This is a genomic window from Fischerella thermalis PCC 7521 (assembly GCF_000317225.1).
Taxonomy (GTDB): domain Bacteria; phylum Cyanobacteriota; class Cyanobacteriia; order Cyanobacteriales; family Nostocaceae; genus Fischerella; species Fischerella thermalis.
In genome coordinates this window covers 57,672-115,342 of record NZ_AJLL01000070.1, presented here as the reverse complement: position 1 = coordinate 115,342, position 57,671 = coordinate 57,672, and the positions used below count along the sequence as shown (strand labels likewise).

Annotated in this window: 47 protein-coding genes and 2 pseudogenes (2 of these 49 cut by a window edge); 39 read left to right on the top strand and 10 right to left on the bottom strand. The window is 39.4% G+C overall.

What is annotated here, in order from left to right:
- The 3 genes in view from UYK_RS0115575 to UYK_RS26800 are tightly spaced (at most 50 nt apart) and all read left to right on the top strand, a layout consistent with a single transcriptional unit that may run on beyond the window.
- Positions 1–291, top strand: the 3' portion of a protein-coding gene (locus tag UYK_RS0115575) for a hypothetical protein (protein WP_009454799.1). The gene continues 297 nt to the left of window position 1, outside the view; 291 of the gene's 588 nt are visible here — the last part of the coding sequence; its start codon lies beyond the left edge, outside the window; it ends in the stop codon at positions 289–291.
- Positions 292–326: 35 nt separating this feature from the next.
- Positions 327–779, top strand: a complete 453-nt coding sequence (locus tag UYK_RS0115570) for an SRPBCC domain-containing protein (RefSeq protein WP_009454797.1) — start codon at positions 327–329, stop codon at positions 777–779.
- 50 nt (positions 780–829) lie between these two features.
- Positions 830–985, top strand: coding sequence for a hypothetical protein (locus UYK_RS26800; protein ID WP_009454795.1), 156 nt, complete (start codon positions 830–832; stop codon positions 983–985).
- Positions 986–1,128: 143 nt separating this feature from the next.
- Here UYK_RS26800 and UYK_RS0115560 read toward each other — a convergent pair whose 3' ends face one another.
- Positions 1,129–1,932, bottom strand: a complete 804-nt coding sequence (locus tag UYK_RS0115560; RefSeq protein ID WP_009454793.1) for a glucosamine-6-phosphate deaminase — start codon at positions 1,930–1,932, stop codon at positions 1,129–1,131.
- Between the two features lie 256 nt (positions 1,933–2,188).
- Positions 2,189–3,781 carry a helix-turn-helix domain-containing protein gene (locus tag UYK_RS0115555; RefSeq protein WP_009454791.1) on the bottom strand — a complete coding sequence of 531 codons (1,593 nt, stop codon included), beginning with the start codon at positions 3,779–3,781 and terminating at the stop codon, positions 2,189–2,191.
- Between the two features lie 1,049 nt (positions 3,782–4,830).
- Here UYK_RS0115555 and fdxB point away from each other — a divergent pair.
- The 9 genes from fdxB (at position 4,831) to UYK_RS0115505 (ending at position 12,737) form a co-directional block, all read left to right on the top strand.
- The gene (gene fdxB / locus UYK_RS0115550; RefSeq protein ID WP_009454789.1) at positions 4,831–5,124 is read left to right on the top strand and encodes a ferredoxin III, nif-specific; all 294 of its coding nucleotides are present in this window, start codon (positions 4,831–4,833) and stop codon (positions 5,122–5,124) included.
- A gap of 525 nt (positions 5,125–5,649) precedes the next feature.
- The gene (locus UYK_RS0115545) at positions 5,650–6,609 is read left to right on the top strand and encodes a cytochrome c oxidase subunit II (protein WP_016871722.1); all 960 of its coding nucleotides are present in this window, start codon (positions 5,650–5,652) and stop codon (positions 6,607–6,609) included.
- A 113-nt stretch (positions 6,610–6,722) separates the two neighbouring features.
- On the top strand, positions 6,723–8,405 hold the full coding sequence (gene ctaD, locus UYK_RS0115540; RefSeq protein WP_009454785.1) for a cytochrome c oxidase subunit I: 1,683 nt from the start codon (positions 6,723–6,725) through the stop codon (positions 8,403–8,405).
- A 210-nt stretch (positions 8,406–8,615) separates the two neighbouring features.
- Complete coding sequence (locus UYK_RS0115530; RefSeq protein ID WP_009454783.1) at positions 8,616–9,206, top strand: cytochrome c oxidase subunit 3; 591 nt, start codon at positions 8,616–8,618, stop codon at positions 9,204–9,206.
- Positions 9,207–9,282: 76 nt separating this feature from the next.
- Positions 9,283–9,771: a hypothetical protein gene (locus UYK_RS0115525; RefSeq protein WP_009454778.1), complete on the top strand. Its 489-nt coding sequence runs from the start codon at positions 9,283–9,285 to the stop codon at positions 9,769–9,771.
- Between the two features lie 125 nt (positions 9,772–9,896).
- Positions 9,897–10,508, top strand: coding sequence for a cysteine dioxygenase family protein (locus UYK_RS0115520; RefSeq protein ID WP_009454776.1), 612 nt, complete (start codon positions 9,897–9,899; stop codon positions 10,506–10,508).
- Positions 10,509–10,748: 240 nt separating this feature from the next.
- Entirely contained in the window at positions 10,749–11,228 is a 480-nt protein-coding gene (locus tag UYK_RS0115515) for an ArsC/Spx/MgsR family protein (protein WP_009454774.1), read from the top strand.
- A 288-nt stretch (positions 11,229–11,516) separates the two neighbouring features.
- Positions 11,517–12,062 (top strand): nSTAND1 domain-containing NTPase, encoded by a 546-nt coding sequence (locus tag UYK_RS0115510; RefSeq protein ID WP_328587797.1) that lies wholly within the window; start codon positions 11,517–11,519, stop codon positions 12,060–12,062.
- Positions 12,063–12,164: 102 nt separating this feature from the next.
- Positions 12,165–12,737: a tetratricopeptide repeat protein gene (locus tag UYK_RS0115505; protein ID WP_235182339.1), complete on the top strand. Its 573-nt coding sequence runs from the start codon at positions 12,165–12,167 to the stop codon at positions 12,735–12,737.
- Positions 12,738–13,470: 733 nt separating this feature from the next.
- Here the strand turns inward: UYK_RS0115505 and UYK_RS0115495 are convergent.
- Entirely contained in the window at positions 13,471–14,355 is an 885-nt protein-coding gene (locus tag UYK_RS0115495; protein WP_009454761.1) for a YihY/virulence factor BrkB family protein, read from the bottom strand.
- Positions 14,356–14,493: 138 nt separating this feature from the next.
- Here UYK_RS0115495 and UYK_RS0115490 point away from each other — a divergent pair, with 138 nt between their 5' ends.
- Both UYK_RS0115490 and UYK_RS0115485 read left to right on the top strand, forming a co-directional pair.
- Positions 14,494–16,410, top strand: a complete 1,917-nt coding sequence (locus tag UYK_RS0115490; RefSeq protein ID WP_009454758.1) for a transketolase C-terminal domain-containing protein — start codon at positions 14,494–14,496, stop codon at positions 16,408–16,410.
- A gap of 342 nt (positions 16,411–16,752) precedes the next feature.
- The gene (locus UYK_RS0115485) at positions 16,753–18,072 is read left to right on the top strand and encodes a serine/threonine protein kinase (RefSeq protein WP_009454756.1); all 1,320 of its coding nucleotides are present in this window, start codon (positions 16,753–16,755) and stop codon (positions 18,070–18,072) included.
- Between the two features lie 351 nt (positions 18,073–18,423).
- On the opposite strand, the gene UYK_RS0115480 is transcribed toward UYK_RS0115485, so the two are convergent.
- Positions 18,424–20,073: a Ppx/GppA phosphatase family protein gene (locus UYK_RS0115480; RefSeq protein ID WP_009454754.1), complete on the bottom strand. Its 1,650-nt coding sequence runs from the start codon at positions 20,071–20,073 to the stop codon at positions 18,424–18,426.
- 343 nt (positions 20,074–20,416) lie between these two features.
- Between UYK_RS0115480 and UYK_RS0115475 the strand changes: the two genes are divergently transcribed.
- Both UYK_RS0115475 and UYK_RS0115465 read left to right on the top strand, forming a co-directional pair.
- Positions 20,417–21,304 carry a 4-hydroxybenzoate solanesyltransferase gene (locus UYK_RS0115475; RefSeq protein WP_026086486.1) on the top strand — a complete coding sequence of 296 codons (888 nt, stop codon included), beginning with the start codon at positions 20,417–20,419 and terminating at the stop codon, positions 21,302–21,304.
- A gap of 151 nt (positions 21,305–21,455) precedes the next feature.
- Positions 21,456–22,067, top strand: a complete 612-nt coding sequence (locus tag UYK_RS0115465; RefSeq protein WP_009454751.1) for a hypothetical protein — start codon at positions 21,456–21,458, stop codon at positions 22,065–22,067.
- 377 nt (positions 22,068–22,444) lie between these two features.
- Here UYK_RS0115465 and UYK_RS26570 read toward each other — a convergent pair whose 3' ends face one another.
- A complete protein-coding gene (locus UYK_RS26570) occupies positions 22,445–22,597 on the bottom strand; it encodes a hypothetical protein (RefSeq protein WP_162138645.1) in 153 nt (50 codons plus the stop codon).
- 1,136 nt (positions 22,598–23,733) lie between these two features.
- On the opposite strand from UYK_RS26570, the gene UYK_RS0115460 reads away from it, so the two are divergent.
- The 15 genes and pseudogenes from UYK_RS0115460 (at position 23,734) to UYK_RS0115390 (ending at position 41,803) form a co-directional block, all read left to right on the top strand.
- Entirely contained in the window at positions 23,734–24,897 is a 1,164-nt protein-coding gene (locus UYK_RS0115460; RefSeq protein ID WP_009454750.1) for an endo-1,4-beta-xylanase, read from the top strand.
- 80 nt (positions 24,898–24,977) lie between these two features.
- Positions 24,978–25,736 carry a WecB/TagA/CpsF family glycosyltransferase gene (locus tag UYK_RS0115455; RefSeq protein ID WP_009454749.1) on the top strand — a complete coding sequence of 253 codons (759 nt, stop codon included), beginning with the start codon at positions 24,978–24,980 and terminating at the stop codon, positions 25,734–25,736.
- A gap of 73 nt (positions 25,737–25,809) precedes the next feature.
- Complete coding sequence (locus tag UYK_RS0115450; protein WP_009454748.1) at positions 25,810–27,237, top strand: sugar transferase; 1,428 nt, start codon at positions 25,810–25,812, stop codon at positions 27,235–27,237.
- 318 nt (positions 27,238–27,555) lie between these two features.
- A pseudogene (locus UYK_RS27805) lies at positions 27,556–28,836 on the top strand (GumC family protein); the annotation flags it as partial.
- 252 nt (positions 28,837–29,088) lie between these two features.
- Positions 29,089–29,742: a CpsD/CapB family tyrosine-protein kinase gene (locus tag UYK_RS27800; protein ID WP_420093616.1), complete on the top strand. Its 654-nt coding sequence runs from the start codon at positions 29,089–29,091 to the stop codon at positions 29,740–29,742.
- 86 nt (positions 29,743–29,828) lie between these two features.
- Positions 29,829–30,785, top strand: a complete 957-nt coding sequence (locus UYK_RS0115440; protein ID WP_009454746.1) for a class I SAM-dependent methyltransferase — start codon at positions 29,829–29,831, stop codon at positions 30,783–30,785.
- Between the two features lie 24 nt (positions 30,786–30,809).
- Positions 30,810–31,367: a serine O-acetyltransferase gene (locus UYK_RS0115435; RefSeq protein WP_009454745.1), complete on the top strand. Its 558-nt coding sequence runs from the start codon at positions 30,810–30,812 to the stop codon at positions 31,365–31,367.
- A 238-nt stretch (positions 31,368–31,605) separates the two neighbouring features.
- Complete coding sequence (locus UYK_RS0115430; protein WP_016871717.1) at positions 31,606–32,817, top strand: glycosyltransferase family 2 protein; 1,212 nt, start codon at positions 31,606–31,608, stop codon at positions 32,815–32,817.
- Positions 32,818–32,972: 155 nt separating this feature from the next.
- Positions 32,973–34,406: an O-antigen ligase family protein gene (locus UYK_RS0115420; RefSeq protein ID WP_235182338.1), complete on the top strand. Its 1,434-nt coding sequence runs from the start codon at positions 32,973–32,975 to the stop codon at positions 34,404–34,406.
- Between the two features lie 120 nt (positions 34,407–34,526).
- Positions 34,527–35,522 carry a glycosyltransferase family 2 protein gene (locus UYK_RS0115415; protein WP_016871715.1) on the top strand — a complete coding sequence of 332 codons (996 nt, stop codon included), beginning with the start codon at positions 34,527–34,529 and terminating at the stop codon, positions 35,520–35,522.
- Positions 35,522–36,730 carry a Gfo/Idh/MocA family protein gene (locus tag UYK_RS0115410; protein WP_009454741.1) on the top strand — a complete coding sequence of 403 codons (1,209 nt, stop codon included), beginning with the start codon at positions 35,522–35,524 and terminating at the stop codon, positions 36,728–36,730. Before UYK_RS0115415 ends, UYK_RS0115410 begins: the two co-directional genes overlap by 1 nt.
- Before the next feature lie 298 nt (positions 36,731–37,028).
- On the top strand, positions 37,029–38,042 hold the full coding sequence (locus UYK_RS0115405; protein ID WP_009454740.1) for an NAD-dependent epimerase/dehydratase family protein: 1,014 nt from the start codon (positions 37,029–37,031) through the stop codon (positions 38,040–38,042).
- Between the two features lie 66 nt (positions 38,043–38,108).
- Positions 38,109–39,398, top strand: a complete 1,290-nt coding sequence (locus UYK_RS0115400; RefSeq protein ID WP_009454739.1) for a glycosyltransferase — start codon at positions 38,109–38,111, stop codon at positions 39,396–39,398.
- A gap of 106 nt (positions 39,399–39,504) precedes the next feature.
- Entirely contained in the window at positions 39,505–40,845 is a 1,341-nt protein-coding gene (locus tag UYK_RS0115395; protein WP_009454738.1) for an oligosaccharide flippase family protein, read from the top strand.
- Positions 40,846–40,921: 76 nt separating this feature from the next.
- Positions 40,922–41,803, top strand: coding sequence for a DUF4437 domain-containing protein (locus tag UYK_RS0115390; RefSeq protein ID WP_016871713.1), 882 nt, complete (start codon positions 40,922–40,924; stop codon positions 41,801–41,803).
- A 67-nt stretch (positions 41,804–41,870) separates the two neighbouring features.
- Here the strand turns inward: UYK_RS0115390 and UYK_RS0115385 are convergent, their stop codons facing one another.
- Entirely contained in the window at positions 41,871–43,346 is a 1,476-nt protein-coding gene (locus UYK_RS0115385) for a dihydroorotase (RefSeq protein ID WP_009454736.1), read from the bottom strand.
- 304 nt (positions 43,347–43,650) lie between these two features.
- Between UYK_RS0115385 and UYK_RS0115380 the strand changes: the two genes are divergently transcribed.
- Together UYK_RS0115380 and UYK_RS0115375 are read left to right on the top strand one after the other, a co-directional pair.
- Positions 43,651–44,457: an aspartyl/asparaginyl beta-hydroxylase domain-containing protein gene (locus tag UYK_RS0115380; RefSeq protein WP_009454735.1), complete on the top strand. Its 807-nt coding sequence runs from the start codon at positions 43,651–43,653 to the stop codon at positions 44,455–44,457.
- 166 nt (positions 44,458–44,623) lie between these two features.
- Positions 44,624–45,628, top strand: coding sequence for a zinc-binding dehydrogenase (locus UYK_RS0115375; protein WP_016871712.1), 1,005 nt, complete (start codon positions 44,624–44,626; stop codon positions 45,626–45,628).
- A gap of 322 nt (positions 45,629–45,950) precedes the next feature.
- Here the strand turns inward: UYK_RS0115375 and hpnH are convergent, their stop codons facing one another.
- The gene (gene hpnH / locus UYK_RS0115370; RefSeq protein WP_009454733.1) at positions 45,951–46,964 is read right to left on the bottom strand and encodes an adenosyl-hopene transferase HpnH; all 1,014 of its coding nucleotides are present in this window, start codon (positions 46,962–46,964) and stop codon (positions 45,951–45,953) included.
- A 237-nt stretch (positions 46,965–47,201) separates the two neighbouring features.
- Entirely contained in the window at positions 47,202–48,293 is a 1,092-nt protein-coding gene (gene thrC, locus UYK_RS0115365) for a threonine synthase (RefSeq protein ID WP_009454732.1), read from the bottom strand.
- Positions 48,294–48,900: 607 nt separating this feature from the next.
- On the opposite strand from thrC, the gene UYK_RS0115360 reads away from it, so the two are divergent.
- Positions 48,901–49,086 carry a hypothetical protein gene (locus UYK_RS0115360; RefSeq protein ID WP_009454730.1) on the top strand — a complete coding sequence of 62 codons (186 nt, stop codon included), beginning with the start codon at positions 48,901–48,903 and terminating at the stop codon, positions 49,084–49,086.
- 246 nt (positions 49,087–49,332) lie between these two features.
- Here the strand turns inward: UYK_RS0115360 and UYK_RS0115355 are convergent, their stop codons facing one another.
- Positions 49,333–50,835 carry a hypothetical protein gene (locus UYK_RS0115355; RefSeq protein WP_009454729.1) on the bottom strand — a complete coding sequence of 501 codons (1,503 nt, stop codon included), beginning with the start codon at positions 50,833–50,835 and terminating at the stop codon, positions 49,333–49,335.
- A 184-nt stretch (positions 50,836–51,019) separates the two neighbouring features.
- Here UYK_RS0115355 and UYK_RS0115350 point away from each other — a divergent pair.
- Positions 51,020–51,376 (top strand): annotated as a pseudogene (locus UYK_RS0115350) (iron uptake porin); the annotation flags it as partial.
- A 226-nt stretch (positions 51,377–51,602) separates the two neighbouring features.
- Here UYK_RS0115350 and UYK_RS0115345 read toward each other — a convergent pair.
- Complete coding sequence (locus tag UYK_RS0115345; protein WP_009454726.1) at positions 51,603–52,826, bottom strand: glycosyltransferase family 4 protein; 1,224 nt, start codon at positions 52,824–52,826, stop codon at positions 51,603–51,605.
- A gap of 234 nt (positions 52,827–53,060) precedes the next feature.
- Between UYK_RS0115345 and UYK_RS0115340 the strand changes: the two genes are divergently transcribed.
- The 4 genes from UYK_RS0115340 to UYK_RS0115325 form a co-directional block, all read left to right on the top strand.
- Entirely contained in the window at positions 53,061–54,080 is a 1,020-nt protein-coding gene (locus UYK_RS0115340) for an Npun_R2821/Npun_R2822 family protein (RefSeq protein WP_009454725.1), read from the top strand.
- Positions 54,081–54,144: 64 nt separating this feature from the next.
- Positions 54,145–55,092 carry a glycosyltransferase family 2 protein gene (locus UYK_RS0115335; RefSeq protein WP_009454724.1) on the top strand — a complete coding sequence of 316 codons (948 nt, stop codon included), beginning with the start codon at positions 54,145–54,147 and terminating at the stop codon, positions 55,090–55,092.
- Between the two features lie 121 nt (positions 55,093–55,213).
- A complete protein-coding gene (locus UYK_RS0115330; RefSeq protein WP_009454723.1) occupies positions 55,214–56,059 on the top strand; it encodes a hypothetical protein in 846 nt (281 codons plus the stop codon).
- Between the two features lie 56 nt (positions 56,060–56,115).
- On the top strand, positions 56,116–57,671 hold the 5' portion of the coding sequence (locus UYK_RS0115325) for an AAA family ATPase (RefSeq protein ID WP_009454722.1). Its footprint extends 505 nt past the window's final position; only the first 1,556 of its 2,061 coding nucleotides appear in the window; the start codon lies at positions 56,116–56,118; its stop codon lies off the right edge, out of view.

Sequence of the window (57,671 nt, the reverse complement as noted above, 5' to 3'; positions counted from 1 at the left end):
AATATCGTCGAACTTCAACAAATCATTCAACAGCAAGATTACACCCTATTAAGTTTAGAAGTAGCGCAAGCCAAAGTAACACAGCTGCTGAAATTATTAGATGAACGTTTTAGCTGCAATATTGAAACGAGTATTGAGAATTCGCAAACAGGTTTAACCTTAGTCCAAGATGACCAAGACTATACTTTGTTACACAATAGCAATCATGAATTAGTTGAGTGGCTACAAGATTTGGACTGCCAAATACATGGCTTTATCATGTGGGCAAATTTTCGAGTAAAACACCCATAATTAATGAACACAAAGTGTACATTTAAAAATTAACTATGAAGGAAATATACACAGAAATTGAGATTCAAGCACCAGATCACCAGGTTTGGAAAATACTCACTGATTTTGACAATTTTCCAACATGGAATCCCTTTATCCGTCGAGTTAGTGGAGAGGTTCGGGAAGGTTCTCATCTAGAAGTACAAATTCAGCCACCAGGAAAAAATGAAATAACTTTTAAACCAAAAGTCCTTAGAGTTATGCCAAATCGAGAATTACGCTGGTTAGGGCATTTTATCATACCAGGGCTGTTTGATGGTGAACACATTTTCTTGATACAATCTCTGACAATAAATCGCACTCACTTCATTCAAAGGGAAATTTTTCGAGGAATACTTGTTCCGTTTTTTACACGTCAACTAGAAACCAATACATGCCAAGGTTTTGCAGAAATGAACCGTGCTTTGAAAATGCGATCTGAACAATCAGAATCTACAGAAAAAGTATAGTATTTGACTCTTTACAATAATTGAAAAAATCTCAAATCTAAAAATTTTTTATGCGTTACAGTATCATGCTTCAACTGGTGGCAGCCATCACTTTAATTTTTCTGGGTACTGCCGCTTTATTTGCCTGGTTGCAATACCGTCCAATTCCAGAAGAAACTAATACACAAAGTAGAATTTCATGTATTTATAATCGTTTTCCAACATAAGTTTATCAGTTAATACCAGTTTAATATGAAGTTACAGAGAAATAACCCCGCCCCAATTATTGCACTCCGCTTGAATTTCTTTTACTTGAAATCGGGGAGGGGATTAATTAGAATTATTGGCGTTGCTGAATCAAGATATGAATTTACGATTTACGGGTGTGACTAGACGTACTTTGACTAAGCAATGAAGCAGAATCTTCATCCAAAAACAGTGTTGTCTGAGAATATTGACGCAGCACAGAAACAGGACAATCTGTACTGATATCTCCTTGTAACATCTTTTGAACTATTTTAGCTTTATGTGATCCCGGCGCAAGACAAAGAATTTTTTTAGCAGAACAAATTGTGGGAATAGTAACAGTAAAAGCATATTTTGGCACAGCTTCTAGACTAGGAAAATGACCTTGCTTTACTTGTTGCTGTTGATTAAGTTGATCTAATTTGACTAGTTTTACGCTGTAACGGTCTTGGAAATTAGCCACAGATGGATCGTTAAAAGCGATGTGTCCATTTTCTCCCACACCCAAGCAACATAAATCAATTGGTTGTGCTTGTAATAATTTGCTGTAGCGATCGCATTCTAGTATAGGTTCTAAAGTGTCACCCTCGATGTAGTGAAATTCTTTCAGATTGACTCGATTGTGGAAACGTTCCCGCAAGTAGCGCCGAAAACTAGCAGCATGAGCAGCAGAAATTCCTAAATATTCATCCAAATGAAAACAAGTAACACGCTGCCAATCAATGCCATCTAATGCTATTAATGCATCGAGAAATTTAATCTGAGAATTACCTGTAGCTAGCAATACAAAAGCCTTACCATTTTGTTGTAAAACATCCCGTAAATAATTCTGTGCAATTTCTGCTACATTCTGGGCTAATTCAGTTTCACCCCTATAAATTTGCACATTCAATTCATCAACCCGAAAAACTTTTTTGGCAGTTGGCATTGAATTATCAACTATGAATTATAAAGAGACTCTGTAGAGACATTGGGCAACTTGTAATCTCGAATTCAGTTAATCACTGATAACAAAAAATATCACCCCTAGTCTCTCTTTGAACCCGCAGTGAAGAATACTGCAAAAGATAATCACTTAAACTAGATATTACTTTTCTATCTTAATATCAATTAAGTAAACAGTTACGGTAATGACCCTGGAGAAAAGCAACTGAGTTTTAGTTGCTAGTTATTTTTTAAGAAAATTAGGCTGTGTTAAGACCCAAGACTTTACGTAAAACTACTTGGTCTTCTAGTTTTACTTTGAGACGGCCTTTTTCGATGTCGCGAATCCAGCTTTGACTTTTACCTGCGAGTTTGGCTAATTCTCTTTGCGAGAGGTTGAGGTTTTTGCGCGCCCGTAAAATTTGTTCGCCCAGTAAGTCACCAGTGGTTTTGGTTTTTCTTTTGTTTTTTGTGGTTCGCTGCTTTTTTTCCAAGTCGGCTGTTTGCTTTTCCCAGTCTGGTGGTAGGCTGAAGGACAAAATTCGGGCATTCATTAAGAGGTTCCATTTGCCACGGGGACTGACGTCTGTCAGACGTGATGTACCGCTACCGTCGTTAATCCAAAATTCTAAGGCTTCGTCTGGATCTTCGGGAATGTCCACTATTCTCGCCCACAACGGTTGGATGGTTGGCGGGTAGGTGACTGGATCAAAGACTGATTTCATCCCGTGGTGATTGAGGACTTCTAAATCATGTTCAAAAGTCCGCAGCAGGCGTTTGCGTTCTTCTCTTTGTCTGCACGCCTGGGCTATTTTCTCTTCGCCGTAAGCAACGCGCATTAAGGTTGGAACAGTTATGCGTTGGGAAGCCCCCATTTTGGTTTTAAATAGTAACCACAGCATTAATCTTGCTGCACCTTCGTGTTGCTGCCAAATGCTCATAACTGTAGTTAATAAGGATTTTGGCAGGCTACCGTATTGATAAAATGCTGTGCGTTCCTTACACGCTTGTTTGTTGAGGAAATACTGCGCCCAAACTCCAGCTCGAATTTTGAAGGTTAAGCCGACAAGATATTTACATCCGAGATTATCTTCTTGAAAGTGACGTTGAACTTGGACTAATTCCCACAAACGGCTTCCTTTGATGGAGAAGCCTTTAAGCATACCTTGTTGTGGCCAGTCAATGGAAACGACGAGTGAGCAAGCTTGCTGGACTAAGTTGTTTATCAAAGTCAACTTGACGTTTTTGCTTAAGTCCTTGCGCTTTTCTAAGCCCAGGTATTTCTCAAGCTGTCGTTCATCGACTGTAAATTCTTGCTCCCAAGGCTGATCTAGGGTTGTTGCATATGCTGCAAAAACTAGATGTAGACAAGCAGCCCTGATATCCAGTGTCTCTATGGCTTCTAATTTTGTGACAGGTTCACTACTTTGGGGTGATTTTGTCAGATGAAATGCGATCGCTCCTTTGCCTTGATTGACTTGACGACGATAGCACAAGTTTCCTTGCTCATCTGTTTCCCAAGGTAATGATGCACGTTGGGAGAGCAAATTGCAAGCTTCCCAAATGACAATTGCTGAAGCAAAGGGGTTACTCTTGCCATTGGAAAATAAATCTGGACTAGTCACTTCTCGCAAGTCAACTTTGCATCTCCCTCTTTTAGCGTGCCAAGGTATGGGAGAATTTGTTGGGCAAGCGATCACACATTGTGGTTCGGGATAGTAACCCTCACAGTTGTTACAAAGGCACGGATCAATCCAGTATTTATCGTTTTCCAGTTTGATAGCACCTGTAGGACATTGAGGACGGCAGTTGTCACATCCAACGCAACTATTATTAGGTATTGTGTAAGGCATAAGGCTATTGCCAATGTACTCGTTGAGATGTCTGGCTCGGATTTCTCCTGGATGTGTCCCCTATTCTCACCACTCACAACCACATCAATTACGGCAAAACAAAACATAGATTTTTATTGCCGTTGTAACCCACCCACATCCATATTCGGACTTTCCATCCTATTGGAAGTTATTCTATGCTCATAACCTAGCCGAGCCTGATTAAATTCTTAATTATCTATACATTTCACAGATATTGTTGTAGGTTTGTTCATCATGAGCGAAAGATAAATTTTGTTAACTTGTGGATTTTCAGTAATTTCCACATATCTTCTTGATTAAGAGAAACCTCTTGTTGAAATTTGTTTGTTGTTTGAGTAAAAATCACAACCTGATAGATCCTGTACAGTTGTTTGTATAGCATCTCTTTCTAGGAGATAGCATGGATATGTAGTTTTTTGATTTGACAAGAAGATAGGTGTTTTAATATTTCGCTCATCTGTGATAATTGAATTATTAATAATATTAATATTTCACAAAAATTATTATTTTGTTAATAATTTTACATTTTTATTGCTTTTATTCAAGGTGAATCAGTGAACAATAGGACAATATTGTGGTTATACTTCTGTATCTCCTAATACTTTGATGATTTGTTATACCAATTTGGAAAAAGAATGCAACACGTAATAGTATTAGACCCATCACCAATCCTAAGCAAAATCGGGGAGGCTGCTGTTAGGCGGGTGGGATTATCTGTCCTTAAACATTTTTTGAATTGGTATTACTGCAAATAAATATCATCTTTACAATAAACTTCATGATGTTTTTAAATCTCATTATCATCAGTCATGATTTAATTACTGGCATAGAAATAACCAGTAAACATTATTAGTAAATAATTGCATTTATATTGAATAATATTAAAAGCAAGGTTTTTATCGGAAAGTTATGGAATTTTAACTATGTAAATCGTTAGATTTGAACATTAAAAAAAGATAATTACAGTTATGTTAGTATGAGCGTTAAAGCACCAATCAAGTTGTAGATAAATTCCAGCAGGTAAGTTCATGGCAGTACTCACAGGATTGACATTTGGCGGTAAAACTTGGACACCCAAATTTGCCCAATCAATAGATGAACATAAATGCATTGGCTGTGGCAGATGTTTTAAAATTTGCGGACATGATGTGCTGTTGTTACGAGCAATGAATGAAGAGGGTGAATTTGTAGATGATGAAGATGATGATGAAATTGAAAAGAAAGTGATGACTGTTGCTCATCCAGAAAATTGTATTGGCTGTGGTGCTTGTTCTAGAATTTGTCCAAAAAACTGCTATACTCATGTTGAATTGAATAACTAAGTATGGCTTTGTGTAAAAGTTTAGTGAGGTTAAACGCAAAGAGACGCAGAGTATTTCTATGATTTGCGCGAGTAGAGGGGAATTCTCTATATTTATTTAGAGAGAATCTAAATATAGTTCATGACAAACAAATTTATAAATATAAAATGTTAATAATTAACTACTTGTAGTTGGTTATTAAAATAAAATAATCTGGCAACAAAAACAAATTAAAACAAGTTTAAGTCTCGCCGATTTTATAGTTAAAACATCGACAATTAAAAAGTAACTTAACTTGGGTTTAAAGGGTAAGATACATATGTCAAACCCATTTTAAATAAAGTGAAAATCAAAAGTAAAAAGACAAAACACAAACCGTATAAGTAATAGAGAGGCTGAAAATTATCGAGAAGTCTCTTAGTACACAAACGGGTTCACTTCACTTCATGGTGTAAGAACTATTTCTTTTTAGTTTGAACTTTTGGTTTTTCACCTACAACTTAGCGATGGTTACACCTGGAACGACGTTATTCTGAGCAGGCATGTATGCAACAAATTCCTGTTTCACTGTTAACCTTAGTTGCTGGGGTATTAATCACACTCTTCAGCCTTTGGGTTGGTCAACACCATAGTCTACTGCCAATGCAGGCATCAGAACAAGCGCCTTTGGTAGATAGTTTTTTCAATGTGATGGTGACAATTGCCACTGCTTTGTTTGTGGTGGTAGAAGGAACAATTTTGATTTTTTTGGTGATGTTTCGTCGCCGTAAAGGTGATGAAACAGATGGGTCGCCTATTGAGGGCAATTTACCGTTAGAAGTATTTTGGACGGCAATCCCAACCATAATTGTTCTGGGTTTGGGGATTTACAGTGTGGATGTTTATAGCAGAATGGGAGGGTTAGAATCGGGTGGTCACAGCCACACTCCAGTTCATGTTACCCACCAGATGCCGGGAAGTGCAATTGCTGCTACTCTGAGCGATGCTTCTGGGATAACACCAGCAAATGACCCCAATATTGGTATTGGTGCGGGTGCTAAGGAACAAGGCAAAACAGCAGACTTAGTTGTTGATGTGACGGGGATGCAGTTTGCTTGGATTTTCAACTATCCTAACAGTGGTGTTACTGCTGGTGAATTACACGTACCTGTGGGTGCTGATGTACAACTCAACCTTGCTTCTACAGATGTAATCCACTCGTTTTGGGTGCCGCAATTCCGCCTCAAACAAGATGCAATTCCTGGTATTCCTACCAAACTCAGGTTTGTCGCTACTAAAGTTGGCACTTACCCTGTAGTTTGTACAGAACTGTGTGGTGGTTATCACGGTTCCATGAGGTCACAGGTAGTAGTTCATACTCCCGAAGAATACGAAAGCTGGTTGACAGAAAACCGGATTGCCCAACAGCAGCAAGAACTACAACAAGCTGTGGCAGTTAATCCCGCCGAATTATCTGTATCAGAGTTTCTCGCCCCTTATGTACAGAAGATGGGGATCGGGAAATAGTATTTAATCTCTTTCCCAGTCAATGGTCAATAGTTGTTGGTTGGTAGTTGGTGTTGATTGGAAAAACCAACAAACAACAAACAACACACAACAAACAACAAAGAAAGAAAAACATGACTCTCGAAATACCACGGAATCAGCCACCTGGAAAGGAAGCCACGATTGTGGTTGCTAGCAGTACTCATCATCACCCCGAAGCGTGGAAATGGTATGACTATTTCACGTTTAATGTTGACCACAAGGTGATCGGTATCCAATACCTGGTGACGGCGTTTTTGTTTTATCTCATCGGTGGACTGATGGCTGTAGCCATGCGTGCTGAGTTGGCGACACCGGATGCAGATTTACTTGACCCAAATTTGTATAACGCTTTCATGACCAATCACGGAACGATCATGATTTTTTTGTGGATTGTTCCGAGTGCGATTGGAGGATTTGGCAACTTCCTAGTACCGCTGATGGTGGGTGCTAGGGATATGGCTTTCCCAAAACTGAATGCGATCGCTTTTTGGTTGAACCCACCCGCAGGTTTGCTGATTTTAGCTAGTTTCTTCTTTGGTGGTTCCCAATCTGGTTGGACGGCTTACCCACCATTAAGTTTGGTAACTGCACCAATTGCCCAATCACTGTGGATACTTGCCATTGTCTTGGTGGGAACTTCCTCAATTTTGGGTTCGCTAAACTTTGTCGTCACCATCCTATTTATGAAGGTTCCCAGCATGAAGTGGGATCAAGTTCCCCTATTTTGCTGGGCAATTTTGGCAACTTCTGTTTTAGCACTGTTATCTACACCAGTGTTAGCAGCAGGGTTGGTTTTACTGTTGTTTGATCTCAACTTTGGGACTTCGTTTTTTAAACCAGATGCAGGCGGTAACGTTGTTATTTATCAACACCTGTTCTGGTTCTATTCTCACCCGGCAGTTTATTTAATGATCCTGCCTATCTTCGGTATTATGTCCGAAGTGATTCCTGTCCATGCGCGCAAACCAATATTTGGATATAAAGCGATCGCTTATTCTAGTTTGGCGATTTGTGTTGTGGGTTTGTTCGTCTGGGTGCATCATATGTTTACCAGTGGAACACCCGGGTGGATGCGGATGTTCTTCACTATATCTACCCTGATTGTTGCGGTTCCCACAGGTGTGAAGATTTTCGGTTGGGTTGCTACTCTCTGGGGCGGTAAAATCCGTTTTACCAGCGCCATGCTATTTGCGATCGGCTTATTGATGATGTTTGTGATGGGCGGTCTAAGCGGTGTGACGATGGGAACAGCACCTTTTGACGTCCATGTCCACGATACATATTATGTAGTCGCCCACTTCCACTACGTGTTGTTTGGTGGTTCTGTGTTTGGTATCTATGCGGGAATTTACCACTGGTTCCCCAAGATCACTGGAAGGATGATGAATGAAACTTTGGGTCGAATTCATTTCATCTTGACCTTTATTGGTACGAATTTGACCTTCTTACCGATGCATGAATTAGGATTACAAGGTATGCCGCGGCGTGTGGCGATGTACGATCCGCAATTTACCCACCTCAACGAAATTTGTACGATTGGTGCATACATCTTGGGGATATCAGTGATTCCTTTTACGATCAATGCGCTGTGGAGTTGGATCGGTGGGAAGCAAGCGGGTGATAATCCTTGGAATGCTTTGACTTTGGAATGGGCAACTAGTTCACCACCGGCTATTGAGAATTGGGAAGTGTTGCCTATGGTCACTCATGGCCCTTATGACTACGGTCATGATGGTAAATTTCAGCCGGTTGCTGTCACGGAACCCAGTACATGATTTTTACACAATTTAGTACAGCTTTGCCTAAAGTCGTAGCATTTTTAAACGCAGAGGATCGCGGAGGAAACGCACGCCTGTAGCAGAGTTTTTCCACATTAGAGTTTGCTACGAGTTTATGAAAGGCTGTACTTAGTGTCTTTGTGTCTTTGTGGTTTTTTTTAACAACCATAAAGGCGCAAAAAAGAGATAAAGAAAGAGGATTTTTTCATGGCGATCGCAACAACGACTAGTCCAAGTCATCATCAGGAACATAAGGATTTACGAGTTTGGGGATTGTTGACATTCCTGATTTCAGAGTCTTTAATGTTTGGCGGGTTTTTTGCTACTTATTTGTTTTTTCGTGGAAGTACAGAAGTTTGGCCGCCACAGGGAACGGAAGTCGAGTTATTAGTACCGACAATTAACACAATTATTCTGGTTTCTAGTAGTTTCGTCATTCACTTTGGTGATACGGCGATTAAAAAGAATAATGTGAAAGGAATGCGGTTTTGGTATATCGTGACCGCACTCATGGGTGCGATTTTCTTGGCGGGTCAGGTTTATGAATACATGACCTTGGGATATGGTTTGACGACTAATGTTTTTGCCAACTGTTTCTACATTATGACTGGGTTCCACGGTTTGCATGTGTTTGTGGGACTGCTGTTAATTTTGGGTGTATTGTGGCGATCGCGTCGTCCTGGTCACTATAGTTCCACTAAACATACTGGCATTGAGATGGCAGAAATTTACTGGCACTTTGTAGACATTATTTGGATTATTCTCTTCACACTTTTGTACATTCTGACTTTGTTTTAACAATTGGTAATTGGTAATTGGTAATTGTTTTTCCCATTACCTGTTACCTATTACCCATTACCAAAAGGAGATTTTTATGCAAGTTGATACGGAAAGGTTTTCTTGGTTTCAAGTACCAGAGGAAATCAAAAAATTACTAATTTTAGCGACTGAGAATTGGGAAAATACTTCAGCATCTGAAAATTATATGAATCAAGCTTTAGCTAAAACAGGAGATAATCTTGAGGTTTTGGTAGCAGCTTATAGATATTTCTATTACAAATATAATTACACAATGGCACTGCAAACTGCTATTAAAGTTATAGATAAAATTAAATTGACTGAGAAGTTACCTGATGATTGGCAACAACTCCAGCCAATATTAATTAAGCGCAAAGAAGAGCCACAAATTCGATTGTATTTAAATGCTTATGCGGCTTCTGGATTGGTATTAGCAAAACTAGGAGAAATAGAAAAAGCTAAAGAAATCAGCACTCAGGTTAAATCTATTGATGATAAAAATGATTTTGGTGCAGGAATTTTACTTGATATTTTGACTCGACCCGCAGAAGAAGATGAGGATTGATATGAACGAACACAGATGAACACCGATGAACACCGATAATTTATCTGTGTACCCTGCGGGAAGCCGCGCAAAGCGCGTCTACATCTGTGTTCGATTTCTCAAACAATTTATATCCAGTGTGATCTATGAAAAATAGAGATTGGCATGTCAATAGAGATGGAGAGTATCAAGCTTGTAAATCGCCCAGAGTGTGGGACTTACTTAGAGATAATTATCGCCTTTATCGATTCTTGACTGAATTAGAAGATATTCTGAATGATGTTGAAGATGAAACTAGCCGCTTGCCAGAAATTCAGATGTTAGTCAGGCGATTATTAGTAAATTCTTATTGGGTACAAAGTCAGTATTTGCAACCTTGTCCCAAAACAGGAACATCGGTGTTAATTCTCTACGATGAATTAGGTTTCCCATTAACATTGCAAACAGTTACTTTTGCACCAGGGACAAAATCTAATATTCATAATCATGGTACTTGGGGTGTGGTCGCTTTATTAAAGGGGCAAGAAAAAAATACATTTTGGCGTCGCAATCCCAGCCAAGAATTTACAGCAAAGATTGAACAAACAGGAGAGTTAACTTTATTACCTGGTGATATTATCAGTTTTACACCTGATGCTATTCATTGTGTAGAAGCATTAGGTAATGAACCAACTGTTACTTTTAATATTTATGGCGAAACTGATCCAAAGCAACGTTTTGAGTATAATGTAGTCTCTCACACAGCAAAAAAATTCTAATTTATTTAAAGCAATAATTTTTAATAGCAAATATTTTTGGTTTTTAATTAAAATTTAATTGTGATATTAGTTATTAGTTGTAGTTAACGCTTAATAGCTGACTACGAATTTATTGTCTTTTGCAGTAGAGGGGAAAGGTTTTTGTGTATCAGAATACATGAAATCAGTGAACAGTGAATATTAAGAAACACTGATAACTGATAACTGTTAACTGTTAACTGTTAAATAGGAGATACTGCAATGGCAAGGGTAATTTTTTATGAAAAACCTGGCTGTAAAAACAATACAAAACAAAAGACTTTGCTGACAGCCGCAGGTCATGAAGTGGTGGCGTATAACCTCTTAACAGAACCTTGGACAGTTGAACGTTTACACTCATTTTTTGGCGATCGCCCTGTAGCCGAATGGTTTAACCGTGCTGCTCCCCGTGTACAATCGGGTGAGGTTATTCCTGAAAAAGTAGATCCGCAAACAGCTTTAGTGATGATGCTGAGAGATCCACTGTTGATTCGTCGTCCGTTGATCGAAGTAGGCGATCGCCGTGAGGTGGGTTTTGATGCAGAAAAAATCGATGCTTGGATTGGTTTAAAGTCTAAGGATGAGACTCTACAAGAAATCACGGAAAAGTTGAAGAGTCAGGATTTACAGAGCTGTTCTCACAAGCATGGTCAGGGACACGGTAATGGTCAAGACCATAAACAAGGTTCCTGTCAGCATTAATTTTTTGTAGTGGGGATGTGATTTAGTTAACGAACACAGATAGATGCACACCGATAAACACAGATGAGTTATCGGTGTGCATTAGAGCCATTTATATTTGCTTTATTCAAAGAATTAAAGTTTTCGTTAAAATTACACAGCCATACTTGAATACTTTTAAATAAATTGGTTATTTTGTTTTTTGCTTTTAGCAGTTAAATAAAAAATATGGCGTTGCTAAATCAAAATATGAATTTACAATTTACGGGTGTGTAGAGACGTAGCGTTGCTACGTCTCTACTGCGGTGTGTGGGTAATATATGCAATTATTATTTCCAGGAAGACTACAAAGCAATGGGTGGGGTGGTGTCAAGTCTTGTTCAAAAAGCTGATAGTGAATATACGATATTAGTCCAACAGCATAAATCCTACGAGCGAATTATCCGCAATGTTATGCTGCGAATGATCGCTGTGAGTGATGGAAAGTTAAGCAGCAGACGAGTCCCCTTATCGGAATTGGAGTACTCAGAACCAGCAAATATTCAAGTCCAAGAAGTGATTCAGCGCTTTTGTGAGGTAGGCTTGTTGGTGAGAGGACAAAATAATGAAGGTCAAGCTTATGTAGAACTAGCTGATGATGCTTTGTTACAAGGATGGCAGAAACTGCTGGAATGGAAACAAAAAAATCACGAAAGTTTAATTCTACAAAGGCGGTTGACACCTGCAGCGATGGAGTGGAAAAAGCATCCGAAAGCCAAATATCTCTGGAATGCTGATCCGTGTCTTGACTTGCTCAGACAGATACTGAATTCTGATCACAATTGGTTAAACCAGGTGGAAACAGAGTTTGTTTAGCAGAGTGTTGTGCAAAAACACAAAAACTTTGTCTTACGTGGAAGTTTTATTTTTGGTTTTAGTTTATTGGGTCTTATTGCTATCGTTGTTCAAAGAGAGTCCTTGACCGCTCAAAGTTGTAGTTCTCAACAATCTCATAGTAGCGATCGCCTATCTTTAGTCACACCGCAAATCCCTCCAACTCCCTGTCCCCCGGTGTTGGTTTCCACGACAACCACAGTTAGCACTCAACAAGATCGCCAAATTAAACCTCCTGTACCCGTGGCGATCGCTACTGAAGACTTCTACACGAGGGTGAAGGAAAAAACAAATAAAGGTGATCAACAAAAAGTGATTCAGAATTACAATCGAGTGATTAGTAAAAATCCTCGCAATATTAATGCTTATATAAATAGAGGTATTGCTTACTACAGACAAGGCAAATACGACCAAGCCATCACTAATTACACTCAGGCTATTGGTATTAGTAAAAATATTCATGCATATATAAATAGAGGGATCGCCTACCACAGACAAGGTAAATATGATTTAGCGATCGCTGATTACAATCAAGCTTTAAGTATAAATAGTATAAATGTTGTCGTGTTCATAAACAACGTCAAGACGTTGGTCACAAATGTCTTGATGTTCTCTATGGATGGAATGATTTTGGTTAGTTCTTTTCATACAATTTGAAACATTTCTGTAAAAACCAATCCAAAATACTATCACCGCTGTGGTAGAGAACAATACATACGGAATGTTTCGCGTCTTAAAACAATACATGCAGTTTCAGAGCTATTGCCATAAGTATAGTTATTATTAGCAGCTTGATTCTTGATTAATACTGTAGCCGAAATAGCAGTAGATGCTAAAACAAAAATCCCAAACAATACTATTTTAGTAGTAAATTTTTTATTTATTTTTCTCTTAAAATTCGATACTTTCGATTGACAACAAACTTGTTGTGGAGACCAAAAATGGTTGTCAAAGTCGTAGTAACTCATCTATTTAATTAGCTCCTTTGCTACCTAAAAGCAAGAATTTAGTAGTCACCTTGCCAATAATTATGAATTATTTTAGACATTGGTGTTCCGTTAATGATATACCATCTTACTAAAAAGTATTTATATAAATATTAAGTAATTATTAGTTTTCGTCAGTAACTCATTCCTATGGATCATCAATACATAAGTTAGAAAAACTTATCATTTTATTCTTCATCTGAATAGATAAATAAAAATTTCTTGCTTCTAGAGCAACAATATGCAATTAAACTCAGCTAATTGACTCAATTTGGAAGATTTTATTTCATAAATAGTTGAAATAATCATAATTCCTCTATTTCAGCGAATCACTGTCTTGAAAATGGGTGTAGTGTTGTAAGGGTGTAAGAAGATTGATATTTTCATGGCAAGGTTAGTGGGAGTTAAAAATAATTGTGATTATTAGCTCTCATTGCTTTACCCACAGTGACATTTAACTGCGCCCCTATTAGTAGAACCAAAGAACTGAGATTGAGCCACAACAGCAACACAATCCCTGCACTCAAAGCTCCATAGGTCAAATTATAGTTTCCGAAATTGCTGACATAGACTCGAAATAATTTAGAAACACCTGCCCACAACAAAGCTCCAATAATTGCTCCAGGCATAATAGGAGTACCGTTAAACCATTGACTAGGGCCATGACGATAAATAATGCTAAACGCATAAGCGATAATCATCAAGGTCAAAAGCCAACGCAACCAAGACCAAGCAGATAAAAATATTGCTCCAAATATTTGTGTACTATCTAATACAAATTGCACAATCAGGTCACTGATAAATACTAACAAAGAAGCAGTTAAAACTAAACCAATGGTAGCAATTGTCAGGAGCAAAGAAATTAACTTTGCTTTCCAAAAAGGTTGTTTGAGATTTGGTGGAATCTGATAAATCTCATCCATGGCGTTCATAGCTGCACTAGTTGCTCCAGAAGCAAGCCAGAGGGAAACGAGAAAGCTAATATAAACTACTTCTCTACTTTGAGGTAGTTTTATCTGTCCAGTAAATTCTTTTAGTAGCAGTGGAACTTGTTCTGGGGCAAAATTAAGTACTTGGTGAGCTAAAGCATCAACTTGATCTTGAGAAATATTCAACATCCCAATAGTTGTGAGAACAGCCGCTAAGGTTGGAAATAAGGCTAGCAAGTTGTTATAAGCCATTTCCGCAGCTAAACCAGGTAATCTGTGTTCGCCACTTTCTTTGACAACTTGTTGGAGAACCTGAAAGTTGAGATGGCGAAAGAAACGGATAAAGCGAGTGGAGAACATGGGATCGGGGATTGGGGACAAGGGAGAGGATCAACAAAACACAAATGACGATTGACACTTGACTTTTGATCCTTCATTGTTCAACTGTCTATCTCAACAAATGTATGATGGCAATGAGTGAATCAAGGAAAATCAGTCATGACTAATGTTGTAGAACGTAGCTTTCCGATTGATTTAGGAGCCTACAAGCCCCTGGCATTAGACCCAAGGAATCCTACCCTCACCGATGAGCAGCGCCAAACCCTCAAAGCTAATATTCAGCTATGCCGTGATGCAATTGTTTTCTTCACAGCAACGGGAGCAGCTAGGGGTGTAGGTGGGCATACTGGTGGTCCTTACGACACAGTGCCAGAGGTGGTCATTCTGGATGCACTATTTAGAGGCGCACCAGATAAATTTGTACCGATTTTCTTTGATGAAGCAGGACACCGAGTTGCTACTCAGTATCTCATGGCTGCCCTGCATGGTGATCTACCTTTTGAGCAACTTGCTCACTATCGTGAAGCCCATTCTCGATTACCTGGACATCCAGAGTTGGGATTGACACCTGGTGTCAAATTTAGTTCTGGGCGTTTAGGACACCTTTGGCCCTACATTAATGGGGTGGCAATGGCCAATCCAGGCAAAGTGGTGATTTGCCTTGGTTCTGATGGTTCACAGCAAGAAGGTAATGATGCGGAAGCAGCACGCTTGGCAGTTGCAAAGAATCTCAATGTCAAACTGATCATTGATGATAATGATGTCACCATTGCTGGACATCCTTCTGAGTATCTGCCTGGTTTTAGTGTTGCTAAAACCCTCACAGGTCACGGAGTTAACGTCAGTGTGGGAGATCCGGAAGACATAGATGATTTATACCGTCGCATTTGCGAAGCAGTAACTACCGATGGTCCAATTGCTTTAGTCAACAAGCGAAAAATGGCTGTAGGGATCGATGGTATTGAGGGATCAACCCACGGTCATGATGTGATTCCAGTCGATAAAGCGATCGCCTACTTAGAAAAGCACGGACAAACCGCAGCTGTCGAATACCTCAAGAACATCCAAAAACCCAAACTACCCTACACTTTTCTGGGTGTGAGTGAAAAATGGGATTCTAACCGCAATGTCTTCGGTGATGCTGTGGTATCTGTCCTCAGCCGCATGAGTCCCGAAGAACGTAAAGAAAAGGTCATGTGTATCGATAGTGACCTCGAAGGTTCCTGCGGTTTGAAAAAAATTCATGATGCCTATCCAGATATTTTTGTCGCTTCTGGCATTATGGAACGGGGTAACTTCTCCGCCGCCGCCGGCTTCGGTATGGAAAAAGGCAAGCAAGGCATTTTCGGAACTTTTAGCGCCTTTTTGGAAATGTGTATTTCCGAAATCACTATGGCGCGGTTGAACTATTCCAACGTCCTGTGTCACTTTTCTCACTGCGGTGTAGACGACATGGCAGACAACACCTGCCATTTTGGTCTAAATAATATGTTCGCTGACAACGGCTTAGACGACGGCTATGAAACACGGTTGTATTTTCCAGCCGATGCTGGTCAGATGAAAGCCTGCGTGGAAGCAGTATTTTTTGACCCTGGGTTAAGATTTATCTACTCTACCCGCTCGAAAGTTCCCCAGATTTTAGATGAAAATGGTAAGAACTTCTATGGCGAAGGTTACACCTTTGTTCCTGGGAAAGATGAAGTTGTGCGGGAAGGAACTGCTGGTTATATTATCAGCTTTGGTGATGGTTTGTATCGCGCCCTCGATGCTGTCGAAAAACTCAAACAGCAAGGAATTGATGTTGGTTTGATCAATAAGCCGACACTCAACGTTATTGATGAAGAGATGCTAGCTAAAGTTGGTAAAGCACCCTTTGTCTTGGTTGTAGAAGCACTCAACCGCCGCACAGGTTTGGGTAGCCGCTTCGGTTCCTGGTTACTAGAACGCGGACTGACACCAAAATTTGCTCACTTGGGTATTCATAAAGAAGGTTGTGGTGGATTGTGGGAACAGTTCCCCTATCAGGGACTAGATCCTGATAGCATTATCAAGAAAGTCAAGGAACTAGTTAGCTAGCCATAAATTGGGAATAAGAGGGATGAAATTCAATCCCTCTTTTCAGAATTTAATAGTTATTAATATCTGATATCAAGTTCGCATGATTACTTATAATTCCCGTTTCACCTCACCCCCCCTCTCCTTGCCAAGGAGAGGGGCTATTCTTGTGAGATTTTTTATTTGATTAACCAAAGTCGATATCACAGATAAATTGGCGTTGCTGAATCAAGATATGAATTTACAATTCACGGGTATGACCAGACGTAGCATTGCTACGTCTTAGTTATTCAGTGAATTTACCATTTATTTTCTAAAAATTTGTTACATTGATATTAAATCACTTGACTGGAGTATTTATCCATGCTTGAAGCGGGGCAAGTATTGCGTGACCGCTACCAACTCAAACAAAAGTTGGGACAAAATGCAGGTCGTCAAACCTGGTTAGCTGAGGATATCGCAACTCAACCAGCAGAATTAGTGATAGTCAAGTTCTTGGGGTTTGGTGATCAGGTACAGTGGGATGATCTGAAATTGTTTGAGCGAGAAGCGGATGTACTTAAACAACTAAGTCATCCCCGGATTCCCAAGTATCGCGATTATTTTTCTATTGATGATCGTATTCTTTGGTTTGCTTTAGTTCAACAATATATTCCTGGTTTATCTCTCAAAGAATTACTGAATCAACGACAGAAGTTTTCTGAGGAAAAAGTCCGAAAAATTGCTTGTGATGTCTTAGAAATTTTGATTTATTTACACTCTTTAATTCCCCATGTTTTACATCGTGATATCAAACCAAGTAATTTAATTTTGGGTGAAGACAAACAAGTATATTTAGTTGATTTTGGTGCGGTACAAGACCGAGCTACAGCCCAAGGAGCTACATTTACAGTAGTAGGAACTTATGGATATGCACCCATCGAACAATTTGGTGGTCGAGCAGTTCCTGCTTCTGATCTTTATGCTTTAGGAGCAACATTAATTCATTTAGTTACAGGTATTTCTCCCGCAGATTTACCCCAACGAAACATGCGGATTCAATTTAGCGATCGCACTAATTTAAGCCCTCATTTTACAAGGTGGTTAGCAGCACTCACGGAACCCGATGTAGAGCAAAGATTTCAAACAGCACATCAAGCTTTAGAAAGTCTCAACAATCGCCTCACTACTCACTCTTCTGGTGTAGTTTCTCAACCTCATGGTAGCCGAATTCATCTCAAAAAAACGACCAGTTATCTAGCAATTAAAATTCCAGCACGAGGTATACAATCTTCTGATAGCTTTTTATTATTTTTTGTGAGTCTATGGTATGGAATTCTTCTTTTGTTTACAAAAGGTGTTTTCCATCCTTTTCTCTTAATTCATTGGATAGCTGGGTTGTTACCACTGAGTATGTTGTTATTTCCTGCTTTTGGAGAAGTATATATTCGTTTTGATCATAAATATTTTTTCATGGAGTGGGAATTATTTGGTCAATGCTATCGTAGAAAGCGAGGAAATACTGCAGCTATTCACGATGTCTGTGTCAGCCGTGAAACAATTTCTTTGAATAATAAACCCTTGATGGCAGTTAGTATTGAAGCTGGAGTTCAAAAATACAAATTTGGTGCATTTAGTCCGGAAATAGCTGATGTAGAACAGCAATGGTTGATTAAAGAAATCAAAGATTGGTTAGGACTGTAATCAGAAATCTCACCTCAGCCTCAGAATTTATTCTGAGGCTAATAGCAAAAGTCTACTAAAGTAGACTAAACATTAATCATCCGTAAGGACACCCCAGTTAGGGTTCCCCCACCAAGGAATATGTCGCATTCTTTTTTCAAATTGGTATAACATTATCCATCTATAGCAACCCGTGTAGGAATTCTGAAAATTGAGAGACTCACCTCCCTACCTCCCTGACTTCTACAAGAAGTCGGGGAGCTTGTTGTTCACGAATAATTTAGGAATGCTTATAGTCGTCTTGAGACGACTTCAGCTATCAGCCTGGGATTTAAATCCCAGGCTGTCGGTTGGACTCAATAAACAAACTAGCTAACCAACTACAACAGCAGGTTCTTCCAAAGTTGCTACTAATTTCACACCGAATTCTGACTCAAATACTCCCTTTTTATAATCCAAACTCCAGAGTTCTAAGGAGCATTCATCATCAGGACGAGACGGGAAAATTTGCATTTTTAATTCTCGTGTAGCTGGAATAAATTCACATTGCAATCGCTGAATTGCTCCTATTTGCCGACGATCTAAAGCAACTGCTAGTCTGAGAATTGCACTCAACTGACTAACAATTTGTCGGTGTTCTTTATGCACCAAATTGCGAAAATTTTCATGCTTTTTCTTAGGCGGAGATTTGCGATGATAACGGGCGATATTGGCGATGATTTCCATTTCGGTTTCGGTATAGCCAAGTAATTCGCCATTGCGAATTAAATAATATGAATGTTTGTGGTGAGAGTCATGGCTGACAAAATGTCCACAATTGTGTAGGATTGCCGCAGCCCAAAGAAGTTGTCTTTCTTCGGCTCCCCAGTTATGGAGTATACCTTGGGTTTGATCAAATATACTCAAGGCAAAGATAGCAACGCGATCGCTATGTTCTAAGTTGACATGGTATTTCTTACCAGTTTTGAGAACACTGCGCTGACGCACCGAACTTTGGTAGCGCAGGCGGTCTTCAATTAATCCGTGGGTGAGCATCCAGTCGACAATCACGCCTTCACGCAGGGCGCGTTCACAGACTGTAATCGACTCTAGCCCCAACAGATTCATTGCTTCCTGTAATATGATTGCCCCAGCCAGGATCACTTCTGACCGTTTTTCCGGCATTCCAGGAATTGTCGCCCGTTCGACGTTAGTCATTTTCCGCAAGCGATTTACCCACTCGTGCAAGTCTTTTAGGCTGAACTGATAACCATTCAGCGTTGAGGGAACAAAACCCAATTTTTCACGGGCGTTGATTACTGCCAGAGTTTCAATAGTACCGGAAGTCCCCACTAAGCGCGGGTGTTCACCAAACTCTAGGTTTGCCAGTACCTCTTCAACGGAACGTTCTAACATCCCTCGTGCATAAGCTTGCAGGTATTGAAACTCAGCGTTGCTAATGGGATCAGTGTTAATTAATTCATTGGTGAGGCGAACTGCACCTATTTTGGTACTGGTAAGAGTTCGTGCTTGGTGACTATCTCCCAAAATAATTTCTGTGGAACCGCCACCAATATCAACAATTACGTGGGGCTGGTTATTAAATTCCATCCCCGACAGTACACCCAGATAAATCCGTCGTGCTTCTTCTGGACCGGAAATTAAATCAATGCTCAAACCCAATTCAGCTTCTACCTTGTGTAGAAACTCCTTTCCATTGGGAGCTTCTCGTACGGCGCTAGTTGCTACAGCAATGATTGTTTCGGCGTTGAGAGTTTTAGCAACTTCTTGGAAACGTCGCAAGCAGGCGATCGCTCTTTCTATCACTTCTGCTTTTAAGCATCCTGTGACTAGATCGCGATCGCCCAATCTCACGGTTTCCTTTTCTCTACCAATAATGCTGAATGCTGGTAGTGTTGCTTCAATCCGCACAATCACCATGTGCAGAGAATTGGTTCCCAAATCGATTGCAGCGATGATTCGCTGTTGCTTGTCTGTTTGAGTGAGTGTACTCCCCCAGCTAGCAGAAACCAAATTGACCATTTAGCGTTCTCTCAGTAAATGAAGTAAAAGTTAGGTAAAAGCTGACTTGCGGACGATCACAAAGTAGTGTCTGTTCACCAATTGATTTTCAGATTGACTCTGATGCTTGACTGTGCCTGAGCTTTTGACTCACCCTGCAAGATCCACAAATTTGACTATTCATTTTGAGTCAAAGTTGCCACATTAGCAGTTGCTTCTATAAATATCAAATAAAGTTATTCTATATATGTGAAGATGTGTGAATTAGTTGATGGTTAGTTGTTGGTGGTTAGTGGTTATTTCCCCACTCCTCACACTCCCCCCACCCCTCACACTTCCCCCGATTCTTTATCCTCCATCCCCTATGCTTAGTACGCCAGAACGCAACCAGGAACCTACTTGGCTTGTGATCATCCGATTATTGCGGTGGCATAAACCAGAAGGACGACTAATTTTGATGATTCCTGCCCTATGGGCTGTATTTTTAGCAGCTGGTGGAAAGCCGCCTTTACCATTGGTTGGCGTGATCATTTTAGGAACACTTGCTACAAGCGCTGCTGGCTGTGTTGTCAATGATTTGTGGGATAGAGATATAGACCCAGAAGTAGAAAGAACGCGTGATCGCCCCCTCGCTTCCCGTGCCCTTTCTGTAAAAGTCGGTATTGCGATCGCAATAGTGGCTTTTTTCTGTGCAGCGGTTCTTGCTTTCTATCTTAACCCAATCTCCTTTTGGTTGTCTGTGGCAGCAGTTCCAGTAATTTTGCTCTATCCAGCCGCCAAACGGGTGTTTCCGGTTCCGCAATTAGTGCTATCAATTGCCTGGGGTTTTGCGGTGTTAATTAGCTGGAGTGCTGTGACACAGAATCTTTCTCAACCGACTTGGCTACTTTGGGGAGCGACTGTACTTTGGACACTGGGATTTGATACTGTTTACGCCATGAGCGATCGCTCTGACGACAAGCGTATTGGTGTAAATTCCAGTGCTTTATTTTTTGGTGATTATGCAGCGATCGCTGTTGGAATTTTCTTTGCTGGCACTATATTGTGTCTTGCTTGGTTGGGAATCGTGATTCAGCTTCACCTAGTTTTTTGGCTCAGTCTTGTAGTTGCCACTGCTGGCTGGGTTTGGCAGTCTGTTCGCTTAAATCAACAGGATTTACCTAATTCTGCATACGGTGAAATGTTCCGGCAAAATGTTTGGATTGGTTTTATCCTACTGGCTGGGATGATTTTTGGTTGCCTGTATCAGTGAACAGCTAGCAATTGATAACTGATCACTGATTCCATTACAGTGCTATAGTAAACTTTCTGTAAATTTTGCGTAAATGCACTGAGAAACTCTTCCGAAATTCTACGAATTTCGATAAAAGTTGGGTATACAACCATAGTTAACACCCAACGCAATGAAACGAAGTTTGCCAACAAGACGCTATGCGTCTGCACAACTTGTACAAATTGCCATTATTGCTTTCATTTCCCTTGGCAGTATTGGTATTGTTGGGGTAGGTTTCGTTTTCAGACAAGCTTTTAACAGTAACAATCAAGTTAGAACTATACAAGATCCCTCACGTTACCAAGAAATTCGTCATAAACTTTGGTTAAATCAAAATCAAGTCAGACATTTTCCTAATCATATTCCGCCTAATAGCTCGGAAGTTCGTCTTGCTTACTCTCGTGGTTTGTTACAAGGACAAAAAAACAATTTTTTTCAACTTAGGTTGAAACTTCCAGAACAACAGGTCAAGGAATTACATAATCAATACAAAGCTATAGCTAAGCACAGATATATAGGTGGTAACACCAATGACCACGCCAACCTACCTAATGGTGTGCCTACAACTTTTTTTTATACTAGTAACTCTCAAGAAGATTCCTTCCCTAACTCCTATGAAATATTAGTATTGGGCGCAAACGATAGAAGTGCTTCTAATTTTAAGTGGAATCATGGTGATAGTTATGGTGTCGCCATAGATCTGTCAGCTTCACAGATTGTCTATTGGGCTGAAGAATGGTAATAAAATTAACAATACTTGGCTCTAGTCCTTCTAGATAAGAACTGAGTTAGCCAGTTATTAACTGTATAAAACATGCTTTTACTGTAATAATCATTAAGTATTTTCCGTGAAACTTCAGAGTTTTGTGTCACACTGATATCTTGCACCTACGCCATATCCCGCTTCATGCATTTCGCGTCTAACGCGGTTCAAGAATCCATCCCGATTTTATGCAACGCCCAGGGAGCTTGTGTGCAATAACTGCAATGAATTAGCGATAAACAGGGGAGAAGGCTGGAAAAAAGCTTTAGCAAGCAATTTATCTCACTCATTAGCTTTTGTAGTTGATATTTTCCAGATAAACTTTAATTTTTAGAATATATTGCATTGATATATTTTTAATTGGGCGTTGCATAAAATGGGGATGTAGACGCGTAGCGGCTTCCCGCAGGGTATAATGAACCGCCATAGACGCGTAGCGGCTTCCCGCAGGGTAGATGCCAAGAACGCCAAGAATTGAGTTTTTCAATTAAAAGAGAAAATAAAATCATCCCGCAAATATGCAACGCCTATTTTTAATTGTAATTTTCTATATTTTTCATGTGCAGACATTGATAAAAGCTACTTAAATTACTTACTGATTTTGATTATTTGCAATGTTTTATTGTCAAACTTATATTTGATGCATGTATCAATATTTATCTTGACAATACTTTACTTGGTTTATGGTAAATATGATTCGCAAAGTAAAAATTATTCAATGGAATCATCATTATCAGCAATGATTTAATCAATCAAAGCAAATTTTCGCTAGTTATGATGAAAAATGACTACTTGAAATAAATAAGAACATTACTGTAATATTGTTGCATGATATGGATAGCTTTTAGAAAACCATCGGAAAAGCAAAAATGCTTTGTAGCAGCAACTAAATCACAGCATTTTTGGCTTTAAAAGCTAGTCAATAACTAAGTTTTTGTTTTACTTCTTTTGACAATTGCAAATTTAAGATTGGTTCCAAGTATCTCATCTATGAAGCACAAAATCATATAATATTTGCTTGGAGATCTGATAGTAAACTTGATTAGTTTGCTAATCTACCAATGGATACATTTGTGTATTTATAGTGTAGATGACTACAACAATCATTTCTTTTTATTTCTAAGGATGTAGCTGACAGTGACTTAATTATTTGTATAGTCTTAGAATGGTAATCTCAGAAATAAGTTGCCAGATTGATTACCTGATTTTATATCAATTAAAATTCATCAAAATATGACTATAGCAATTGATTTGGACTTAGATGGTCTTATTGATCTCAGTTCAGTCAACATGACCTGCTTATTATCTATTTGCTAATAAGTAGTTTGCTTGACAGGATAAAAGTATCTAATTGTAAAAAAACAATGTTAATTAGTATCTATCTAAAGTTTAATTGACTCCATTAGAAGAATTTTTAATATTGAATAACATCATATAAAACTAATTGATTATGATCTAAAGCATGGGCATTGTTAAAAAATAACCAATGATCACTAATTATCAATTCCAAAGGATAATATAAGTTCTTAAGCGGACATGATATAAGCTAGAAAACGAATGTAAAAATCAGCTAAAAAAAGCATATTAGGCATTTTATCCGACTATATGTGCATTTTTCTATAAAAGTCCCTTGTCTAGTCTATATATGTTCAAAAAAATGTCATTAGGCAGACGTTATTTTTTGTATGCTAGCCTATCAATTTTGACAGGAGCAAGCGCAGTTAGTATCGGAGAAAATAGAAATTTCATTTACAGTCAAGCGCTTGATAATTCAAACAAGGACTTCAAAGTAGCTGGAAAAAAATCTTTGAAAGCTCGTGCAGCGGCCAAGGGATTAATTTATGGAGCCGCCGCTGTCAAAGATTATTTGGTGTCAAATACAAATTTAAAGACCAGCTTTGTTAGAGAGTGCAATATGCTGGTTCCAGATTATCAACTTAAGTGGGATAGTATACGACCTCATCCCAAAAAATTTGATTTTACTAAATCAGATTGGTTAGCTCAATTTGCACAGCGTCATGGCATGTTTTTTCGCGGACATACCTTAGTTTGGCATCAAGCTTTACCTGTGTGGTTTAAGGAAGTAGCTAACCGCAAAAATGCAGAAAGCTTGTTGTTGGAACATATTACAACTGTGACTAAGCACTATGGAGGGAAAATACACTCTTGGGATGTAGTGAACGAGGCTATAGAAATAGATGATGGACGAACTGACGGGTTACGAAAAACGCCTTGGCTAGAGTTTTTAGGTGCAGATTACATCGAGCTTGCTTTTCGGACGGCGGCGGCTTGTGACCCCAAAGCCATGTTGGTCTATAACGACTATGGACTAGAGTATGACAGCTACCAAGATGGAGCCAAAAGAACCGCTGTTCTCAAACTTTTAGAGCGATTGAAATCTAGAGGAACACCGATTCATGCTTTGGGTATACAATCGCATCTCATGGGTCACATACCAGGCTTTAATGCTAAAAAATTGCGGAGTTTTCTTGCAGATGTGGCTAGTCTTGGTCTCAAAATTCTGATTACTGAACTAGATGTGGTAGATCAGGAATTAACTTCAGATCCGATCGCACGCGATCGCATTATCGCAGGTCTTTATGAAGACTATTTGAATATTGTCTTAGATGAACGAGCAGTCATTGCAGTTTTAACTTGGGGATTGAGCGACAAATACACTTGGGTATCAAGTTTTTATCCCCGTTCAGATAAATCACCAGTCCGTCCTTTACCTTTGGACTCAAACATGAAATATAAACTGGCTTGGAATGCTATCGCCAGAGCATTTGATCACGCTCCAAAACGATAATCAATTTTTTATTCCAAAAACTACTTCCTATCTACTCAAGTATGTGAAGCATACTTGACAATCTTAATCCAGGGTGAACCATGAAGATCAATATTTGTGGTGTAGAAATTGATCAACTTTGTTTTAATGAAGTTGTTGAAAAGATAGTCGAACACGTATTAGTAGGTAAAGAACCAAAATATGTTGTTACCCCTAATGCACAACATATTGTACTACTACAAAACAATGCTCGTTTTCGTGAATACTATCGTCAAGCTTTTTTAGTAGTACCAGATGGAGTTTCCCTATTGTGGGCAGCGAAATTTTTGCAATCATCACTCAAGGGTCGGGTAAATGGCACAGATTTGTTTGAGAAATTATGTGCGATCGCAGCTGAAAAACAGTTAAAAATCTTTTTATTAGGAGGACGTCCTGGAGCATCTGTCAAAGCAAAAGAAGTTCTAGAAAAAAGGCATCCCAATCTCCAAATAGTCGGCACATATTGTCCCCCCTATGGTTTTGAATCACAGCCAGAAGAACTAGCAATTATTAACTCTAAAATTAGAGAAGCAAAACCAGATATTCTTTTTGTTGGTTTGGGTTCTCCCAAGCAAGAATACTGGATTTATGACAATTACAAAACTTTAAATGTACCAATTTCCATTGGTATTGGAGTGAGCTTTGAACTAGTCAGTAGTATGGTGAAACGAGCGCCGTTATGGATGCAAAAATCTGGCTTAGAATGGTTCTTCCGGTTACTAGTGGAACCCCAACGCTTATGGAAACGCTATATCATTGGTAATCCTTTGTTTGTTTGGTTAGTACTAAAACAACGTATAGGAGTTTCCAAATTTGAATAAAGATTTAATGTAGCATGGCTCTGTTTTTCGTGGGAATTTCTAAAATTACCAAAATATCGAGGTTGTCAAAATTATGACTACTAATACTCTCACAGTCACTACTTTTAAACCGGATTTGAGGTCAGCTAAAGGTACTACCATACAACGAGGATTAAAAATTAGGATACTGCGAGTAGTAACCTTAATTTTCTTAGATGTTATTGCTTTGACTTCTGCATGGACATTAGCAGCATATTACGGAACAAGTATAGAATATCTGTGGGCAGAACAAATCCCTTTACTCATGTTCATGTTAGTAACTGCAATCAGTGTCATAGCAGTTAAAGGACTTTATAAACCTGGAAAAGAGCGCCGTAATTATTTTGGTTTGATTCAAGCAGTATCACTAGCAGAAATTTTACTATTATTCATAGCCTTTCTTTACGAACCAGAAAGTTATGTTTCACGCTCTACTTTTTTGATATTTTGGTTTTGTTCTGTAGTGTTTGTTTGTTGCGATCGCTTCATATTTGATGTTGCGACAAAACAACTTCGTTGTCAGGGAGCGATTCGTCATTCAGTTTTTCTGATTACTGACAGCCAAGACCAAAAAAATCATATAAAGTTAATTGAACAAGAAAATTGCTACACAGTACAGGGAATTGCTGATCCTAGCTGTCTAGATTTGGTTAATCGAGAAGCGACTTTTGAGCATCTTCGCAAACAAGGTATAACAGAAGCATTTGTTTCTTGGAATGCTATCAAAAATCGTTTATATGTTTGCTGGCACTTTCAGACTGCTGGCATTATTTTACGAATTCTACCAATGGAAACTGATGTTTGCTATCCCAAATCAGTATTTTGGATGCTGGGTGAAGTACCTTGTATGACAATTCCAGCACCAATTATCGCAGGTAGTGATTTTTGGATCAAAAGGTGTTTTGACCTGAGTTGTTCAATCTTAGTGTTATTATTGTTATCTCCTATCTACCTAGCAATAGCCATACTCATTAAATTAGACTCCCCAGGGCCAGTATTCTTCCGCCAAAATCGAGTCGGATTGCACGGAAAGAACTTTAAAATTTGGAAATTCCGGACAATGGTTAATAATGCAGAAAAACTGCAAGCATCTCTTGAAACCAACAATGAAATCAAAGACGGTGTTCTCTTTAAGATCAAAAATGATCCTCGGGTTACACGGATAGGTAAGTTTTTGCGCCTTTATAGTTTAGATGAATTGCCACAAATATTAAATGTTTTAGTTGGGGAAATGAGCTTGGTAGGTCCTCGTCCTCTTCCTAGTAGAGATGTCGAAAGATTTAAAACCAAGCACTTTATTCGCCAAGAAGTTTTGCCTGGTATCACCGGATTATGGCAAGTTTCTGGTCGTTCTGATATTGACAACTTTGAAGATGGGGTGAAATTAGATATCACTTACATTGAGAATTGGTCACTCTGGCTCGATTTGAAAATTTTGCTAGAAACCGTGAGAGTCGTGCTGCAAAAAACAGGTGCTTATTAATTAAAAGACAGAGGACAGAAGATTTCAAAAATTTAGACTAATAATTCGTCCTCTGCCTTCTGACACTGAGTTCCAAGAATATCCGTATTATAAAATCACGTAAGACTGTTAATTAAAACTATGGCAACAATCATGTTTTCAGAATAGTAGGCGCGCAAGCAGCTTCCCGTAGGGTACACAGATACGCAGCGATAATCTATCTGTGTTCATCGGTGTGTATCTGTGTTCGTTAATCAAATAAAACTCTAGACAATTACCAATAATACCAATTTTCAATTTTCCGCATGTGTATACAACCACCACAAGGAAACTTGTTGTATGGAGAATAATAGCTACACACAAGCAACAGAAATTCAACAGTACTTGCTTATTCTCAAACGCCGTTGGCGATTGATAACAACAATCATTCTTGCTTCCATTGGCTTATCAGGTTCAGCTTTATTCATGCAAAAACCTGAATATCAAGCAGATGGTATACTACTTTTCAAATCAGACCGCACATCATCACTCACCAAAGTAGGAGAAAAAATAGGTGATTTAGAAGCCTTGATGCGCGAGGGTAATCCTCTAGAAACCCAAGCCGTAATTGTCAATTCTCATCCAATGTTACAAGAGGTTATTACTGCTTTACAGTTAAAAGATGACCAAGGAAAACTAATTGATCCAGAATTACTCAAAGTCAACGTCAAACCAATTGTAGGAACAGATGTCCTTAGAGTTTCTTACGCCTCAAATGATCGTGAATTAGCAGCAGCTGTAGTCAATCAGTTAATGAAGTCTTATGTAGAGAATAACATTCAAACTAACCGCGCCCAAGTCTCTGCTGCGGGTGAATTTATTAAAGAGCAACTACCTGCTTCTCGGCAAGAATTAGAACGTGCAGCCGAAGCGTTACGTCAGTTTAAAATCCAAAACAAGGTGATTCAGCTTGCAGAAGAATCAACCGCAGCTATTGATATTATTTCCAAACTTGATCAAGAAATAAATCAAGTTAAGGCTGCCTTAGCAGATGTGAGCGCCCAAGAACAACAGATAGCCAGTCAACTAAATGTGAGTGAAAATCAGGCAGTTACAGTTACTTCCTTGAGTCAAATACCTGGTGTTCAAGAAGTTTTGACTGAGTTGCAAAAAGTTCAAACCAAATTAGCAAATGCACGAGCAATTTATACTGAGGTACATCCAACGATTACTGACCTAAAAAATCAACAAGCCACTCTCAATTCTTTATTACAACAACGGACTCAGGAATATTCAGGAATTCCAATAGTTTCTCCAGGTAAATTGCAAATAGGTAAGATTCGGGAAGAACTGACTGATAAATATGTGGAGTTCAAGGCAGAACGACAGGGATTAGAGAAAAAAATCCGAACTTTGTCTAATATCCGAGCGAATTATCAACAACAATTGGCTATGATGCCAAGCTTAGAGAAAAAGCAACAAGCTTTAGAGCGTAGATTAGAAGCTGCTAAAACTGGCTATGAAAATCTTGTTACCAGACTACAGGAAATTCAGGTAGCAGAAAAGCAGACTATTGGAAATGCCAGAATTGTCCAACCAGCACAGATTCCGAAAAAGCCAGTGATCTCCAAAACGAAAATACTGTTAGCAGGTGGCAGTATATTTGCGGGCGTATTACTGAGTATTGCTGCTGCATTTTTTGTAGACTTAATCGACAGATCATTGAAAACAGTCAAGGAAACCGAAACATTTTTTGGTTACACATTGTTGGGTTTAATTCCCAAATATAAACTGAATAATTCTGTTAGTGGTGTCCAAGAGATAGAAACTGGTGTTTATCCTCAAGTTATCACCACTACTTCACCTCGCACAGTAGTTCATGAAGCTTACCAAATGCTTCAGGCAAACCTGAAATTTATTAGCCATCGAAAAGTTCGCAAAATAGTAGTCACAAGTTCTGTAACTGCCGAAGGAAAATCAGAAGTTTCTGCCAATTTAGCTGCGGTTATCGCTCAATCAGGTAAGCGAGTTCTACTAGTTGATGCAGATATGCGTAAACCAACGCAACATCATTTATGGGGTTTAATCAACTCGGTGGGTTTAAGCCACCTCCTTGTTGATCAAGGAGTTTTTTCCCAAGCTGTGCAAAAAGTTACAGAGTTTTTAGCTGTGCTGACTGCTGGAGTTATACCTCCTAACCCCTTGGCTCTCATTGATTCTGAAGGAATGACTTCTTTGGTAGATATTTTTGCTGAAAACTATGATTATGTGATATTTGACACTCCACCTCTTGCAGGAATTGCAGATGCCGCAGTTTTAGGAAAAATGGCAGACGGGATTTTGCTGGTAACTCGCCCTGGGGTTTTAGATGCACCTAGTGCTGCTGCTGCTAAGTCTCTACTAGAACGTTCTGAGGCAAATGTTTTGGGAATAGTTGCTAATGCAGTTAACGCCAAGCAGGAACCTAGCAGTTACTTTTATTATTCCAACCTCCGGGATAGAAATAGTACCGCAGACTTGGAGAGAGTACCACAACAACTGAAATAGGAATTTGATTGCAGATAAAAAAGACTAGACAAAGGGTGGCTTCCGAGAGAAACAAACTATATTTTTCCAATCGGAACTTTATCAACATGACCACAAACAAGAACCGTTTAGAACAGTTTTCTAACGAAAAGCTTGTATTTAGAGAGCGATCGCATTGTATCAGTTGTGGTTCCTCCAATCTTCATCCCTTGTGGCAGGGAAAATTTACTGATGAACCTACTCGTTCTTTTCTTAACAGATGTCACTATAGCAAAGATTTAGTGCCGTTGCTGGTAGAAGAAACCTTTTCTTTGGTGCGTTGTGAAACTTGTGGCATGATTTTCCATCAACGGATTCTCACACCCCAAGGATTAAATAAGCTGTATGACGAGTGGATTAATGATGCCCAAATCGAACATATGGAAGCACACTATCAAATAACTAACAAACGAGATACTCTGTTTGAACGTGGGCGACAATCTATCAAGCATCTGTTGCGCGTCAAAAAACTAGTAGAACCACATACAACAGAACAATTTCGCATTCTAGACTATGGTTGTGGTGATGGATACTTCCTCTGTTTAGCAAAGTTTTTTGGTTTTGATGTCTATGGAATAGATTTCAGCAGAAGGCGTAGCGAACGAGCTGCAAAAATGGGTATCTCTGTTTTCAACAATTTGGAAGCTCTAGAATCTGCTCAGATCAATAAAGTACATGCTGTGGCACTGTTTCAAGTATTAGAACATCTCGAAGACCCACTGGCAACCTTACGCAAAATAGCAACCACAATTGCTGACAAAGGAATTTTAATCGTCGAAGTTCCTGACTGTCGAGGAATTAGTCAACCTCAAAATTTTGCAGAATTTCATGCTGTTCACCCCCTTGAACATATCAATGCTTTTACCCCTGTGACATTGAAAAAAATGTGTGAACAAGCTGGATTTATTGCTACACAACGCATCCCCGCTCATGTCACAACTAGTTTCTTGCATATCCTCCGCACCGAAATTAGTCGCTTCATACAACCCAATCGCACAGCCCTCTATTTTCAACTTCCACATTGAGAACAATTACCAATTACCCAAACAATGAGTGTTCAAGTAGACTGGATAGCCAATAAACAACCAGCAGAAGACTCGAATTTAAGTCTCTGGCAACAAATCAAAGAAGACTGGATAGCCCACGGGCGTGATTGGACTCTACCTGGGTTCCGCAGTGTAGCTGTTCATCGCTTTGGAGTTTGGCGTAAGAAAATCAAACCCAAACTCTTACAAATACCTTTTAGCATTCTCTATCTCATGCTATATCGCAGAATTCGCAATCACTACGGAATTGAACTACTTTACACAGTCAAGCTTGGTCGTCGTGTGGTTATTCACCATCAAGGAACAATCATCATCAACGCCTACGCCTCCATTGATGATGACTGCCAAATTTGTCAAGGAGTTACTCTCGGAAGTCGTTACCCAGATCGTCCCTATGATGCGCCTAGATTAGGTAAAGGAGTTGAAGTTGGCGCTGGTGCAAAAATATTAGGCAATGTCACCATTGGCGATTATGCCAGAATCGGTGCTAATGCTGTGGTTTTATGCGATGTCCCAGCAGGAGCAACAGCAGTTGGTATTCCGGCAAAGATTATTAAGTAGAAGGCAATAGGGCAGAAGGGGAAAGGATTTTTCAATTTTTTTAACCCTTTCCCCCGGCTTATGCAACAAGTAATAACCCGCCTGCGATTCAAATCGCAGGCTGATAGCGAAAGTCTTCTAAAGAAGACTAGATAGGAAGTTCACTCCATTAAAATGGAGTTGAGCTATTAGCCGCTGAAGTTGAGTTCTGGGCAGGATTTTAGGCTTACTCGATATCACTAATAGAGGTAGCAGTGCCATGTCAATTAGTCAGTTTTTGGCTTTGTTTGGTGGTGTTTTTCTGTTAATCAGCACTTTAGTTTTATTGATTATCTGCCTATTTTTTCTAGTTGAATGTACTGCTGCTTTGTTACCAATCGCCTCTTGGCATCGCACACATCAATGGCAAGATACTCAAGTTACTGTGTTAGTGCCAGCACATAATGAAGAAGTTGTGATTCGTTCGACGCTGGAAAAACTCATACCTGCGTTGAAAGCACAAGACCGTTTGATTGTGATTGCTGACAATTGCAGTGATGCGACAGCTGAGATTGCGCGTAGTGAAGGTGCTATGGTGATTGAACGCCATGACTCCATCTGTAAAGGTAAAGGATACGCTCTAGACTACGGCTTACAGTTTATAGAGTCTGAACCACCAGACGTAGTTGTGATTATTGATGCTGATTGTACAGTGTATCCGGGTGCGATCGCTCAACTGAGTGAATATGCGATCGCCACAAATCGACCAGTACAAGCTACTTATTTAATGCTGAGACAGAAAAACTCTCAGTCATCGAAAGACCTTGTTTCCCAATTTTCGATCATCATCAAAAACTTAGTTCGTCCTTTGGGTTCAACTCGCTTAGGAATGCCTTGCTTGTTGTATGGTACAGGTATGGCTTTCCCTTGGTCAGTTATTCGCTCAGTCAATTTAGCAAGTGGTCACATTGTCGAAGACTTAAAACTAGGCTTAGATTTGGCGATCGCAGGACACAAACCACTATTTTGTCCAGAAGCAAAAGTTACTGGCTATTTACCACAGCAGTTACAAGCAGCCAAAACTCAAAGAACTCGCTGGGAACACGGTCATTTGCAAATTATGCAGACTTACGTTCCCCGTTTGCTGCAACAAGTAGTCAATCAAAAAAGGCTAGATTTGTTGGTAACTACTCTAGATTTATGCGTACCGCCTCTATCTCTGCTAGTTATGATTTGGTCAGTATTGATGACCTTTTCTCTACTTTTTGGCGTACTTACAGGAGTATGGATACCAGTAATCGTCGTTATCTGTTCTGGATTGTGTGTCTTGATGTCAATCTTTATAGCTTGGAGTAAATTCGCCTATCAAGATTTACCTTTACACGAGCTTTTAACGATTCCTGTCTATATTTTTTGGAAGCTTCCTGTGTATTTTAATTTTTTAGTTCAGCCTCAAAGCCTGTGGATTCGCACTGAAAGAGACAAAACATAAGTAAGTTTAAAAACCTCACCCCCTACCCCTCTCCGCGAGTTCGGAGAGGGGTGCCGAAGGCGGGGTGAGGTTAAACAGGAATTAAAATTAATCATACGAACTCAATGTTGTAAATATACATATAACCAAATTTATCTTTCTTTGGATAAGACTAAATGATATCAAGTCCGGCTAATTGCTTACTAGATAAAGCTTGGGCATTAGGCATTGGAAAATTATCAGTATCTTCATTACCCATTACCCATTACCAATTACCGACCTCAACGAACATACAAGTGTTTAAGCAAAATGATATGAATCATCAAAAAATTATCGTTAATTATCTCAAATTCGCCGAGAAAGGGTTGTTTATTTTAGGCTTAAGTTTTTTTTCAGGGATATTTAGTCCCGAATCAATGGGTACAATTCTACCGGAAATCTTTGTCTCATTTATCAGATTCTCGCTTTGGGGGATATTTACCTTTCTAATTGTTCTGGTTTGGCAGGATGCGATCGCGATCATCAATCGTAACAAAATTCTTTTTATATTATCGGTATTAGCTTATTTTTCATTTATCTGGTCAGAGCTTCCAGACTATACCTTACTTAATGCTAGAGATATCTGGATGATGACCACTTTTGCTTTATATTTTGCTATCAGATTTAGCTTTAAAGAGCAAATCAAAATTATTACCTATACTCTATTAATAGGTATGTTTATGAGCTTCATTTTTGTATATGCATTTCCTGGTATTGGTAGACACTGGGTAGATCATCCAGGAGCCTGGAAAGGGGTATACGGACATAAAAATTATCTTGGTAGCTTAATGGTTTTAAGTTCATTAGCTTTTTTATCTTTATCTAAAGATAGCTTACTAATATACAGATGGGGTGGATTTGCTTTATCTTTATTTTTTATATTGTTATCAACTTCTAGAACTTCTTTAGTTCTTTGTTTTCTACTTTTATCAATCATTAGTTTCTATAAAAATTTTCGTTGGCAAGGGAAAGTCAGTGTTATTTTTCTTGACCTGACAATTCTATTTTTAGGATGTATTTCTTTACTAGTTTTTACTTATTGGGTAGAACTAATTACTGGTTTAGGCAGAGATCCAACTATCACAGGCAGGACAATTATTTGGGAGGTGGCATTAAATCGATTAATGGAAAGACCATTTTTAGGTTATGGACGTGGTGCATTTTGGGCTCCTAAAAGTAATTACGCATTTGAAGCAACCCAAGCAATTGGTACTGGCTGGGTTCCACCTCACGGTCATAATGGCTTTATTGATACGGCACTTGATATTGGGTTAATTGGTTTATTGTTATTTTTCATTTGTTATTTCAGGACTTTCGCTAAAGCTCTAAAGTTTGGATATGCTAGTAATAAACCTGAAGAAATTTGGCCTTTAGCGTATTTGATATTTTTGATTATTAATAATATAACAGAAAGTTGTTTATTGTATCAACCTAATATTTATTGGGTTTTGTTTATTACCATCGCTTTTACTCTTAGTAACAAAAGTCATTATCACACATTAGGGTTTCAGCCTCCGCAATCAGCTTTATTGAAACAATCGCAAAAGAAACGAAAATTGATAACATCCTAAATATTTGATAAAACGCAGAGGATCGCAGAGGTTGCGAAAAGGAACGCAGAGTGTGTGTTTTGACTCTTGGCGCTCTTGGCGTCTATGGCGGTTCATTAATTAATTATAGGAGGTACAAATTTGCATTTAATTGGAGTTGTTGTCATTGGACGTAACGAAGGAAAACGTCTTCATCAATGCTTACTATCAGTCATCGCAAAAGGGACAACAGTGGTCTATGTTGATTCTGGATCAATAGATGCGAGTGTGGCGTTGGCTCATTTTCTTGGCGTTCATGTTGTGGAACTTGATTTATCTATTCCCTTTACCGCAGGTCGTGCTAGAAATGCTGGATTTGAGTATCTATTGCAAGTCAAGCCAGAAGTTGAATATGTGCAGTTTGTAGATGGAGATTGCTGGATTGTCGAGGGATGGTTAGAAACAGCAGCATCTGAATTAGAAACTCATCCAGAAGTTGTGGTGGTCTGCGGTCGCCGTCGGGAGGAATTTGCAGACAATTCTATCTACAACCGCCTGTTAGATATTGAATGGAATACTCCTGTAGGTGAGGCTAAAGCCTGCGGTGGTGATTCGATGATGAGAGTAGCAGCCTTTAAAAATGTAGGAGGTTTCAACCCATCCTTGATTGCAGGCGAAGAACCAGAACTGTGTGTGCGCCTGCGACAAGCTGGTGGTAAGATTCTACGTGTCGATGCAGACATGTCATGGCATGATGGGCAAATGACTCGTTTTGGTCAGTGGTGGAAACGCTCAGTTCGCAGTGGTTATGGTTATGCAGAAGGAGCTTGGCTACACGGTCGCAGTCCCGAACGGCATTGGCTAAAAGAAAGTTTGCGGATTTGGGTATGGAGTTTGGTTTTGCCTTTGTTGGCGATCGCTACTTTCTTCCCGACTCATGGGTTAAGTATACTGTTACTACTACTAGCCAATCTTTTCTCTGGCTACCGAGCATACAGGTATACAAGGTCTAGAGGTTTTGGTGCAAAAGATGCGATCACCTACGGCTTATTTTGTATCGTAGGTAAGTATCCTCAATTAGTTGGTCAGAGCCAATTTTACTTACTCAAGTTATTCAAACTACAGCCAACTATAGTCGAATACAAAGGAGCATTTTAATGCTGTTTAAAACTTTGACCAAAGCTGCTAATTTTGTCAGCAAACCGAGGGAAGCCAAGCTCGTGGATGAGCAACATCGAAAATCCATTGCGATTGTTGGCTGTGGCTATGTAGCAGATTATTACCTGAAAACACTTTCACTTCATCCGCAATTACGGATAGTAGGGGTAATGGATCGGATCAGTGAGCGTGCCTACAAATTAGCTGCATATTATGCTATTCCTCGTGTATACAGTTCCCTAACAGAACTTCTTGATGATAAAGAAGTTGATATCGTCTTAAATTTAACTAATCCCAGCAGTCACTACTCTGTTTCTCAAGCTTGTTTAGCAGCTGGTAAACACGTTTATTCTGAGAAACCTCTAGCAATGCAGATGTGGCAAGCTGAGGAATTAGTCAAATTAGCCCAACAGCAGGATTTATATCTTTCCTCAGCGCCATGCAGTTTATTAAGTGAAACAGCTCAGACAATTTGGAAAGCACTGCGAGAAAATCAGATTGGCACAGTCCGGCTTGTCTATGCTGAAATGGATGATGGACTAGTCCACCTCATGCCTTACAAAAGATGGGTGAGTGAATCTGGTACTCCTTGGCCTTATAAAGATGAGTTTGAAGTTGGTTGCACTTTAGAACACGCTGGCTACTATGTAACATGGCTGACTGCATTCTTTGGCCCTGCGCAATCAGTTACTGCTTTTTCATCTTGTCTAATTCCAGATAAACAAACTGATATACCATTAGATGTGAAAGCTCCAGACTTTTCTGTAGCTTGCATTAAGTTTGCCTCCGGTGTCGTTGCCAGATTAACTTGCAGTATTGTGGCGCCCCATGACCACTCTTTAAGGATTATTGGTGATACGGGTATACTTGGCATTCATGATTCCTGGTATTACGGAGCGCCAGTATACATCCGGCGCAGTATGAATATTCGTCGCAAGAGACTAGAAGGCGTTTGCAAGCAAAATTATCGCTTAGTGAAGCCTGCTCCCTACCTTGGGTATAAAGGCGCTCAGCGTATGGATTTTTGTCGAGGTGTGGCAGATATGGCAGCTGCAATGGTTGAAAAGCGACCTTGCCGATTGTCGCCTGAATTTTGTTTGCACAACAATGAAATTGTACTGGCGATTCAAAATTCCCTAGATACAGGTTCTGCTTATAAATTGACCACTACATTTGAGCCTATTAAACCAATGCCTTGGGCAAAGTAAATTTTTTGTATCTGCGCCAAAGTTTATGTTTGAAAAATCGTAGACGCACTTGACGCGGCTTCCCGTAGGGTACACAGTGCAAGGCGATAAATCATCGGTGTTTATCGGTGTTTATCGGTGTTCGCCTTCCCAAAAAATATTGGACTAATGAAATGACTTACAGCCACAAAAAGTCAATGAATAACGAACACAGATGCACACAGATACACACAGATAGATTATCGGTGTTCGTTATGCCAAATGGCTTGTGCAATTCACTTTCGACGTAAGCTTGAAAATATACTGAGGCTATGTGTGTATGAAATTACTGGTGACAGGAGCATCTGGTTTCCTTGGGCAGTATACTGTTGCTGAGGCACTGCGACGTGGGTTTCAGGTGCGCGCTGTTGTAAGACAAACAAGTAATGAAAATCTGCCTTGGTGTAATCATCCAGGATTGGAATTAGTACGCGTAGATTTACAGGAACAAAAGTTAGATAACATAGTTGCTGCATTGCAGGGTGTGAATGTGGTACTACATATAGCAGGAACTACAAAGGGTGACTTTGCTACTCAGTATGCCAGTAATGTGGTGGTGACAGAGAACTTACTGAAGGCCATGGTTGTATCCGGGGTGTTACGATTAGTGGCTATTAGTTCCTTTGCAGTTTTTGATTACCTGCGAATTAAGTCTGGTGAAACCATTACTGAAGATTCACCGATTGAGTGCGAACCTCCAGTACGGGATGTCTACGCCCAGACGAAGCTGATGCAAGAAGAGATTGTGCGTGATTTTGAGGCAAAATATTGTGGAAAGGTGACGATTCTCCGCCTTGGGATGATTTACGGGCGAGGACATTTGTGGAATGCTCTTGTTGGTGCTAAAGTTAGCGATCGCTTCTGGATTCGCATTGGTGCTAAGGCTGAAATGCCTCTGGTTTATGTAGAAAACTGTGCAGAAGCGATTGTCACAGCCGCCGAATGTGACGCGGCGATTGGTCAAACTCTGAATATCGTCGATAACGATTTGCCAACTCAGGATGTGTATGCACAGAAATTAGCAAAAATAATACCAAATTCACCTAGTACTATTACCATCAGCTGGACGGTAATGCGCCTTATGGCTCGTTCAATTTGCCTGTGTAACCAATTGCTTTTGGCCGGTAAGATACAACTACCTCACATTCTTATACCAGCAAGATTGCACGCCCGCTTCAAGCCTTTACACTATAGCAACACTCGCGCCCAGCAAGTATTGCACTGGAAACCAAAGTATTCATTGGTTACTGCCTTAGAACGTAGTTGTAGCGATGCTGGTTTGTTGCATGTCTAAGCTTCTTTTATTTCTGCGTTGTTTATATTTTTGCTAATAACTAAAAATCACTATGAGGTTGATTGTATGCGTATTGCTTACTTAACTGGAGAATACCCCAGGGCGACAGACACATATATCCAGAGAGAAGTCATAACCCTACGAGAAATGGGTGTGGATGTACACACATTCTCCGTTAGGCGCACAGATGATAGACATATGGTTGGACCAGAACAAAAACAAGAACGCGATCGCACCTTCTACATTCTCCCCCCAAACCCAATCCATTTACTTTTGGCACACCTGAGTTTACTGCTGGCTTCCCCTAAAAGATATCTCAAGGCTATCAAACTGGCATTCATAACCAGTCAGCCAGGGTTACGAGGCGGCTTATATCAATTTTTCTACTTCTTAGAAGCGGGTATTCTAGCTCAAGAAATTAAACAAAGACAAATTAACCATCTGCATAACCATATTGCGGAAGCTAGTGGTACTGTTGCCATGCTGTCTGCCCAAATGAGTGGTTTTACGTACAGTTTTACACTTCATGGCCCGTATATCTTCTTGCGTGCATATCAATGGCGGCTGGATGAAAAAATCAAGCGATCGCTATTTGTATGTTGTATAAGTTACTATGCTCGTAGTCAGGGCATGATTTTTGCACCTATTGAAAAGTGGAATCGAATGCATATTATTCATTGCGGTATTGATCCAGCATTGTTTGATATGGTTTCTCACAATGAATCAGGAAAACGCCTACTGTTTGTGGGTCGACTCGCAGAGGCGAAAGGTTTACCAATATTACTGGAGAGCTTAACTTTATTAAAACAAACTCATGCAGATATCATCTTAACAATTGTCGGTGATGGCCCAGACCGTCAAAAGTTGGAACAATTGACCATTGATTTGGAATTAACTCAAAACGTCAATTTTGTTGGCTATAAATCTCAGGCTGAGGTACGCAAATATTTTCAGCAAACAGATGTTTTTGTGATGTCTAGCTTTGCAGAAGGAATACCAGTAGTATTGATGGAAGCAATGGCAGCTGGTGTACCTGTGGTGGCTACCCAGATAGCAGGCATCAGTGAATTAGTAGAAAATGGCGTGAATGGCTACCTTGTTCCACCTGGTGAACCCAATATACTCGCAGAGTGTATAGAAAAATTACTGAGCAATCATTTACTTAGAGTAAAATTTAGCACGTTAGGTCGAGCCAAAGTAGAAACAGATTTTAACATCCACTATGAAGTTGCACGATTGTATCGTCTCATGAAAAGTGCTTTGAATGGACATGTAGAACCAATTCGTCCCTGTATTCCAGAAAATCTAGTTTCTTTGACTGCATGTGAAACAGTAACAACTTCTGTTTCAAGTTGATATAGATGTGTTCTCTGTTATGAAATAAATTGATAAACCACTGAGACACAGAGAACACAAAGTGAAGACAGTAGATATTACGGCTTAAGTATTTGCCTTTAAAAATATGACATCTATAAAAAAACTTGCTATTCGTGGAGCAATCTGGACTATTGTTGGTTTCGGAAGTATTCAAATTCTAAGATTTGGCAATAATTTAATTTTGACTCGCTTACTACAACCAGAGTTTTTTGGTTTGATGGCTTTAGTAAATACCTTAAGAATGGGTCTGGAGCTTTTCTCAGACATAGGTGTTGCTCAAAATATAGTTAATAGCAAAAGAGGTGATGAACCGACTTTTTTAAATACTATTTGGACTCTGCAAGTAATTCGTGGTGCAGTCATTTGGTTTGTTGGTCTAATTCTTGCGTTTCCAATAGCTAATTTTTACAACGACCAACGTTTACTATGGTTAATTCCGATTGTTGTATTTACTTCGTTTATTGAAGGCTTTAACTCTACCAGTTTACACACTCTGCATCGTCAGATGAAACTGGGTAAACTTTCTATTTATGAACTTCTTTTTCAGGTATGTTATTTCTCTACGCTCATAGGTTTGGTTTGGTTGTATCCAACTATCTGGTCTTTAGGTATCGCAATAGTAATTTCAGGAATATATAAATTGGTTAGTAGCTACTGGTTAATACCAGAATATTCTAATCGTTTGGCATGGGAACCAAAAGCAGTTAAAGAAATTCTTTCTTTTAGTAAGTGGATGTTTATCGCATCAACATTAATGTTTGCTGCTGAACAAACTGACCGCCTTGTTTTAGCTAAGCTATTGTCATTTGAAATATTAGGTATATACACAGTAGCGTATACTCTGGCCAGTATTCCTCGAGATGTGATCAGACAACTTAGCTTTAGAGTTATTTTTCCTGCAATCTCTCAACAATCTCACTTACCGAGGGCTACTTTGCGACAAAAAATTCTACCTCAACGGCGATTAATTCTATTAGGATCTGCAATTATATTAGCAGTCTTAATAACTGTTGGAGATTTAGTAGTTGCATTTTTATATGATCGAAGATACGCAACAGCCACTTGGATGATGCCTGTTTTATGTAGTGGCATTTGGTTTTCTTTGCTATTTTACACTACCAGTCCTGCTTTGTTAGCTATTGGGAAGCCCCTATATTCAGCCCAGAGTAATTTTGCTAGATTCGGAATCATAGCTTTGGGCGTACCTTTAGCATATCAAAACTTCAATGTATTAGGAGCAATTATTGTGATTGCATTTAGTGATTTACCTTTATACTTAGTTAATCTCTATGGACTCTGGCGGGAAAAACTTTCTTGTTTTATTCAAGATATGCAAACAACTGCTTTTTTTCTCGGGGTACTAGCTTTATTTTTAATAATTAGGAATTCTTGGGGATTTGGTCTTCCGATTCAATCATTATTCTAAATATTAGTTTCATATGCGATCGCTCTGCTTTATTCTGCTGGCATGATAATAAAAGTAGAAGTATTCGACCACACTCATGCAAAACCAACCGGATGAATTTTTACATACACCATCTATCAAAGAGGATTGGGGTGGAGATGGTAGAGGGCGCATGAATCTTTCAGGAAGACGCACTGCCATTTCCAAAGAATATTTACCTCGTCAATACCAATTTTTTGACACTAATGCTGTGCAACAAGAGTGCAAGTGGCGAATTAACGGAATACCAGAGGAAGTAATTTCTGGGAGACGTCGGTTGTTGACATGGCATGATGAATGTGGTGCATCAACTTCTAGAGTAGTTCTACCAACCCAGTTTGAAGCTCCTTCTGGTATATTTACAGCTGATTTAGAGATATTCGTCCTTAAGGGTGCAATTCAAGTAGGCGAGTGGCGGTTAAGCAAGCATGGTTACTCTTTTATTCCAGCAGGAGTAAAATTTGGGCCTTGGAAAGTGTTAGGTGATGAAGAAGTTGAAATCCTCTGGATGGAGAATGGTTTTCTTAAGTATAGAAATGCCGAAAACAATCATCCAAATGCTAATTTAAGTGATTTTATTCCAGCATTGGATAGTAAATTATTAGCGTGGGGCAAGACAGAGACTGTGCAATTTGTGCAAGCAAATAAGAAGTGGCTAAGGAAAGATAGTAATGGAGGGGGAGTGTGGCTACTTGCTATCTTGCCCCATTATGAAAGTAAATATCCAGAAATACAATGTTATAACGAAGAAGGTTATTGCCTAGCCGGATATTGTGATGTAGGAGATTACAGGTTCTTAAAAGACCACTTTTTGTATTGTCCAAGTTTTAGTACTATTCCCAAACACAGAACAGATGATGGCTGCTTATTTTTGATTCGAGTTGATAGAGATTTATCAAAAGTGAGTACAGTCTTGTCATATGCACCTGGAGATACCTAATGATTAGACAAAGTAATGTTTCGGGTATTCTTTAAGGGTTCCACCTTCTAGTTCGACACTTCGACTACTATCTCATCAAGCGTTTCAAATAGCGTCCAGTTGGTGAACCTAGAACTTGTCCGTTGTGATAGATTAAATTCCCTCGCAAAAAGGTTGTTTTTACCCGTCCAGTTAACTCCAATCCTTCAAAGGGGGTATAACCTTGCTGTGACTCCGACTCAGTCGCGCGGACAACAAAGGTTTCATTAGGATCTAACAGCACCAAATCTGCATCGTAACCAACAGCAATATCACCTTTGGAACTTAACCCAAACCTCCGTGCAGGATTCCAGCTTAATAACTCGGCCATGTGATTGTAAGACATACCACGCTTGCTACCTTCACTAAAAACACCGGAAAGTAGGTATTCTGTGCCACCAAAGCCAGATTTAGCCAACCAAATATTATTCGGATCTTTCTGAGAGGCTTTCTTTTCGGCTGAACAACAAGCGTGATCGCTGACAATCCAATCAACTTGGCGATTAAGTACAGCCTGCCACAGGTATTCTACCTCTGCACGGGAACGAATGGGGGGGTTCACCTTTGCCCATTTGCCTGTAGGTGTATCTATATCTAATAAAAGATGTCCTACAGTTACTTCCCGACGAAAATTGATGTGAGGAAAGATTGTTTGCATCATCAAAGCAGCTTCTACTGCTTTGCGGGAACTGAGGTGTAACAAATTAATATTAAGACAATTAGTTTCGTGGGCCAAGTAGGAAGCAATGCAAATGGCTAACCCTTCAGAATGAGGCGGACGCGCTGCACTATATGCTTTTAAACCAGTGAGGCTGGAGTCTTGCTGGACAATTTTGGTGTAGGCGTTAAGGATTTCAGCTACTTCGCAATGGAGACTGAGACTCAGGCGATCGCTTGCTTCGGGATACAATTCCCTCAGCTTGGTCAGACCACGCATGATAAATTCAAAGTGAGCAAAGTCATACCTTTCCTCTTTATTAATCATCAAAAATAGATTTTGTTGATCGGAAAGACCATGCAAACCATAGCCACCGTAGAACATAAAAATTTTAAATGATTCAATCCCATATTCCTCAAATAGCATTTGCATCTCATCGATATGAGACGCGCTAATTGGGGCAATATGATAACCATAATCAACAAAAAAATTCCCTTGTGATAGTGCCAACACTTCCGGAAAAAAATCTCTGTAAGAGCCGCCTTTGTTGAGATAATACTGCCCTGTACGGATATAATTCAGGCTGGTAGTCACACCTCCAGTTGCTGCTGCTTTGGTTTCCGTCACCGCATCTTGGTCAAGTGGTTGATAGATACCGATGTGCATATGGGCATCAACAACCCCAGGAAACCCCAGCAAATTTTGGGCATCAAACACCTCTTTGGTTTCGTCTGGGCTAATATAAGGTGCAATTTGGGCAAATTTCCCATCCTTAATTCCCAAATCAACCAGTTCGACTGCATCCTGATGGGGACGCACTACCCGCACATTTTTAATAATTTTATCTAATACGGGAGCTTCAGACACAGTATACCTCGGACTAAAATGAGTACAGAACCTAAAGTTTTATTTAATGCTCAAAAATGATACGTAGCGCTCAGGAACTTTGTATACCAAAAAGGATAAATATTCTTTGTGTCTTGGAGTCTTTGTGGTTGGTGATTTCACCACTAAGACACTAAGGCACTAAGGGTTAAAGGCGTTTGCAGTCAAGACTTTAACCGTTAAATATTTAAGCACTAAAGTGCTAACTACAAACTTATCAAAAGTTTTACAATTAACTACCACTATGTAACAGTTTTTTATGCAATCGTCTTCAGGAGAAAAGATAATGGAAAGTTTTAATGAGTATCATCTTGATCCAAAGCAATTTCCTTTTCTCAACAGCCTTCAAGAGAATTGGCAAGTGATTAGAGATGAGTTTACACATTTTATTCACAATGCATCTCCAGAAGAATTAAAGTTCACTTATGATGTTCTGGGGCCTAAGAGTAAAACGATTAAAACCAAAGGTAGTGCACAATATAGTGCTTTTGGGATTTTATTTCAAGGTTTGTTTATTGAAGAATATATTCAAGTTCATCAAATTCAATACCCAGATTATGCAATAGATGAGGCTGTAAATAAGGCAGTTACGTTAAGAGAAAAATATTTTTCAAATTTGGCTAAAGTTATAGAGAAAGTCAATTTTGTTGAAGATAATATTCTTAGAAATGTGTATTTTGGTACATTCCATCCAGGCTTAGATATTAAGCTGCATGTGAACTATAATCCTCACATGAATCGTGGGTATTTAGGATTGATTGTGCCAGAAGGGGATGTGGCAATGAAAATATGCCATGACAAGCTTTATTGGCATGAAGGGGAATTCATGGTTTTAGATCATAGCTATCCCCACTGTCCGCATAATTACACTAATTATGATAGAACTGTCTTAGTTGTGGACTTTTTTAAACCGGATTGGTCTAGGAAAGAAGCGATTCAGTTTGAAAAAGAGCAAGTCGCACAAAGAATGGAAGATAATCCTTACAGTTTGGGTGTTTTTGGGAAAAGTGATAAAGCCAAAGAAGAAGATTTTATTAAGTATGGTTTAGCTCATCAGTTGGAGTGGGATAAAGCCTTATCAGTGAGCAGTTAACAGTAAGTAGTGGCGTGGCAAGGTTAAAATAGTGCAATAAATCTCTTTTTCTATCTGGTGTGTTCTCTGCGGTTTATTAATGCACAAATTTAGTCTTATCAGCCCACTACAATTTACTTAGTTGGCGTCTTCAGAAATAAAAGCTAAACTTAAAATTTGTATTAGGATGGCAAAAACCTATAGAAAGTTAATAGGGAAGCAAATTAGTCAAGATTTTAAATCCGCTGTTGAAATTATAGAAATTCCTATTCCTATACCTGATAATAATCAGCTTTTAATTAAAAATAAGTTTGCTGGGATCAATGCTGGTTTTGATACCTTACTTTGCCAAGGTAAAGTCCCCTATGTTAACTTAACTCCTCCTTTTGATTTAGGTGTAGAAGCTGTCGGTGAAGTTGTTGCTGTAGGAGATAATATTCAAGATTTCCAAGTAGGTGATGCTGTTGTAACTACAGTGCGGGGAGGAGGTTATCGTGAGTACCAAGTTATAGATGCTAATCTTGCAGTCAAAGTTCGCCAAGCAATACCAGAAGTACTAACTCTCATGCCTACCGGAATATCAGCTTTGGTAGCATTAGAAAAAGTCGGAGAAATGAAAAGTGATGAAGTGGTTTTAGTGACAGCAGCAGCAGGGGGAACAGGACATATTGCGGTACAGTTGGCAAAGTTAGCTGGTAATCATGTGATTGGTATTTGTGGGTCACAAGTGAAAGCGGAATTGTTACAAAAATTGGGTTGCGATCGCACTATTAACTACCGCAGCGAAAATCTCAATCAAGTCCTCAGAAATGAATATCCCAACGGTATTAACTTAGTTTTTGATTGTGTCGGAAAACAAGTTTTTGATACTTGTGTAGAAAATCTCGCAATCCGAGGACGTTTAGTTGTAGTTGGTTTTATTTCCGAATATGGCAAAGATTTAGAACAAGTCACACAACCTCGTATATATCACAAACTCTTTTGGAAAGCTGCTTCTGTACGGGGTTTTCTTATGCCTCTTTATCAAGAATATGCTACCGCAGCACGCGATCGCTTGTTAAATTTGTTCTATACCAATCAACTTAAAGTAGCCATTGATCCAACCCAATTTCACGGTATAGAATCCATCCCCACAGCAGTTGAATATTTACTCAGTGGTAAAAATTGCGGCAAAGTAGTTGTAAAACTATAAAACTTCAGCGTAAACACACATAATGCCAGAAATTGAATCTAATCCCCAATCCCTTCCCTAGAAAGGAAGGTGTTTGGATTGAAAGTCTTAGTTAGTCAGCTTTAAGCTGACTTCAGCAACTAGCCACAATTTATTTTAGGGCAAAGTTTTGGGCTAATTGAGATTGCTGGACATTATTAAGTTATATCAAGTTCGGTTAATTGCTTACAATATTATGCTTCGGTGTTGGTCATTGGTTTTTCCGATTACCGATTACCCATTACCTATTACCAGCCCACGCGACAGTATAAGTATTTAAGCGAACATGATATCACTACAAAGTCTAACCAAATATGCTACCAATAGAACGAACTAAATTCTGTGGTTGCATCGCATCGGTGGCGGCGGTGGGTTCATAACCACAGTGAACCATACAATCTGCACATTTGGGATTACCACTTGCACGACCGTATTTTTGCCACTCGGTTTTTTCCATCAGTTCATCAAAGGTGGCGTAATGCCCTTCATTTAATAAATAACAGGGTTTTTGCCAACCCAGAACACTGTAACTCGGACTACCCCAAGGTGAACATTCATAGTCTTTCTCTCCAGTGAGAAAATCTATAAATAGTGGGTTATGGTTAAAGTTCCAGTTTTTCTGACCTGCTTTGTAAGGAGCTAAAATTTCTCTAAATAAAGCCCGTGTTTGTTCTCGCTTGAGAAAATGTTCTTGATCGCTTGCCCACTCATAACTATAACCAGGGGAAATCATCATCCCATCAATGTTGATGGTACTGAGGAAATCAAAAAACTCCTGCATTTGTTTAGAATCGACACCCTGAAAAACAGTAGTGTTAGTTGTAACGCGAAATCCTTTGGCTTTCGCAGCACGTATGGCTTGCACCGCAGTGTCAAAGACACCTTTGCGATTTACACAACGATCATGCCAATCTCGCATTCCATCAAGATGTACACTGAACGTCAAATAAGGTGAAGGTTGAAATTTATCTAAGCTCTTTTCTAATAACAAGCCATTAGTACACAAGTAAACAAACTTTTTGCGCTCAATCAATCCTTGCACAATCTCGTCAATTTGAGGATGCAGCAGTGGTTCCCCACCAGGAATAGAGACTATAGGCGCACCGCATTCTTCTGCTGCTGCAAAACACTCCTGTGGAGTTAGGTTACGCTTGAGTATATCTGTGGGATGCTGAATTTTGCCGCAGCCAGGACAGGCAAGGTTGCAACGAAATAGAGGTTCCAACATTAAAACCAAGGGGTAACGCTTACGTCCCTTCAAACGTTGGGTGACGATATATTTGCCGACTTCTAATGCTTGCTGAAGATTAATAGCCATCTAAGCTTACTCCCCACTTTTTCAGTTAAATATATTGTGCCGCAAGTCTGTAGTTGTAGTGGGAGACACTGGGTAGGAAGTGAAGAATTAAAAATCAACCACCGATAAACACAGATGCACACAGATAGACTATCGGTGTATATCTGTGTGCATCTGTGTTCGTTTGTAAACAACACTTAGATTGCTTTACCAGTCCATCTTAGACATGAATTAGACTCTTAATTTGGCGCAGCAACCTCAAAATCCCATCGCCGCAGCTACAGCGTGGACTTCCGATTCAATGCCTTGTTTAAATTGGCTGTTGCTGTGTTTAATGGCTGTATCTGGGTCTTTTAAACCATTACCTGTGAGGACGCAAACTACTGTTGCACCTGTGGGAACTTGGTCTTTGACCTGCAATAAGCCTGCGACGGAAGCAGCACTGGCTGGTTCGCAGAAAATTCCTTCTTCTGAGGCCAATAGGCGATAGGCTTCGAGGATTTCGTCATCAGTGACAGAGTGGAAATTTCCCATACTGGCTGATTTGACGGCTACTGCTTTTTCCCAACTGGCGGGGTTGCCAATTCTAATGGCTGTGGCGAGTGTTTCTGGATGGGGTATGGGTTCTCCTTTGACAAGGGGCGCTGCACCGGCTGCTTGGAAACCCATCATCCTAGGCAGGCGATCGCACTTCCCAATTTGGTGATATTGACAAAATCCCATCCAATATGCTGTGATATTTCCCGCATTACCCACAGGAATACACAGCCAATCAGGAGTATTACCAAGAACATCTACTATTTCAAATGCTGCGGTTTTTTGCCCTTCTAGGCGGTAGGGGTTAACTGAATTCACCAATGTGACTGGATAGCTTTGCGCCATTTCCCGGACAATTTCTAAGGCACGGTCAAAGTTGCCTTTAATTGCCAGTACCTCTGCACCATACAAGAGTGCCTGCGCCAATTTACCCAGCGCTACATAACCATCGGGAATCAATACAAAGGCACGCATTCCCCCACGTCGAGCATAGGCTGCTGCTGCTGCTGAGGTGTTGCCTGTACTCGCACAAATTACCGCCTTGGCCCCTGCTTCTTTGGCTTTGGAAATTGCCATTGTCATACCTCGGTCTTTGAAGCTACCAGTTGGGTTAAGACCGTCATACTTGACAAAAACACGTACTTGTCTGCCAATGCGTTGTGCGATCGCAGGAACTGGTATCAGAGGTGTGTTACCCTCCAGCAGGGTGACAACTGGTGTTGTTTCGCTGACAGGCAAGTAGTCGCGATATTGCTCTATGAGTCCGGGCCAGGGTTGGCGATGAGATGTAGTTGCAGACAGGCTCAAGGTCACGAGTTTTCAGGGCTTGTTAAATGTTGTTGGGTGTTGGTTGTTGGGTGTTGGTTGTTTGCAAACCACTAACAAACAACTAGTTCGTAGAATGTCAGTTTATCGTTTTAGATGTCTCTCTGGAAAGGTTTATGCGACATTTTTTGACACTCCTTACCGTCGGCGTGGATTTACTCGCTTTGTCAAAAGGACTCACCTTTAGTAATCTGGCGATCGCTCAAGATAATAACGATACTATGTATTAGTGTCGCTGACAATTGTGACATCCTAGCTACTCTGACTGGTGTTCACACAAGTACCATCATTAGTGGAAGTTTCATAACTCTTTAGTGGTTAGTTGTTGGTTGTTGGTTGTTGGTTGTTGGTTGTTTACTCCTCACACTCCTCACACTCCTCATACCTCCCCCACAACCCCATCTCCCCACCACCCAACACTTGCGATTGTTCCAATTCCTAAGGAACAAAGTGATTTTTCTGTTGTCATTAACTACATATTTCAAAATGAGTTACAAGGGCAAGGGAAAATTATATATTTTTTTAACAATTCTTTAAACTTGCCTATTATAATATCTCTAATGGTGTGAGTAAGTTACGGGTGACTTAGTAAGCAATGTCTACATCTGGTATTTCTGAACGTGAATCCCATGCTACTTGGGCAAAAAAGCTAGAAAAGTGTTTTAATCAAGTAGATCAGCAAGTCAAATTTATGCACTTGCAGGCAGAAGTAGATTGTCTGCTACAGCAGTTGCAACATTTAAAGATGCAAAAATTGGCAGCCATTGATAAAGAAGAATAGGCAGTACCTCAAAAACAAAACTTGTCTGTAACAAGTGCTGTTAGAGATGTCAGTGTGAAATTGTGGCTCTGGGTAACAGTTGTCAGCAGTCAGTGTCGGAACTCTTAGTAATTGGCATTCTCTAGCAGTAACGTAAATAGACTTAGGAATTGTAAGTTTAGCGATCGCTACTAAAAAATATTGAGAATTTTCCTGATAATTACAATTCAGTTACCAGTTACTTATTAACTGATAACTGATCACTGTTCACTGTTCACTGATCACCTGTGCTAGGAGAGTTTGAATGTACGCTAGTGATTCTTTGGTGATTTGAGTTTGCCCTTCTAGGAAAGTGTTGGCACGTTCTTGTCCTTGCTGAACTGCTATTATTAAAGCTCCCCATGCTTGCACTTCTGGTCGCCTGGGATTGACCTGTAAGGCTGTTTCGACGCGATTCCACAATCTTCCTCTGTCTGCCTTAAGCAAGGTAACGATTTCTTGAGCATTTTGTGGTGACGCCTGAAATACTTGTAATGCTTTTCCCCAACGACCGTCTATTAAATCTGCCAGTACTTGTTGACTAGGACTGGCCCAAGTTGTATCTGCTTGGGCTTTGGTCAGCTGAGAGTGCAAGCGAATCATGTCAATTTGTGCCTGTGCTGCTGCTGGTATTTTGTCCCGACGCTGTTTTTGGATGAATTGCAACCATTCCCAAGCTGGTGTCCATAGTCCACTTTTGGCGATCAAAAGGGCGTCTTGGTAAGCAGCATCGTTGAGGGCGGGTGTTTGCAGGGAAATTTGTTCTAATTGGATGGGGTTGAGGACAAAGTTGGATGGTTTAACCTGATAGATATTGAGTTGGGGTTCCAAGCCTACTGTTTGATCTACAACTAGTTCTTTTGCACCACCACCAGTTACCTGCTGCCATTTTGGGAGTTGTCCAGAAGGACTTGTCCAAGACAACATCAGTTGTAGGTTAGTGCGTTTGGGGTTGTAGTGAAAAATGTAACCATAGGCGATCGCTTGTGATTCTTGCTGGTGCTTACCCTGTGCATAAAGCCAAATACCAGAAGATGATGTCTCACCTTCCAAGCGTCCTATCTCCCTGACTGGTAAAACAAAGTTGGAACCTTGGTTTTCAGATGTAGCATCAACAGAGGGAGAAACGACAAATGATTCTTCTGGTCCAGTGATAGATAGTTGAGTTGCCAGAGTATAGTATTTTTCAGCTTTTGATTTTAGTTCTAAGTTTTGTGAAAGTTGATAAACTCTCAGTTCCACAATTTCTCGGCAATCTGATCGACAATTATGAGCTTGTTTGAAAACTGGCAGTAAAAAAGTTTCTATTTCACCGCTTTCTAGGGGGAGGATATCTCCGGCAATAGTACCTTGTTGTTCCAGGGCAGATTGAATTTGTGGTAGGGTTTGGGGATTTTCGTCGTGGGTAAGAGATTTTACCCATGCAGGCAGAAGTTTATTTAACCAAGTGACTTTATCAGGATTGATCATCAATTCGATACTTACCCAAGCAAAAGCCGCGACTAAGCAAGCACTACCTAGTAAGATGGCGATCGCTAATTTTGACGCCAACCCAGAGGAAGTTTTCTTAGTCTTAACTTTTCGACGCAGAACCGGACGCCCACCTTGTTGAGAATTTTCTGTGGGAAGCTGGGATGTTTTGACAATTTTCTTAGCTTTTTTAACAATTCGTTTTTTAGTAGTGTTGGTAGCAGATGGTTTTGGTGCTGGGTTTGGCGGGCGGTTAACCATACTTTTATTTTCAGTAAAATATAGCGAGATTTTTGATGAGTTTTTTATTTTATACTCGCGTTCTCAAGAAATTGCCTAGAAAAAGAAGTGTAAATTTGTACAAATAAGTAATTTTACGAATGACGTTAAAAAGATATTTTAAATAAGCTCTATCGTTGAGAGTGTGTGAGCGAAGTGTAAAAAGTTGAACGAAAGTCAAAGTAGGGTAATTGCGTACTTATTAGTAACGGTAGTCAACGGATTACCGACACAAGCGATCGCTATTCCCACAGACAAGACGGGAGAAGCAACAGAGAGTTTTTCTGTTAGTTCTCCTGCTTCTGTTGAAGATCCGATGGCACAAGTGACATCAGTATCTCAACTGCGGGACGTCCAACCCACAGATTGGGCATTTAGTGCATTGCAATCTTTAGTAGAAAGATATGGTTGCATTGCAGGTTATCCCAATGGAACTTATCGTGGCGATCGTCCCCTCAGCCGCTATGAATTTGCCGCCGGGTTGAATGCATGTTTGGATCGAGTGAATGAATTTATTGCCACACCTTCAATGAAGCAATAACTAGACTTGTTGCAAAAGTTGAATTAACGTGATTTGATGCACATCCAATTGGCTTCTTCCTGGTTTATTAAAAGAGAGAGGTTTCTTGAATTCACGTTGAACTAATCCCCCTCAATCAGGGATTGGGGGGGAAGATAAGGAAAAACTTTTAATATTAGAGGCTTAGGGAAGGAAATGCGATCGCACTCTTTATGTTGTGATTGTCTATTTAATTCAATTTTTCAATACATATTTGCTCGTAGCGTTTACCTGCGCTTTCCCAAGTAAATTCATTTTCTATCAATAGTCTACCGTTGAAAGATAATTCATCCCGTAGTTGTGAGTTGCTAAATAGGTGGCTAATGGCACTAATATATTCAGCTGGATGATTTGCTCGTAGTGCAGTGAGTGGAACATTTGCGCCGTCTACAGCTAATCCTTCTAAACCGCGATCGCTTGCTACTACTGGAACACCAGCAGCCATGGCTTCTAAGGTTTTATTTTTAATTCCAAATCCTGTCCGCATGGGTACAACGCAAACAGTGGCTTTGTGCAAGTACTCTACCATTGAAGGTACACGTCCGGTCACAGTGATTCCTGGTTTTGCTTGCAGTGCTAAAACTTCTGGTACAGGACGAGAACCAACAATATCAAAAGTTGCATCTGGATAAAGTTCTTGAACTTTTGGTAAAACTTCATTACTAAAAAAGCAAACGGCATCAATATTTGCTAAATTATCCATCGCACCGATAAAAACTAAACGATGTCCTCCCGGATCACTGGTGCGGTAAGGGAATGATTCTAAATCTACACCATTAGGAATTACAGTCATCTCAGCATTAGGATTAAACTGTTGCAGTTGAATTTGATCTTCTTGTGTAGTCGCAACAATGGCTGAAAATTTAGAGCAGTAGTTTTGTTCGTAACGTCGTAACAAAGGTAAGTTGATTTTATCTCGCCAAGGATTTTCAGAAATACCAATTTCTAATTGGTTACGACAGGTTCCATAAACAGAACTATGCACATTAACTATAGTTCTTACCTGTTTTTGAAAATGAGGTTTTATATAAATTTCATTAGCACTATGTTCGCAGGTAATCACATCACATTTTCCTGCCTGTACAAAATTATCAATCCACTCTTGCATTTCTCCAGAATAGCGGTTTAAGACACTCGGCGGAATCCCATCTTGCACAAAACTAGTAAATCGTTGGATTTTCTTTACTACACCGCCACTACTTCCTGAATCAGGAGGACGGTTGAAAACAACTAAATTATTTACCCACTTTTGTAACTCTGTAATTTCTGCATCTGTGACATCAACTTCTCTTTGAGTTACAAGAGTAACAGCATGGCGTTGACTAAGATACTTGAGTAAGTTAAACGTTCGCACCTGAGTTCCTCCCCGCGTTGGCGGATAAGGAAAAGTGGAAGATAACATCAAAATGTTCATAAAGGAATTTAGTTGGGAATAATATTGATTGAGTACAGTGATGTATACAGAATCACCTGTTGATATAGTTTATGCCATAATCTTAAACTCTACATATTTGAACTGACTGGAAAGCAAGCTCACCCCACTTTCAGCCCCTTTCCCTGGAAAAAGGCGAGGGTTTTTCATCTGTGTTCATGTACGCAATTGATGACGACTACATTAATAACTTCAATATCAAGATAATTTATCAGTATGAAAACAGTTAGTATTTATACTCTTGCTAATGATACTGTTTATGACCAGTTGGTTGCGTTATTAAATAGTATTGAAAGAAATATTAGTCCAGATATCCCAGTTTGTATCATTCCCTATAATCAACAACTAAAGTTGATTACAGAAGAAATTAAGTCTAGACCAAATGTCAGTCTTTTTGAGAATTGGGAGTCAATTCAGCGTTGGGATAATTTTGTCAATCAAGTATGGGATGCTCATCCGAGAACTCAAGAATCTCGGTTAACTCGTCCTGGCTGGTACAAAGGTTTTGTCCATAGAAAATTTGCTGCGTTTGATGGAGATTTTGAAAGATTCATATTTTATGACGCCGATAGCTTAGTGATGAAGCCAATTAATGATGTCTTAATCAAACTAGACACTTACGATTTAGTATTTGATGATTGGGAACATGCCAAGCCTGAAGCTGCTACAGATATTAATCTTAAGCTTGCTCAAAGTGCAACTAATATTGCAGAAGCCCAATTACGTTCTAGAATTCATTGCAATAGTTTTTTTGGTTCTCACCGGGGACTTTTTGGAATTGATGAATTAAATAATTTAATGCACCGCCTGATTGAAAAAAGAGAAGTGGAATGGATAAATAAAAAATTTTGGTGGTCAAGCTCAGCTTTATTTAATTACATGACGATGGATAGCAAATATTCTATTTTTAATTATACTCTTAGTTCTAATGATGAAGATAAAACTGGAAATTGCGCTAATGCAGATTTATTTGTAAATATTGATAATATCCTTTACAACCAAGAGAGATTAAAACCTATTCATCGGATTCACTATATGAGCTACCCTGCTAGTGATTTTGCTCGTTTGTGTCATGGTGAAGATGTTGATATTCGTTATCGCGAAGAATTTTTATATTATCGATTTCTCAAACAACCAGAGCTAAAACCACAGCAACTCAAATCGCCAACTGTGACAGCAAAGACTAATCAATTAATTAAAAGGGTGATGAAGAAAATTAAAAGAACTATTGCTTGATTTGGTGGTTGGGAGATGATGGCTGAGCTAAAAAAAGTTTTTGAAAAGACGAACACCGATAAATATGCCTAAAATCAGTATTTGTATTCCAACTTTTAATCGCGTCAAGCTTTTACCTTTTGCTATTGACAGTGTACTACAGCAGACTTATCAAGACTTAGAGTTAATTATCTGTGATGATGGTTCTTGTGATGGTACACCCAAATTAATCTCGCAATACACTGATAGCCGAATTAGATATATTCGCCATTCGCAAAATATTGGTAAAAGCAACAATATGCGGGCTGGGTTTGAGGCTGCTAGAGGTGAATATTTTATCAAGTTTGATGATGATGATAGATTAACACCAGATTTTTTAGCGCGTACCGCTAGCATTTTAGATCACGACCCTAGCATTGATTTTGTTGGTACTGACCATTGGATTATTGATATTGACAATACTAGAGATGAAGTCAAAACTCAGGAAAATTCTCGTCGCTGGGGTAGAGTAAATTTATCAGCAGGTATTGTAGATAATTTATTAGAAGTAGTATTTGTTCAGCAAAGTTTTCAAATTGGTGCAACTTTATTTCGTCGCCAAACTTTGGAAGAGTTAGGGTTTATGCAACCTAATTGGCAAAATTGTGAGGATAATGATTTGTTTGTGCGACTCGCTTTGGCAGGTAAAAAGGGTTACTATTTACCAGAATTATTGATGGAATATCGCGTACATGCAGAACAGCAAGGAATCAATCGTGCTATTCCTTATTTGCAGGATAAATTGCGGTATTTAAGTAGTTATCAGTTTGAGTCAGATAAGTTAGAGAAAGTTAGATTACAGCGTCTTGCAGAAACACAGTTGTTGTTAGGTTTGCGGTTGATTGAAAAGGGAGAGGTGCAAAAAGGTAGAGAGTTAGTTTTCGCAGGTAAGTCTTTTTCTCATGCTAAAGCGTGGGCTGGGTTAGGGTTATCGTTGTTACCTGGGGGTGTGAGGGAAAAGGCGTTTGAGGTATTGCGACAGGTGCGGGGTTAGTAAAGAAACAATACAGCAATTTGCCTGATCACACTCATTCTCGCTACGATAAATTAGGTGTGTCAATTATTGCCATTCGAGCTAGAGTAGTGCTGATTCAGACATAGCTAAGATTACCCGCATGGAAACGAAAGAGTTAAAGTTCTTACTAAAGCTGTTAGGATGTTCTAACTATCGAGCAAGCCTTAGTGGTAGTGTTTTTAAAACCTTTAAAGGTAAAGATAAGATATGTCGAAATTTAGGCGATCGCAATCTAGTAGACTTTTCGCGTGAGATTGCCACTGTCAAGATTTTATCGCCTGGTCAGGCACTATTGAAACTTGATCCAGCCGAATTACCGATTACAGATCAAGAACGTAAAGTTTTAGAGAAGCTAAGCAAAACTTCAGGCAAAATCATTCCTAGTAAGATTACTTCACTTAAAGCCGCAGAACGAGATACTACATTGAAAACTTTAAGCGATCGCGGATTAATTGAAGTTGAACTTAAAATTAAAAGAACCAAAGCAGAGGTTTGGCTGACTGAACGTGGAATTGAGTATCTGCGGGATCATTACAGTCCCAAAGGTGCTGCAAACATTAGCTTGGATCTGCTAAATAATTACGTGCGCTTTCTGCGGAAAACTCTGAGAGTTAAACCAGAACAAGTCTCTACTTCAGCAGTTCACAGCGCAGAGTCAGGTGTTGAGACGATTATCAATATCACTGATGAAGAAATTTTAGAAACTATTCGGAAATTAGATAAAGAGCTTGGTACTGATAATTATTTGCCAATTTACCATTTGCGGCAAAAGTTGCAACCACCATTGTCACGGGATGAGTTGGATAAAGCGCTGTATCGTCTAGAAGAAGTTGAGCAAATAGAGTTGAGTTCCTTAGCAGAGCCACGGGATTATACTCCTGAACAACTTGATGCTGGAATTCCTCAAGTTAGCGGTGGTTCATTGTTTTTCATCACAGTGAGCTAGCAGTATATAGCAATATCAAAAACAGGCAAAACTTTAAGACGGCAGAAATATTAAGCATGGCAACTATTGATGAACTCATTAAACAATCGCTTAACCCATTTGATAACTTTGCAGCAGGCAACTTTTGGGAAGAGCAGAAACCAGTTCCTACTGTTGAATCTATTCATCAAAAGCCATTAATCCAAATTAAAAGTGTTTTAGCACAGATAGCTCAAGACCATCAAAGCCGTAGCCTTATTCTTTATGGCGACTCTGGTTCAGGAAAGACTTACTTTTTGGGACGATTGAAAAAAACGCTCAACGACTATGCTTTCTTCGTATATATTGAGCCATTTCCTCAGAGTGACCATATTTGGCGTCATATCTTACGCCACACAGTTGATAGTCTAGTTAATGCTCCAGCAGGCAAAACAGATTCGCAATTAATCCTTTGGCTGAAAAGCTGCTTATCTTCTATTCAAAAGGGATTAAAAAGTGAGCAACAAAATTTAATTGACATAGTTAAAGGCTTTTTTGGAAAAACAGATGCTCAACGCGATCGCCAATTATTCATTGATATCCTCAAAAAAACCATCGGCACTAGAGGAATTTACAATGCTAATGAATTTTTTGGTGTTCTTTATAACCTGACAAATCCAGACTTATATTCTTTGGCCTGTGAATGGTTGAAAGGAGATAACCTAGATGAAGCAAGCCTCAAAAAGTTGGGAGTTCAACAATCAATTGATGATGAAGATAAGGCGCGGGGTATCTTAGGCAATTTCAGCAAAATATCTGCTAAAACTCAGCCTATAGTTTTATGTTTTGACCAACTAGATAACATTGCTCGTTTGCCAGATGGATCTATTGATCTCCAAGCTTTATTCAATGTCAACTCAACAATTCATAACGGTCAATGGAAAGGTTTTCTAATTATTATCAGTATCAGGACAGAGGTATGGAATAACAATTACAAACGAATTCAACCTGCTGACTTGGATAGAGCTAGTATTAGAGTTCCATTAAAAAGGATTACGTTAGAGGAAGCTGAAGCTCTATTAGCTACTAGATTGTCTCCTCTCTACAATCAAGCGAATCCTAAACCTGATTCTCATATTTACCCTTTAACTGTGCAGGTACTAGAAAAAGCTTTTCCTAGCCGCAAAACTACACCTCGCAGTCTACTGGTGCTGGGAAAACAGCTATACCAAGATTATAAAGAGTGGCTATTTAGGGATAAACAACCCCCCAAGCCAAAATGGTTAGATGGCGAAACACCGCCGCCGCCACCACCACCCCCAGAAGAGAAAATTCAAGCTGAATTCAAACTACTATGGCAGCAAGAGTATAAAAAAGTTCAGGATAAAATTACAAAAATAACTCTGTCATCTGCACCTGACCTGATTAAGATGTTGGCAGAAGTTTTAGCCGCTTTTGAAGTAAAAGAAATAAAAACTAAACTTTTAAGCGGAAAGTATGCTAGTTATTCCTTGAGTTATCAACAGCCTAGTAGGCAAGACAAAGTAGGGGTAGTCTGGACAGAAGAAGCAAACATGAATAGTTTTTTCCATGTGATGAATGCTTGTCATAAAGCTATTCAGCAAAACCTATGTCAAAATCTTTACTTAATTCG

Bases quoted from the DNA above. Each gene is read 5' to 3' on its own strand.
- UYK_RS0115570 (WP_009454797.1), top strand. From the start codon at position 327: ATGAAGGAAATATACACAGAAATTGAGATTCAAGCACCAGATCACCAG.
- UYK_RS26800 (WP_009454795.1), top strand. From the start codon at position 830: ATGCGTTACAGTATCATGCTTCAACTGGTGGCAGCCATCACTTTAATT.
- UYK_RS0115560 (WP_009454793.1), bottom strand. From the start codon at position 1,932: ATGCCAACTGCCAAAAAAGTTTTTCGGGTTGATGAATTGAATGTGCAA.
- UYK_RS0115555 (WP_009454791.1), bottom strand. From the start codon at position 3,781: ATGCCTTACACAATACCTAATAATAGTTGCGTTGGATGTGACAACTGC.
- fdxB (WP_009454789.1), top strand. From the start codon at position 4,831: ATGGCAGTACTCACAGGATTGACATTTGGCGGTAAAACTTGGACACCC.
- UYK_RS0115545 (WP_016871722.1), top strand. From the start codon at position 5,650: ATGCAACAAATTCCTGTTTCACTGTTAACCTTAGTTGCTGGGGTATTA.
- ctaD (WP_009454785.1), top strand. From the start codon at position 6,723: ATGACTCTCGAAATACCACGGAATCAGCCACCTGGAAAGGAAGCCACG.
- UYK_RS0115530 (WP_009454783.1), top strand. From the start codon at position 8,616: ATGGCGATCGCAACAACGACTAGTCCAAGTCATCATCAGGAACATAAG.
- UYK_RS0115525 (WP_009454778.1), top strand. From the start codon at position 9,283: ATGCAAGTTGATACGGAAAGGTTTTCTTGGTTTCAAGTACCAGAGGAA.
- UYK_RS0115520 (WP_009454776.1), top strand. From the start codon at position 9,897: ATGAAAAATAGAGATTGGCATGTCAATAGAGATGGAGAGTATCAAGCT.
- UYK_RS0115515 (WP_009454774.1), top strand. From the start codon at position 10,749: ATGGCAAGGGTAATTTTTTATGAAAAACCTGGCTGTAAAAACAATACA.
- UYK_RS0115495 (WP_009454761.1), bottom strand. From the start codon at position 14,355: ATGTTCTCCACTCGCTTTATCCGTTTCTTTCGCCATCTCAACTTTCAG.
- UYK_RS0115490 (WP_009454758.1), top strand. From the start codon at position 14,494: ATGACTAATGTTGTAGAACGTAGCTTTCCGATTGATTTAGGAGCCTAC.
- UYK_RS0115485 (WP_009454756.1), top strand. From the start codon at position 16,753: ATGCTTGAAGCGGGGCAAGTATTGCGTGACCGCTACCAACTCAAACAA.
- UYK_RS0115480 (WP_009454754.1), bottom strand. From the start codon at position 20,073: ATGGTCAATTTGGTTTCTGCTAGCTGGGGGAGTACACTCACTCAAACA.
- UYK_RS0115475 (WP_026086486.1), top strand. From the start codon at position 20,417: ATGCTTAGTACGCCAGAACGCAACCAGGAACCTACTTGGCTTGTGATC.
- UYK_RS0115465 (WP_009454751.1), top strand. From the start codon at position 21,456: ATGAAACGAAGTTTGCCAACAAGACGCTATGCGTCTGCACAACTTGTA.
- UYK_RS26570 (WP_162138645.1), bottom strand. From the start codon at position 22,597: ATGATTTTATTTTCTCTTTTAATTGAAAAACTCAATTCTTGGCGTTCT.
- UYK_RS0115460 (WP_009454750.1), top strand. From the start codon at position 23,734: ATGTTCAAAAAAATGTCATTAGGCAGACGTTATTTTTTGTATGCTAGC.
- UYK_RS0115455 (WP_009454749.1), top strand. From the start codon at position 24,978: ATGAAGATCAATATTTGTGGTGTAGAAATTGATCAACTTTGTTTTAAT.
- UYK_RS0115450 (WP_009454748.1), top strand. From the start codon at position 25,810: ATGACTACTAATACTCTCACAGTCACTACTTTTAAACCGGATTTGAGG.
- UYK_RS27800 (WP_420093616.1), top strand. From the start codon at position 29,089: ATGCTTCAGGCAAACCTGAAATTTATTAGCCATCGAAAAGTTCGCAAA.
- UYK_RS0115440 (WP_009454746.1), top strand. From the start codon at position 29,829: ATGACCACAAACAAGAACCGTTTAGAACAGTTTTCTAACGAAAAGCTT.
- UYK_RS0115435 (WP_009454745.1), top strand. From the start codon at position 30,810: ATGAGTGTTCAAGTAGACTGGATAGCCAATAAACAACCAGCAGAAGAC.
- UYK_RS0115430 (WP_016871717.1), top strand. From the start codon at position 31,606: ATGTCAATTAGTCAGTTTTTGGCTTTGTTTGGTGGTGTTTTTCTGTTA.
- UYK_RS0115420 (WP_235182338.1), top strand. From the start codon at position 32,973: ATGATATCAAGTCCGGCTAATTGCTTACTAGATAAAGCTTGGGCATTA.
- UYK_RS0115410 (WP_009454741.1), top strand. From the start codon at position 35,522: ATGCTGTTTAAAACTTTGACCAAAGCTGCTAATTTTGTCAGCAAACCG.
- UYK_RS0115405 (WP_009454740.1), top strand. From the start codon at position 37,029: ATGAAATTACTGGTGACAGGAGCATCTGGTTTCCTTGGGCAGTATACT.
- UYK_RS0115400 (WP_009454739.1), top strand. From the start codon at position 38,109: ATGCGTATTGCTTACTTAACTGGAGAATACCCCAGGGCGACAGACACA.
- UYK_RS0115395 (WP_009454738.1), top strand. From the start codon at position 39,505: ATGACATCTATAAAAAAACTTGCTATTCGTGGAGCAATCTGGACTATT.
- UYK_RS0115390 (WP_016871713.1), top strand. From the start codon at position 40,922: ATGCAAAACCAACCGGATGAATTTTTACATACACCATCTATCAAAGAG.
- UYK_RS0115380 (WP_009454735.1), top strand. From the start codon at position 43,651: ATGGAAAGTTTTAATGAGTATCATCTTGATCCAAAGCAATTTCCTTTT.
- UYK_RS0115375 (WP_016871712.1), top strand. From the start codon at position 44,624: ATGGCAAAAACCTATAGAAAGTTAATAGGGAAGCAAATTAGTCAAGAT.
- hpnH (WP_009454733.1), bottom strand. From the start codon at position 46,964: ATGGCTATTAATCTTCAGCAAGCATTAGAAGTCGGCAAATATATCGTC.
- UYK_RS0115360 (WP_009454730.1), top strand. From the start codon at position 48,901: ATGTCTACATCTGGTATTTCTGAACGTGAATCCCATGCTACTTGGGCA.
- UYK_RS0115355 (WP_009454729.1), bottom strand. From the start codon at position 50,835: ATGGTTAACCGCCCGCCAAACCCAGCACCAAAACCATCTGCTACCAAC.
- UYK_RS0115345 (WP_009454726.1), bottom strand. From the start codon at position 52,826: ATGAACATTTTGATGTTATCTTCCACTTTTCCTTATCCGCCAACGCGG.
- UYK_RS0115340 (WP_009454725.1), top strand. From the start codon at position 53,061: ATGAAAACAGTTAGTATTTATACTCTTGCTAATGATACTGTTTATGAC.
- UYK_RS0115335 (WP_009454724.1), top strand. From the start codon at position 54,145: ATGCCTAAAATCAGTATTTGTATTCCAACTTTTAATCGCGTCAAGCTT.
- UYK_RS0115330 (WP_009454723.1), top strand. From the start codon at position 55,214: ATGGAAACGAAAGAGTTAAAGTTCTTACTAAAGCTGTTAGGATGTTCT.